The sequence below is a fragment of the Pseudoduganella sp. jia 12 genome, assembly GCF_055502675.1.
In genome coordinates this window covers 1-57226 of record NZ_JBUXKP010000002.1, presented here as the reverse complement: position 1 = coordinate 57226, position 57226 = coordinate 1, and the positions used below count along the sequence as shown (strand labels likewise).

The window sequence follows — 57226 nt, the reverse complement described above, 5'->3', positions numbered from 1 at the left end:
GTCGGTGGCTTCCGGGTTCGCGTAGATCGCGTCGCGTTCCTGCATCGCTGCCCACATCTCGGTGTGGCCCATCATGACCACGTCGAGCACGCGCATTTCCTCATACGCGAACTGGTCCTGGCGCAGCTTGCCCAGGCGCTCGTTCACGTCGAGCATGACGTTGCCGGCCGACGGCTCCAGGTCGCCGCCGAGGATCTTCATGAAGGTGGACTTGCCGCAGCCGTTGGCGCCGATCAGGCCGTAGCGGTTGCCGTCGCCGAACTTGACGGAGATATTCTCGAACAGCGGCTTGGCGCCGAATTGCATGGTGATGTTTGCGGTGGATAGCACTGATGAGCCCTTGCGTTGATGTATTTCAATGAACCGCGCATTTTATCATTTCCATTGCCTCCCTGGCACGGGGCAGGCAATGGCGGCCGTCACGGTTGCGGCCGGGCCAGCGTCGGATAGTCGGTGACGGTCAGATCGAAGCCTTCGGCATCCGACTGCAGGCGTGCGAGGCCGCCGAACGGCAGCGTGCAGCGGTGTTTCACGTGCCCGAACGGCAAGCCGGTGAGCACGGGGATCGGCAGCGTTTCGCGCAGGTAGGCCAGCATCGCGTCGAAATCGTAGCCATTGTCGAACGGGGCCAGCCGGTAGCCGGAAAAGTCGCCCAGCACCAGCGCGCGCTGGCCTTCCAGCGCTCCCGCATACAGCAATTGCAGCACCATCCGCTCGACGCGATAGGGGTGCTCGTTGATGTCCTCGATGAACAGGATGCCGTTGGGGATGCGCGCGAAGTACGGTGTGCCGACGAGGTGGTTCAGCATGGCCAGGTTGCCGCCCCACAGGCGCCCTTCGACATCGACGGCCGGATTGCCGGCACCGGTGCCGCGCACCGTGTGCTCCGGGCCGCGCAGGCAGTCCCAGAACTGGTCGAGCGTGTATGCCACCGGTTCGTCCCGGATGAAATCGTCGCAGATCATCGGGCCTGCAAAGCTCTTGCGCCCCGTTGCCGCGTACATGCCCATGTGGAAGGCCGTGAAATCGCTGTAACCGGTAAACAGCTTGCCGCTGTCGGCCATCAGCGCGAAGTCGATGCGCGGCAGGATGCGCGATATGCCATACGCACCGCGCAAGGCGATGACGACCTGTACGTCCGGGTCGCGTGCCGCCGCTTCCAGTTGCGCCAGCCGGCCGGCATCGGTGCCGCCGAAGCGCTGGAACTTGTCGGCCGGGCGGTAATAATCGTGGACGGTGCAGCCTTGCTGTTCGAGGCGGGCGATGCCGCGCGCGAGCGCGGCTTCGTCGAGGGCATAGCCGCCCGGGGCGGCGATCGCGATACCGATGTTGTTCAATGTAGATCCCGGCTGGTGCTGGTGCTGGTCATGGGCGGGGCCATCTTACTCGCCGGTACCGCCGTCAGCAAGGCGCGTGGCGACGATCGCCTGGCGCCCCATCTCCTTGTCGCGTTCTGCCCGCGCGGCGCGCGATGCGGCGCGGCGGCTGGCGAAGAAGTCTTTCAGCAGGTTGCCGCACTCCCCATCGAGCACGCCGCCGACGGCCTGCGTGTGATGATTCAGCTGCTCCGACGCGTACAGGTCCACGACCGAGCCGGCGGCGCCGGTCTTGGGATCCCGTGCGCCGTACACCACCTTCGCAATGCGCGCATGCATCATCGCGCCCGAACACATCACGCAAGGTTCCAGCGTGACGTACAGCTCGCAGCCGGGCAGCCGGTAATTGCCGAGCGCCTGGGCGGCCGCCCGCAACGCCACGATCTCGGCATGCGCCGTGGGATCGTGGCCGGCGATCGGCTGGTTGAAGCCGCGCGCGATGACGACACCATCCTTCACGACCACGGCGCCGACCGGCACCTCGCCGAGGTCCCATGCGCGCCGGGCCTCCACGAGGGCTTCACGCATGAACGTTTCACCGTCAGTCGGCACACCGCCAGCCCGGACTTCAGGCATCGGTGATCTCGGCCCAGCAGTTCGGGGTTTCGTGCAGCACGAGCTTGTGCAGTTTCAGGCCGGTGCCATAGCGGTCCTTGTAGGCCGCCTTCAGGATGCCGAAGGCCACGGCCGCCAGGTTTTCCACGGTGGGAATGCGGTCGATGACGACGGTCTTGTGGCCTGGCAGCGATGCGAGGAATTCCTTCACGGCCCCGTCCTTGTCGTACACGAGGAAGGCATGGTCCCAGACGTCGACGAGGTGCTCCTTGGCGAGCGCCTTCACGTCGGAAAAGTCCATGATCATGCCGTTGTCGGAATTGCCTTCGGCGGAGATCACCTCGCCGGCCAGCGTGATTTCGAGCGTATAGCGGTGGCCGTGCAGGTTGCGGCACTGGCTTTTATGGTCGGGAATGCGGTGGCCGGCATCGAATTCCAGCTTGCGGGTAATGGTCAGCATAGGAGAGGCAATTCAGGGAATGTTCAGGAGTTTGTGGGTCTGCAGCGACAGCTTCCATCTCGGATTGCGCTTGCACGTTTCGATCGCCAGTGTAGTGTTGAAGGCGGCCAGCGGGCCATCCATCGGCTGGACGAAGAAATTCTCGAAATCCAGGTGCTCGTAGTCGGCGAGATCCTGGTTTGCCTGCGGGATCACCACTTTCAGTTCGTTGCCTTTCGACACGACGAGCTGCGAGCCGACCTTCGGGCTGACGCACACCCAGTCGATGCCGGGCGGGACGGCAACCGTGCCGTTGGTTTCGATGGCGATCGTGAACCCCGCGACATGCATGGCATCGATCAGTGGCGCGTCGAGCTGCAGCAGGGGTTCGCCGCCGGTGAACACGACATATTTGCTGGCCGGCCAGGTATCCGGCCAGAGGCCATCGATCACGGCGGCCAACGCCTGCGGCGTGGCGAACTTGCCGCCCCGCTCGCCGTCCGTGCCGACGAAATCGGTGTCGCAGAACTGGCAAATGGCGCTGGCACGGTCGCTTTCGCGGCCGGTCCACAGGTTGCAGCCGGCGAAGCGGCAAAACACCGCCGGTCGGCCCGCGTGGGCACCCTCTCCCTGCAGCGTGTAGAAAATTTCCTTGATACTGTAAGTCACGTTGAATCCTGTTGAGCCAGGCCGCCGGCAACGATGGCAGGCGGCAATGGCCGAATGGCGAACCCTCGATTATATGCCAAAAGCCTCGCCTGCCGTAGCGGCCGCGCGGTATCGGCTGTCCACACCAGGGATGGCCGGCTGCTCCGCGCCGTGACACACTTTCCGCCCCGCTCGCTCCGAGCTTCTCGACCGCACGTTTGTTCTTGATCAAATTATGGCGCCATACCGCAATGCACAATCGGGACTCAACGCAAGAATAGCTGGAATAACGATCAACATGACAATCGCTTCCACCGCAAGGGCGCCCATGAACAATTTGGAGAAAGCAGAGCACCTGATGGACTTCCCCCACGCGAGCCAGTCACAAAGCGAGGCGTTCAGGCTGCTCGAGCTGCTGGCCATTCCGGCATTCGTGCTCGATGGGCGCGGCCGCGCGATCGTGTGGAACCGCGCGTGCGAACGCCTGACAGGGGTATCGGGCTACGAAGTGCTGGGCAGTGCCGACACATGGCGTTGCTTCCACCATGACGAGCGCCCCACGCTGGCCGACCTCGTGGTGCAGCGGCGCACCGACGAAGCGGCGTCGCTGTACGATGCGCACATTCGCGCGTGCGAGGAGCATGGCCACCTGAGCGCCGAAGGCTGGTGCGACATGCCCAACGCCGGCAAGCGCCGCTACCTCGCGGCGGACGTGAGCCCGATCTGCGACGAAAACGGCCGCCTGGCCGCGGTAGTGGAAACGCTGCGCGACATGACGGAGGAAAAGCAGGCCCAGATCTCGCTCGAACAGCTGGCTACGCGTGATGGCCTGACAGGCCTGGCGAACCGCCGCTGCTTCGACAACACGCTGCATGCGGAATGGCAGCGCGCCATGCGCCAGCACCAGCCGCTGTCGCTGCTGATGGTGGACGTGGACAATTTCAAGCAATACAACGACGTTTACGGCCACGTGGGCGGCGACGAATGCCTGCAGCGGATCGCCGGCGCGGTGTCAAAGGAAATGCGCGCGAACGACCTGGTGGCGCGTTACGGCGGCGAGGAATTCGCGGTGATCCTGCCCAACCAGTCGCTGAAAGGCGCGGCCATCGTCGCCGAGCGCATTCGCTGCAGGGTCGAACGGCTGCAGTTGCCGAACCGGGGCGCAACAAAACCGTTCGTGACCGTCAGCATCGGGGCCGCCACCGCGTTGCCTGCGCCGGAATGCGATCCCGCGCAACTGCTGACGACGGCGGATGCGGCACTGTACCGGGCCAAGCACATGGGGCGCAACCGCATCAGCCTGCCCCGCGAGGCGCCGTAGCCTGACCGGTGGCTCAGGCCGCGATCGTGAACTCGACGCCTTGCTCGATGACCCCGGCCAGCCGAACCTGGAGTTCGTTCGATTCGGAGAAGTTGACGAGTAACTGCGCATCGGACATGCCATTGGCGAGGTGGGCCAGCCAATGCTGGAGACCCGCTTCCTCGTGCGGCCGCTCCAGCGCATTGAGGTAAAGCTGCGCGACGAATTGCGCATCATGGCCGTTCCCGTAGACGCTTGCGAACTCATCGCTGTTGGCGAATCCCGCCGCCACGTTCAACAGGTCCATCCCGTTATCCATCAGCTTCAGCCAGAAGCCCATGCCGGCGACGTCCGGCGCACGGTTGAACGCCGTCTCGTAAAGGCGATAGATCTGGCCCGCATGGCCGGTACCGTCGAGCGCCACGCCGGAACCATCCGCAAAATGCAGACGCTCCACGTTCCACAGCGTGCTGGCGGTACCGGTTGCCGCATCCCGGACCGTGTAGCCATCGGCCGCCTGCACCTCGTAATTCGCCCTGGCGCCGCCGAAGACCACCACGTCCCGGCCGGCACCGCCGTCGATGCGTGCGCTGGCAGCGGGTGCGGCCATGATGTCGTTGCCGTCCGTGCCCGAACGCTGGACAACCTCGACAAAAGCATCGAGGCCCAGCGTACGGTCGGCAAAGCGCAGGTTTTCGATGCCGCTCAGCAGGTCCACGCCGTCACCGGACACCGTGAGCCTGTCGCCTTCGCGCAGCACCGCATAGCTGCTGAAATTCTTCGTGAACACCACGGTGTCCTGCCCGGCCCCGCCGCTGATGGTGTCGTTGCCCAGACCCTGGTGAAAAACGTCCGAGCCCGCGCCTCCGGTCAGACGGTTGCCGGCAGAATTCGCATAGAACGTGGTGCCACCCGATCCGCCAATGGCACTTTCGATCGTCACGCCATAGGCGATCGACACGTTGCTCAAACCTAATCCCGTCTCGCTGAATGAACCGGCGTTCAGATTGATCACGGTCGCACCCGTGCACGCGGAGAAATCGATCGTATCGTCTCCACCCGCATCCCAGATGCACATCGGCGCCGCATTCCTGGCAAGGCCATACACATCGTTCCCGGCACGATAGGCCATGTTGGCACCGTACAGATACTGGACTGCCTGGATGTCGTACATCATCAACGTCGACTGGAACTTGTAATTGAGCTTATAACTGACCGGATCGTTATAGGACATCAACGTATAGTCGCCGTTGTCTGTTGCCGACGGCAGGAACGGCCCATCGCTCCCGGACCCGGCAGCATCGTAGTCGCCAGGATGCTTCAGGCCCAGCATATGGCCTATTTCATGCATCAAGATCGTCGGCGCATAACTGCCGGCCGAAAAATCCGCCATGTAGGAAGTGTTGTTATTCGAATACATCTGCACAGCGTCGATGCCGGGATACGGCAGGTAGGCATAGGCGCTGCTGCCGGTCTGGCTGTTCGTGCCGAACTGAAGATCGCCAGCATCCCGAGCCACTTCGACAAAAGAAATGTCCGCCACGCTCGCCCATTGCGCCAACGCATTCCGCACGGCTGTCTCCTGGGGTGCGGACATCGCGGCGAAGCCTGAGCGGTCATCGGCGGAAGCACCGAATGGCGCGTGTGTCAGGAAGCCGTAGGTCAATGTAATCGGCGTACGAGCCGTGGTATTCCAGCTACTGTAGAGAAGTGCGTCGATGGCGATGTTGCCAGTGGTGAAACTCATGTCTGCTCCGGAGGTCTTAGAACGGCCGGATTGGATCATAGCACGCGCAAAGATTCCAAGCGGCAACTAGCAGCGTGCAAACCCTGTGCGCGTTTCTTGCATGCAACAAGCTGATCGGGAAACGACCCGGACATCCTGCACACGAGGCGTCGAGCGCCTCGTATATCAACTGGGCTGGCGCCTCAGCGCGTGGTCTGCGGTGTGCTCGATGCCGTGACCGCATTGGCCTTCATGCCAAGCGTGCGCGACAGGAAGCCCCAGCGGTCGGCCACTTCCTCGATCTGCTTCGACGTGGGCTTGCCGGCTCCATGGCCCGCCTTGGTTTCGATGCGGATCAGTACCGGTGCCGGGCCGCCCTGGGCCGCCTGCGCCGCGGCGGCGAACTTGAAGCTGTGCGCCGGGACGACACGGTCGTCGTGGTCGGCCGTGGTGACCATGGTGGCCGGGTAGCATGTTCCCGCCTTGAGGTTGTGCAGCGGCGAGTACTTGACCAGCGCCTTGAATTCATCCGCGTTGTCGGACGAGCCATAGTCCGACGTCCACGCCCAGCCGATCGTGAACTTGTGAAAGCGCAGCATGTCCATCACGCCCACGGCCGGGAGCGCCGCGCCGAACAGGTCGGGGCGCTGCGTCATTGCCGCGCCGACCAGCAGGCCGCCGTTGCTGCCGCCGCCGATGGCCAGCTTGGCCGGCGACGTGATCTTGTTGGCAACGAGCCATTCGGCCGCGCCGATGAAATCGTCGAACACGTTCTGCTTGCGCAGCTTCGTGCCGGCCTGGTGCCACTGCTCACCGTACTCGCCGCCGCCACGCAGGTTCGCCATCACGTAGACGCCCCCCATTTCCACCCACGCCAGGTTCGCCACCGAGAACGCCGGCGTCAACGGGACGTTGAAGCCGCCATAGCCGTACAGGTAAGTGGGGTTGGTGCCATCGCGCTTCATGCCTTTCTTTGCGACGATGAACATCGGCACCCGCGTGCCATCCTTGCTGGTGAAGAATTCCTGGCGCGTTTCATAGGCTTCGGGATCGAAGTCCACCTTCGGCTGGCGGTAGACGCTGCTCTTGCCCGACTTCAGGTCATAGCGATAGATCGTGGATGGGGTGGTGAAGCTGGTGTACGCATAGAACGTTTCCGTGTCGCCGCGCTTGCCGGCGAAGCCGCCGGCCGAACCGATGCCGGGCAGCGCCACGTCATGCAGCGGCTTGCCCTTCAGGTCGAATACCTTGACGGCGCTGTAAGCATCCGCCAGGTATTCCGCCACCAGCTGGCCGTTGACAATGTTGGCGCCCTTCAGCGTCTGCTTGCTTTCCGGTACGATATCCGTCCACTTGCCGGTCCGCACGTCGATGGCGGCAATACGCGACTTCGGTGCATCCTTGTCGGTGACGAAGTAGAACAGTGTGCCGTCGTTGTCGATGAACGAGTACGACGCGTCGAACGCTTCGAGCAGGCCCGTGACCTTGCCATCCTTCTGCTTCAGGTCCTTGATGAACACGCGGTTCTTCGGATCGGTGCCCTGGGTGGCATTGATGACGAGGTAGCGGCCGTCGTCGGTGACTTCGGCCTGGAAGCCCCACTCCTTCTGGTCGGCGCGCTGGTAGACCAGGACGTCGCGCTCCTGCGCGGTACCCAGCTTGTGGAAGTACAGCTTCTGGAAATAGTTTACGCCGGCCAGCTTCGCGCCCTCGGCCGGTTCATCGTAGCGGCTGTAGTAGAAGCCGGAACCGTCGTGCGCCCATGCCGTATTCGAGAATTTCACCCATTTGACGTGGTCCGTCGTGTCCTTGCCCGTGTCGATGTCGCGCACGCGGATCTCGTTCCAGTCGGAGCCCGACGCCGCCGTGCTGTAGGCCAGGTACTTGCCTTGCGGGCTGACGGCGATGCCGGCCAGCGCCACGGTGCCGTCGGCGGCCAGCGTGTTCGGATCGAGCAGCACGCGCGGCGGCTCGTCCAGCGTTTTCAGGGTGTACAGCACGGCCTGGTTCTGCAGGCCGTCGTTGCGGCTGTAGAAGTAACGCCCTCCTTCCTTGAACGGCACCGAATAGCGCTCGAAGTTCCACAACTGCGTGAGGCGCTGGCGGATCGCCGCGCGTTCGGGGATCTGGCCGAGGAAGCCCTGTGTGAGGCGGTTCTGTTCGTCGACCCACGCTTTCGTTTCAGCACTGTTGGCATCTTCCAGCCAGCGGTAGGGATCGGCGATCGAGGTGCCATGGTAATCGTCGCGCTGGTCGACTTTCTTCGTGACGGGGTAGGTCAGCGGCTGTTGCTGATCGATGCGGGCCGGGCAGTTTTGTGCCAGTGCCTGGCCGGTGGTACCGGCCAGCAGTGCGGAGACGACGGTAGCGAGGGTAGCGCGTTTCAGGTGCATGGATATCCTTGAGATGGAGAAATACGTCAGTCGCGGCGGACCATCGATGATATCGCCAAGCATGGCAAATATGAAAGGTTCCGGAGGCAGCAACGGCGCAGTTTATTTGGTCCATGCACCGCGCGGTGACGATTTGTTGATACCGTTTGCGCGCTCAGGCGCGATGGGCATCGCGCCAGCGGCGCGTCATCAGCTTGGCGGAACCGATTTCTTCACGGGTGAGCTTGCGTTCGATTAACTTGCGGTTATTGCAGGCCGTTTCGTCGCCGGCTTCGGCAGCGAGCGAAATCCACATGTACGACAGTACCGGATCGCGTTCGACGCCTCGCCCGCCCGCGTACATGCCGCCCAGGTTGTACTGGGCCAATGGGTGCCCCTGCTCGGCCGCCTTGCGGTACCAGCGCACCGCCTCGGCATCGTCCGGCGGCACGCCGTGCCCGTTTGCATACATGACCCCGAGGTTGTTCTGCGCGCTCGCATCGCCCTGCTCCGCGGCGTTGCGGTACCACGCGACGGCACGGGCTGCGTCCTTCGGTACGCCGTGGCCGTTCGCATAGATGACACCGACATTGAATTGCGCATTGGGCGCGCCCTGGTCGGCGGCCCGCCGGTACCAGGCAAGTGCCTCGCCGGGGTCCCGCGTCACGCCGCGCCCCTGCGCATACATGCCGCCCAGGTTGTATTGCGCGAGCATGTGCCCGGCCGAGGCGGCGCGATGGTACCAGTCGAACGCGAGCGCCTCATCCTTGCAGGTGCCATAGCCGTTCGACAACATCACGCCCAGATTGAACTGGGCATCCACATCGCCCTGTTCCGCGGCCCGACGCAGCCAGGAACAGGCCCGCTCCAGGTCGACGACCACCCCGCGGCCCTCGGCATAGGCAACGCCGAGGTGCCGCTGCGCGGCAGCCATGCCTTGCGCGGCGGCCTGGCGATACCAGGCAACCGCCTGGGTGTCGCTTTGCAGCACGCCATGGCCGCGCCGGTACATCAGGCCGAGGTTCAACTGCGCGGTGGCGTCGCCTTGCAGCGCGGCCTTGCGGAACCAGGCCAGCGCAAGCTGGAAGTTGCGCTTCGTGCCGAGGCCTTGCGCATAGGCTTCGCCGAGCAGCGCCTGGGCGCTGGCGACCCCCTGTTCGGCGGCGCGGCAGAACCACGTGAGCGCCGTGGCATCGCTGCGGGGCACGCCACGCCCCTTGCGATACATGAGCCCGAGATTCTGCTGCGCCGACGCGTCGCCCTGCCGCGCGGCCATGCGGAACCAGAAAACGGCTTCGGTATCGTCCGCCTTCGTGCCGGCCCCGTTGTAGTACATCGCCCCCAGGTGATTCTGGGCGAAGGCAATGCCCTGCAATGCCGACAGCCGCATCCAGATGAATGCCGCATCGTCATTGCGGTTGACGCCCTTGCCACGCTTGTAGATCAACGCCAGATTGAATTGCGCATACGCGTCGCCTTTTTCGGAGGCTTCGCGAAACCACGCGTACACGTTGACATCCTTGTTCGAGTAACGGTTGTTCATGCCAGCTCCCCATTCCAGCACGTCGGTATGTTGCATAAAGCTTAATAAACGATAGCGCATGCCTTTTGAGCGGTCTCAAACGGCTGGCCGGTTTGTCATGGTCAACGATGTGGGGTAAAGATTGACGCGGCAGTACACGACGCGCCGCGAGGCACGGTAGCGGGAACCGTAATCCGATCAGGCCGCTGTGACGGTGTGCTTGCGCAGGAAGGCAGGGACCTTCGCCGCGGCGAGCCTGTTGACCGACATCAGCAGCGCCGGCTCGACGGCGGCGATGCCATAGTTTGATGCGAGGTGGCGGCCGATGTGCAACAGCACTTCCGCCGCGACCTCGGCATCGGCCTCGGCCCGGTGCGCGGTGCCGCGGAACGGGATGCCGAGCTGGCTGCCAAGGTTGCCCAGCTTGTAGCTGTACAGCTGCGGATACACGCGGCGCGACAGCTTCAGCGAGCACACGGTGCCGCCGTGCGAAGGCGCCATGCCCAGCCGCATGCTTTCCGCATGGAGGAATTTTTCGTCGAAGCTGGCATTGTGGGCCGCCAGCGGGTCCGCACCGATGAATTCCAGCAGGCGCGGCACCACCTCGTGTGCCGGCGGGGCAGCATCCACCATCTGCTGCGTGATGCCGGTAAGGCTCGTGATGAATGCGGGGATGCGCGCACCGCAATTGACCAGGGAGACATAGCGCTCGACGATGACGCCATCGGCGATGCGCAAGGCGGCGACTTCGGTGATGCGGTCGCCCATGTCGGGCGACAAGCCGGTGGTCTCGAAGTCCAGCATCACGATCGGTTTGGTCAACATGATGGTTCCTTAGCCGAATTTGCGGACGGCGTCCAGCGCAAGGCCGGCGCCGATGCTGCCGAACAGGTCGCCTTCTACCTGGCGCGCGGTCGGCACCGCGGCGGCGATACGCTCACGCAATGCGGCGACACCGGAAGAACCGCCCGTAAAGAAAACGGTATCGACCTGTTCCGGCCGCACACCCGCCTCCGCCAGCATGCGGGCGACGGTCGCACCGACCGTGTCCACCAGCGCGCCGATCGCCGCGACAAAGCACGCCCGCTCGACGTCCAGGACAACCGGCGGCGCCAGCCGGTCCAGGTCGAGGTGCACCGACGGTTGACCCGACAGCGCGATCTTGGTTTCCTCGACGCGCATCGCCAGCCAGTGGCCCGCCCGGTCTTCGATCAGGTTTTGCAGCCGCAGCAGTTTTTGCGGCTCGCGCGCGTCGCGCACCAGTTCGCCCAACTGGGCCGCCATTTTCTTCGTATAGGCCTGGTTGATCGTGTGCCACGTCGCCAGATTGAAATAGTAGCTGGACGGCACGGCACTGCCGTTCTTCAACTCGCTGCCATGCCCCAGTTGCGGCATCACGGCTGCAAGGCTCAGGTACTTGTCGAAATCGGTCCCGCCGATGTGGACGCCGGCATTGGCCAGGATGTCATCGCGCCGGTCGGCCCTGGCGGCCCGGGACGGGGCCAGACGCACCAGAGAAAAGTCGGACGTGCCGCCGCCGATGTCGGCGATCAGCACCAGTTCCTCGCGGTCGATCTGCGATTCATAGTCGAATGCGGCCGCAATGGGCTCGAACTGGAACGCCAGGTCGCGGAAGCCGGCGGCCCTGGCGATATCGGCCAGCGTGTCCTCGGCCAGCCGGTCGGCAGCCGGATCGTCGTCGACGAAATGCACGGGCCGGCCCAGCACGACCGCATCGAAGCGCCGGCCCGCGGCACTTTCGCCGCGCCGCTTCAGTTCGCCAATGAAATGGCCCAGCAACGCACGGAACGACAGTGCACGACCGGCAACTTCCGTCTGCCCATCCATCAGCGGCGTACCCAGCAGGCTCTTCAAAGAACGCATCAGCCGGCCTTCATAGCCGGCCAGGTAATCGGCCAGGGCGGCACGGCCGAACGTCACCGCGTCATCGTCAGCGTTGAAAAACACGACCGACGGCAACGTTACCTTGCCATCCTCGAGCGGCAACATCACCGGCCGGCCCGGCTCGATCCACCCGACCGTGGAATTGGACGTGCCGAAGTCGACACCGCACGCTGTTGCCATCGCTACCTCATCTGAAAGGGGCGAAATTTTACCAGAGAGTTGGATTGAGCTGCATCAAATCCCGCATGCCCCAGATAGTTACGCTAGGAAATTCAACATTTTGGGAGACCGATATGGAAGGCTACAGCAGAGGTTCGCGGCGGGTGCGATACAAGGTGGGCGAAGAAACGAGGACGGCAGGACCATCGACGATCGGCCGCGTGAACCGGGGGCGCCGCCGCACGATGGAACACATCCGCAGCGGCTGGCGCCGGCGCGCGGGCGCCACCGGGGTCCTGCTGGCGGTGATCGCCGTGACCATCGCCATTGCGGGGTAGCTCACGTTCCGTACAATTCCCTGTATATAAGTATTCCCACAAGGCAACTTTACACGTTATACTCGACCGCAACGGTGCCGACAACGGCGTACACGAGACGATGAGAAAAACAACGACACCACCTGTCGCAGCAGGGGTCGCTGCCGCCAGGACAGCGGACTACAAGGCCGCGCTGGCGCGTGAAAACCGGCGTGTGACCTCCTATGACGTGGCGCAGGTGGCCGGGGTATCGCAGTCGGCCGTATCGCGCTGTTTCAAGCCCGGTGCGAGCGTGTCGCCATCGACCTATGCGCGCGTGATGCAGGCGGCCGCCGGGCTCGACTATATTCCCAACGCGGCAGCCCGCAGCCTGATCACGCGGCGCTCGAACATGGTGGCCGTGGTCATCTCCCACATGGCCAACGTGCAACATCCGGAAGCACTGGCCGAGCTGTCGCAGCAGCTCACCCGGCGCGGCAAGCGCGTACTGCTGTTTACGATGCAGCAGGAGGCCGACGTCGACCAGATCCTCGGCGACATCTGGCAGTACCAGGTCGATGGCGCCATCATTGCCGCCGCGCTGAGCGAGGGACAGCTGCAGGAATTCGAGCGTCGCCGCTTGCCCCTGGTCGTCTTCAACCGCAATCTGCGCGGCCGCACCGTCAGCAGCGTGCTGTGCGACCAGTATGAATCGGGCCGCCTGCTGGCCACGCGCCTGGCCGCGGCCGGCCACCGCCAGTTCGGCATCGTGGCCGGTCCCGAAAGCTCGGTGCCCGCCATGGAACGCCGTGCCGGTGCCTGCGACCGGTTGCACGAGCTGGGCCTGCCACTGCCGGTCGTCGTGCCGGGCCAGTTCGACTACGCCAGTGGCGCGGCCGGCCTGCACGCGATCATCGGTTCCCTGGGCAGGGTGCCGGACGCCGTCATCTGCGGCAACGACGTGATCGCGCTCGGCTGTCTCGACACGGCGCGCCATGCATTGCGTATCGACGTGCCACGCGCGATGTCGGTCGCCGGGTTCGACGCCGTCGAGCCGGCCAGCTGGCTGAGTTGCGATGTCACCACGCTGCGCCAGCCGATGCATAGCATGGCACTGGCGGCGGCAGACCTGCTGACGTCGATGATCGAGTCGCAGGGCCTGCACGTGGCCGAAAAGCGCATGTTCGCCCCACAACTGGTCGAAGGCTCGACCGCGCGGCTGGCGCCCGTCCAGGAGACATCCCTCGCCGCGTGACCAGCATCGCGCAATCGTTACCGATGGGCTGCCGGCGTTTCACATTAATTACGTTAAGCAAAGCACGTTCCCTGAAACAAAAAGGGGATAGAGTCATTCCAGGTAATCGTCTGCTGGAGTCCTCCATGGCCCTCGTGCTCGCCGCGGCCACCGCCGCCCTTCTTATTCAACCAGTATGCTCCTGGGACCGGCCTGGCGCCGACCGCTACCGGGGCACGCCGGCCGCCGCGCTCGCACATTACCGGGATATCGGCGCCGCGGACCGCGCCGCGCTGGCACGCCGCATTGCCGCCGGTATTCCGGACGACAGGGTATCGATCAGCCGCACGGCCATCGCCGGCGACTACCAATACGAAAGCCGGATCGCGGATATGCATTTCGGCGCCGGCCGGATCTGCCGCACGGTCACGCGAGCGAAATGGCGGGCAGCGCACCGGGAACCAGGCGCCGTCTACTGCGTCGGCGAAGAATGCGTGCTGGTGCCGGACGTGTGCGGCAATGTCAGCCGTGTGCGCCGGATCGAGACGTCCGGGACAAGCTCCCCGGGCACGACGGGCGGCGGGTCGCCAAACCCGCCGGTCGAGTTCCCGCCGATGGCGCTAGCCCCCGTGCCGGTCTTCACAGTGGTCCCGCATGACGGCGAACCGATGCCGTCATGGGTCGGGCCCGGCGCGCTGCTGCCGCCCGCGCCACGGATGGAGTACCCGGGACCCGGGCGGGAAATCACCGGACCCCTGCCGCTGGCGCCCATCCCAGAACCCTCCACCTGGACGATGCTGCTTGGCGGCCTCGGGCTGCTGGCCGCGCATGCCTGGCGCCGCATCCGCGGCGCGCGGGCTGGTTGACGTTCAGCGCCCTGCCCAGAACACCAGCACGCCCAGTGCGCGGGCACGCCAGGACAATGTCAACGCCACGGCCAGTGCGGCGGCGGCCAGCGCCATCAGCCAGACCAGCACCGCGATCGACGCCGCGTCCACGAGCAGGCACAGAACGAGTGCGCCGGCCAGCGCGACGGCGCCAAGCCAGCGCAGGTTCCGAACGAGCGCCGCGGGTCGCGACGCCGTGCCGCGCACTTGTTGCCAGTGCGCCTCCAGCGACAGCGCAAGCCAGCCCATGCCGACCACGCATGCAACGAGTGCCGCCAGTAACATCAGCCCGTCACGCATGGCCAGCCTCCATGGCGATGGCATTGCCCGGCGCCGCGACCGCGGCACGGCGCTGCAACCGGCGCGCGGCCAGCATGGCAAGGCCGGCACCGGACAGCATGAACAGGTCGACGCCGGCGACGGGCCAGTAGCCCGCGCCCACGGTGCGCACGAGATGGTCCCCGGTCGTAAGCCAGTTCAACACAGGCGCCAGTACGCCCAGCGCGGCGATCGCCAGGCACTGTTCACGCCAGGCCGGCGCCATTCGGCCCGTGGCAACCGGTGCGGTGCGCCACACGGCGTGTACCGTCGCGAGCGCCCATATCCCCCAGAAACAGTACTTTTCCATGTCGCCGCGCCACGGCCAGCCGGCCGGCATCGTGTCCGGCAGCAGGCGGTTGGCGACCAGCATGCCGAGCGCCGCGATCATCATCCCGGTGACCGTGGCGACTGCGAGGGCATCGACGATGCGTGCACCGGCACTCCCGGCCCTGGCATGCTGGCGTTTGCGTTTCTCGACGAAGAACAGGAAGCCTGTGGCGATGCAGGCGCACCCGGCAAGCCCGCCCAGCACGTACAGCCAGCGCAGCAGCCAATGGCGGAAATGCTGCAGGTGCAGGCCGGTCAGGAATTCGTTGATCCGGCCCACCAGCGTGGGTGGCGGATCCTCCCGCAGCAGTTCGCCCGTGGACGCCTTGAAATGGATGCCCTCGCCCGTCAGGGCAATGCGGTCGGTACCGGCCCGGTAGACCGATACATAGCCGTTGGCATCGCCCGGAAACTGCACGCCCAGGAAGCCGACATCGCCCGCCATGCCTTTCGCGGACCAGCGGCGCTGCGCTTCGGCGACCATCGTGTCCACCGACGCGAGCGGCGCGGCAACGCCGGCGCGTTCATGCGGCAAACCCGTTTCCTGCGCCTCGATCCGCTCGTGCTTGTCATGCAGCGGCTCGAGCTGGGTGTGCGTGACGGGAAAGTAGATGCCGGCGAAAATCACCAGCCCGGTGAAAGCAAAGAAGAAGTGGAACGGCAGCGCAACCACGCCGGTCAGGTTGTGCAGGTCCAGCATGCTGCGCTGGGTACTCTTTTTGGGCCGGAACGTAAACAGTTCGCGGAACAGCTTGCGGTGCATGACCACGCCCGTGACGAGTGCAACGAGCATCATCAGCGCGGCGAAGCCGACGATCCAGTACCCCAGGCTCTTCCACTCGACCGTGAGGCTGTAGTGGAGCGGGTAGAAGAAGCCGCTGCCGATCTTCAGACGATCGTCCGGCAGCGCGGTGCCGCTGCGCGGATCGACGGTGCGCAGCGCGAAGATCGTGGTTTCCTTCTCCTTTGCGTTCGGCACCTCGTAGCCGACGAACAGCCCGAGCACCGGGTCGCGGTGGGTGGTGTAGGCACCCAGTCGCGTCACGGTGTCGAAGCGTTCGGGCAGCGGCCCGTTGACCTGGCCGCTCATGGCCGCACGGGCATCCTCCAGCGGCTGCATGTCTTCGAACACGGGGCGCAGCAGCTTGTCGAACGACGGCATCGGCTGCGGCTCGAAACGCGTGGAGGGAATCGCCCACCGGTCGATTTCCCGGTCGAACACGGACAGCGCGCCGAAGAAAAACACCACCATCAGCACGAAGCCCAGGAACAGGCCGAACCACGTGTGCAGCCAGGCCATCGCCAGGCGAAAATTCTGGAACATGGTCGCCCTCTTATACCAGTTGTTGCTGCAACAGCGACGCCGCGCCGGCAAGCGATGCGCCGCCACCAGCCAGTACCAGCCAGACGCGCGGCAGGCTGCGCGCCGCGAACGACAGCAGGAACGCGACCAGGAAGACGAGGAAGCCGACGATATAGGCCAGGTGCTCGGCATCATGGAATTCCATGCCTGCCGCAAACAGCAGCGCGGTGCCGAACGCAACCACGCCCCAGGTGAAGGCATAGCCGCCGAGCACGGCTGCAGCCGTGCGCGAAACGATGTGGAAGGAAGATACGGTGGAGGCGGCCATGGCGGAATCCGGTGGGTTGGCGCGTTGTCGCTTCGTGCCGGCGGCAGGCGAACTCTGCGAAATAAATGCGAATGATTCGCATTCTAGCAGTCGTTGCAAGCGGGGCCAACTGCAATGTCGGACTATTTACGGATCATTGCCAACGCGCGGCATGTGGGCCAAAAAAAAGCGCGCCGCCGGCCGGAGCCGCGCGACGCGCTTCATGTGCCGCCCCGCAGGGCGTATTCAACGGCGAATTACAGCTTCCAGCGCAGCGTCAGGCCGACGACGCGGTCGTAGCGACGAACGTCACGCGGATTGCTCGCGATGCCGTGGTAGTCGTTGTACGTGCGGTCGGTCAGGTTTTCCACGTCCAGCGTGATGCCCATGTTCTCGTTGATCTTGTACGAGAGCGATGCATCGACGGTCTCGATCGGATCGACGATCAGGTCGATCGGGCCGATCGGCGCCGGAATAGCGCGGTAGTTGAACGTGTCGACGAAGCGGCTGCGATAGTTGTAGGCCAGGCGAGCGGACCACGGACCGCGCTCGTACAAGCCGACGACGTTGAACGCGTTCTTCGACATGCCCTGGAACGGCGCTTCCACGCCGTTGTCGTCGAAGTGGCCCTTCATGTAGGTGTAGTTCGCCTCCATGCCGAACCCGCCCAGCCAGCCCGGCAGGAAATCGTAGAACTGGCGGTAGCCGATCTCGATGCCTTCCAGCTGGCCCGCGTTGACGTTGCGCGGCCGGTCCATGCGGTACTGCTTGCCGTCGAACGTTTCCATCGCCACCGAGCGGATGATGTAGTTCTCGAACTTGTGCTTGAACACGGTAGCGGTCAGGCTACCGGTCGGTGCGAAGTACCATTCCAGCGCCACGTCGGCGTTCTTGCCCGTGACCGGTTTCAGGTCCGGGTTACCGCCGGAACCGCCGTAGATGCCCAGGCCATCCGGCGTGGCACCCAGCGAGATGCCCGGATTGAAGTCGCCGAAGGCCGGCCGCTGGATCGTCTTGCCGGCGTTGATCCGGCCGATCAGCGTGTCCGTCAGGCTGGCTTTCAGCGTCAGGTTCGGCAGCACGTCGGTGTCCGACGACTTCTTGTTGACAGCAACGGGGCTGTTGTTGATGTTCGAGAAGCCGTTGACGTCCAGCTTGGTCTTGACGACACGCACACCCACCGTGCCTTCGACCGGCACGGGCCCGGCGTTGAAGCCGAAGCGGGTCTTGCCGTACAGCGCGCTGGTGTCTTCGTTGTTGGTGTACAGCGAGTACGGATCCGGCGCCGTGCGGCCATCACGGCCGTACAGCTTGCGCCATGCGTCGATATTGGCGTGCTGGTAGTTGCCGCAGATGGTCAGCCACTGGTTCATGCCGTAGTCGTTCGAGAACCGTTGCGACGGGCAGGTCAGGCCCGGCAGCGAGCTGACGGCCGGCAGTCCCGGCACCGCCGGCAGGAAGTTCAGGCTTTCGTGCTGGTAGCGCGCGCTGCGCTTGGCCAGGCGCACACCGACACTGAACTCGCGGAAGAAGTTTTCTTCGCCGTTGTAATACGTCGCGTCCGCGCGCCAGTCCTTCGACTGGCCACCGGAGGCTTGCCAGTTGTCGATGAAGTTATGCAGCGTGTAATTGTTCGGGTCCAGCATGTTGTAGCCGGGGTAGTCGAAGCGCGCGCCGCCGTTCACGTAGGTCTGGCCGACGATCGTGGTCGGATGCGCCAGCATCTCCATGATCGGCATGTCCTGCTTCCAGCGGGCGGTGGTGCGGACGAACTCGGTCGAAACACGCAGGTCCGGCGTGACGTTCCACTTGGCGCCGATCGCGCCCTGGTGCGTTTCGGAGTCGTCGCGCGGCGTCTGGTTCGAGCTCAGCGCCAGCGGGCTGCCGGACGACGTGACCGTATCGACCTGGTTGGTACCCGGGAACAGCGTGTACTGCGTCGTCGGGCCCCAGCCCAGGTTACCCAGGAAGAACTGGCTTTCACGGTCGTGATCGATGCGCGTCGACCAGCCTTCGGCATACAGTTCCAGATTGCGCGCCGGCTTGAACTGGAATGCCCAGTTGGCGGAATAACGCTCGCGCACGCCGGTCGTGCTCGAGTGCCCCAGGTCGACCGGACCGGTGACCGCGGCATTCGGCTTGCTGGTGTTGTTGGTGACCGTATTGTCCGGCGGCGAGTTCCAGGTCACCTCATCGAAATAGTGGCCCTTCTGGTACGACACGCCGAACAGGGCGCCGAATTCGCCCAGATCGTTCTTCCAGCGGTTCGAGATCATGCCGGACACCTGCGGATCGGTGGTGTCCGCCTTGTCGCGGTTTTCCGCGCGGCCGACCAGGCTCGCCGAGAAACCCTTGAAGTCGAACGGGCGCGCCGTACGAACGTCGATCACACCGGCAGTACCGCCCTCGACCATTTCCGCGCCCTGGGTCTTGTACACGTCGACGCGCTGCAGCATCGTGGTCGGAATATCGGCCAGGTGCAGGTTGCGGTTGGTGGAGGTGTACACCTCGCGACCGTTCAGCAGCGTGGTCAGGCCCGGCAGGCCGCGAATGATCACATCGCTGGCTTCGCCGCCTGCGCGGCGGATCTGCACGCCGGTCACGCGGCCCAGGATCTCGGCCACGTTCTTGTCGGGGAACTTGCCCGCTTCTTCGGCAACGATCGAATCGATCACTTCATCGGAATTGCGCTTGATCGTTTGCGCACTCTGCGCGGCGCGGCGTACGCCGGTGACCACGACCGCGACAGGTTCCGCGGTCGCCTGCGCTTCCGCGACGGCCTGGGCATTCTGCGCCCACACGGAAGCGCTGCTCAGGATGCCTGCTGCGGCCAGCATGGCAACGGAGAGCTTCATTTTCATTTGATGCGATGGGGGAGTGTGACCGAACGAAGTCGATGTCATCGAGGATCTCCTGATCTTTATATTTTTTGTCAAAGACGTGTGCTACCACTGTCAACTTGATACTGCGCGCCAATAGTAGTAAGCACAGCAAGAGCGATCCAATGACTTTTTTACGGTTTCCGATGTCGAAACTGATATGGTTTGAATCCCAGTCCATTCGTGCACAAGAGCAATTTTCCTTTCCAAGCGATCCGGGTCCTTGCTGGATGCAACGATCACAGGGCAACTTGACATTGATTTAAAAGGATTAAATCCCACGCATCGCGACGGATACCGATCACCCGGTGATGGCATATTGATCACCCTTTGATTGATTGACCGGTACCCTTGCGCATGGCGTGACTTGCCAGGAGGCCGGCGCGAGCCCGTACCATATCCGCAACAGAAGCCGCCCATTGCACCACATGGCTGCGGGTGCTCGACGCGAACGCGTTGCCGGTCCCGGGCTGACTGGCTACGTTGGTGTCAGCAAAAGCAGGACTGCTACGTCGGTTTTCGAAGAAGTTTCGCTACCCTGCACGTCGCATGGCGAACGCTGGCAGCGCCCGGTCATTTACGTGCATTGCTTCAGTCCACCGGGCCATGGATGCGTGCACCGGCGTGTTCGGCACGACTTGTTGCGTGACGCAGCGCTGCCTCCAACGCCGTGGCACGACCGGCCGCCGCTGCGGCCTGCGCATTCGCTGCCGCCAGTGCATGACGGCCTGCCGCGAGTTCCTCCAGTGCCGTGTCACGGGCACTCACCGCGGCGGCGCAGGCAGCTTCGAGGGCGCCGATGCGCTGATGCAGCCCCGCCACCTGCGACAACGATTCACGCAGCTCGGCCCGGTGGCGTTCGGCGGCATCTTGCCCACCAGCGCGTTCGGCGTCGAACGCTTGCTGCAGCTTCGCCAGCGCGGTTCGTTCACGTTCGAGTTCCTGCGCTGCCTGCAGCCGCGCACTGTCGGCCGCTTCGCGTGCCGCTTGCAGCTGCGTGCGCACCTTGTCGAGTGCGGCGGCGTGGTCGCGTTCGACGGTCTTGAACCAGGCATGCTGTTCATTCAGCTCCCTGCGCGCGTCATCGACACGCTGGCGCAGTTTACCGGCCAATGCTTCGCTTACGCCCACTTGGTGGCGCAGCGCCGCCGTTTCCTGGCGCGCAGCGCCAAGCGCCTCGCGCCCCACCTGCACCGTGGCCACCAGTTCGTCGGCACGCGCCATTGCGCCAGCCTCCGCCAGCCGTGCCGACGCGGCCTGTGCTTGCGCCTCTTCCCGCAGTATCGCCAGTGACGCGGCCGCACTCTCCCGGGCTTGCTGCCACAATGCCGACACGAGCTCGCCAGCCGAGGTGCGCAACGAATCCGGCAAGTCGGGCCCTTCGATCGTTACGCGGCTTCGCTCACGAAGCTGGCTCCAGAATTTGGCCAGTGCCTCGGCCGGTGCCGACATGCTCCCCTTGCGAACCAGTTGGTATAGCCGGTTGGCGGTGGGCGTCAACCCGTAGCGAAAAAACATCACGGCGCACACTTCGCGGTAGAGCTCCTGGGTGTTCGGATAACGCGCCCGTAACGCTTCCACGTCGTTCAGCAACTGTGTTTCGGCGGTTTGCACAGGTTCCATTCATCCTCCTCATCGATACTGGAATAATACAACGTTTTATGTATTATTTCCGAGTACTCGCCTGTCGAGGCTGCGTGTTGGATAATCCGCGCAGTGAGCTCTCTGCGGGCACCGCATTTCGAGAACGCCGAGATCAATCCTTTGGTACATTGTCGGGGTCGCCTCGACATTTGCCGTTGCTTTATAGAACGGTTATGATCGACAGCTTTCTTCACGTACCTTTACAGGAGCCATGGCATGGTCCAGCCGCCTTCCATTCAGCACACCGTGGCGTTGGCGTGCCTGGCGCTTGGTCATGTGCCTGTGTACGGCCAGCAAGTGCCGGTGACCGAAGTGGTGGTAACGGCGACACGCAATGCCAAGGCGGTCGACAAGATTCCCGGCGCGGTCACCGTGGTGTCGCAACGCGAACTGGAAACCCAATACCTGCTGGCGGACGATCCCTCCGCCGCCCTTGCTACCTATGTGCCCGGCTATTCGCCGGGCCGGCAAAAGATTTCGTCGACCGGCGAATCCCTGCGCGGACGCACGCCGTTGATCCTGCTCGATGGCATACCGCAATCGAATCCGCTGCGGGCCGGCATGCGCGAAGGCTATTTCGCGGATACGGCGATCATCGAACGAATCGAGGTGATCAATGGCGCTTCGGCGATCCAGGGCATGGGCGCCACGGGCGGCATCATCAACTACATCACGAAGACACCGCGACAGGACGGCACGGCGTTTGCCTTGCACGCCCGTGCGGCAACCGGCTTCCGGCACGACAACCTTGACTGGAAGACAGGCGTGTCGGTCTCCCACAAGTCGGAGGCCTTCGACCTGCTGGGTTATGCAAGCGTGCAGCGGCGGGGCATGGCATACGACGGCAAGGGACGACCGGTCGGCATCGACGCGTTGCAGGGCGACACGCTCGACGCCGGTGGTCACGATGTCTTCATCAAGGTCGGCCGCAATTTTCGCAACCAGCGCCTGCAGCTGACGGCCAACCGTTTCAATTTCCGGGGAGAACTCGATTACCGTGCCGTGCCCGCCGATTTTGCGCACGGCACACCCACCTCCTCCGCCCCCGGCCGTCCGCCCGGCAATCCGGCACGTAACGAAGTGCATAGCACGTCGCTCGATTACCGCCACGACGCCCTGCTCGATGGCGTATTCACGGCGCAGTTGTTCAGCCAGGATTTCATGGCGCTCTACGGCGGCAGCAACCCGATCACATTCCAGGATCCACGCCTGGCCCCGCGCGGCATGCTGTTCGACCAGTCCGAGATCAATGCGGAAAAACATGGCGCCAAGGTCACCTGGGTGCGCCCCGACCTGCTGGTGCCCGGCCTGGAATGGACCCTGGGCATCGACCACCTGCGCGACCGCAGTGGCCAACGCATGGCGCTGACGAACCGCACGTGGGTGCCCACGCTCGATTTCACCTCCACGGCGCCCTTCCTGCAGCTCGAATACGACATCGGCACCGTGACGGTCCGGGCCGGCGTGCGCCGGGAATCGGCGCGCCTGAACGTGGACGCGTACACCACGCTGTGGTCGTACGGGGGCGTTCAGGTAGGCGGCGGCAAGCGCTCTTTCGACAAGGCCGTGAAAAATATCGGCGCCGTATGGCGCTTCGCCCCCGACTGGACGGCCTTCGTGTCGTCGTCCGAGGGCTTCGGCTTGCCGGACGTGGGCGTGGTATTACGCGGCGTGAACCGCCCGGGCCAGTCGGTCGATACGCTGTTCGAACTGCAGCCCGTGATTACCCGCAACCAGGAAATCGGCATCAACTGGCGTGGCAAGCAAGGTAGTGCCGGCGCCTCGTTCTACGATTCGCGCTCGAAGCTCGGCACCGTCATGCGGATCGATGCCGAAGGCTTCGGCGTGCTCGACCGCGTGCCGACCACCGTGCGCGGCTGGGAAGTAGCGGCCGAACTGCGCCCGACCAGCACGTTGTCCGTCTCCGGTACGTATGCCAGGACGATCGGCAGGACGGCAGCCGCGGCTGGCGCGCCGATGGATCTCGCCCTCGGCGCACGCGCCCAGGGGCCGGACAAACTGGTGCTGGGAGCCAATTGGCGGCCGCTGCCGCGCACGCAGTTGCGCCTGCAGGCAACCCGGCTGGCGGACCGCGACATCAACATCGGCCGCACGGCCGGCACCATCAACCTGGAAGAGCACTTCCGCGGGTACACGCTGGCCGACCTGGCGGCCACATGGGACACGCGCTGGGGAAGGTTCGGCATGGGCATCGACAACCTTACCGATCGCCAGTACATCGGCTACTACCCGCAATCGGTTTTCCTGAAAGACCCGCTGACGTATTTCGCGGGACGCGGCCGCACGTATTCGGCAAGCTATACGCGCAACTTCTGAGCGCGATGCGCCGCAACGTTCCCGGAATTTGTTTGCGTTTTATCAAAACTATCACATCTGGCTAAGCCAAAGGCTTAAGGAAACGGCGTGACAGGTCCATAATCGGCCCGATGGGCGAACCATGCCCGACGATGGAGGCCGGTGATGAAATTCTTTCCGTCAGCGCTGTGGGGCCGGCTGTGCCGTCCTGCTCCCTGCGTTTCGCCCCCCGCCGGGCGCGCCCCTGCCGCTGCGCACCTGCAGGAATGGCTACGTTGCGGTGTGCCCATGGCGGGCCGCGACCTGTCCGGCGCCGACTTGCGCGGCATGGTGCTCGATGGCGCGGACTTGTCCGGTGCAGTGCTGGAGCGGGCGGACTTGCGTGGCGCAAGCCTGCGCGGCACGTTGCTTCGGCATGCGCTGCTGACCGGCGTACTGCTCGACGACGCCGATTGCTCGGGCACACACTTCGATGGTGCCTGCATGGATGGCAGCCGCGCCGAACATGCGCGGCTGTGCGGGGCGTCGCTGCTCGGCGTGCGCGCCAACGATGCCTGCTGGTCCGGCGCCGATCTTTCCGACGCCCGCCTCGATCAATTCGTGGCCGTGGGCATCACGCTTTCCCACGCCGTGCTGGACCGCAGTCGCGCCACGGCGATGGTCCTGCTCGACGCCCGCGCCGACGCCAGCCGCTGGCGCGGTGCCCGCTGGGACAAGGTGCTGGCGCTGCGCGCGCACCTGACCCGCAGCGATTTTCGCCAGACCCGCCTGCGCGACTGTGCCCTCAGCGGCGCGGACCTGGCCGGCAGCACGTGGCAGTACGCGGAGCTCGATGCCTTGCAGGCGGCCGCCGGCACCGACTGGCATGGCGCGGTGCTGCGCGGAGCGCGCGCTGTCGACTGCAATTTCCATGGCGCCCGGCTGGCCGGTGCGGACCTGTCGTGTGGCCGTTTCGTGCGCACCGATTTTGGCACTGCCGATCTGAGTGGAAGCATCCTCGATGGCGCGCACTTCCCGTTCTGCAGCCTGATCGGCGCTCGCCTGCAGCATGCGCGCGCCGACGGCGCCGATTTCGCCCGCAGTATCTGCCGCCATGGCGACTTCGCCGGCGCCGCCACCGAAGGCGCGCGTTTTGCCTGGCCCGGCATCGGCAGCGGCGACCTGTCCCTGGTGTCGCGACTGGCCGCCGGGGTGTGCGCCGCGGGCCGGTAGGCGCCTTCGTCGCGCAGGCCTAGCCCACGTCGCGCAGGTCCGCCAGCGGCACGCTGCCGAAGCGCGCACCAAGCACGTAGGCTGCCAGTTGCGCCCCGGCCGCGCCGGGGTCCACCAGTCCGCCGTCGCGCTTCAATGCCAGGAAACGCTCGCGTGCCGGAAAATCCTCATCCCGCGTTGCGCGGATTTCTCCCTGCATCGCAGTATCGATGACACCGGGGGCAATGCTGGCGATCGCCAGGCCTGGCACGCCTTCGAGGGCGACGGCGCGCGCGTGCATGTCCAATGCCGCTTTCGTGGCGCAATACGTGCTCCAGCCTGCATAGGGGGCCCTGCCCGCCCCGCTGGACACATGGGCGACGCGGCGGTCGCCGCAGCCGGACGTCGCGGCCACGAACGCATCGGTCAGGACCAGGGCCGCCGTCACATTCACCGCAACGGCCAGCGCAAGGCGCGAGGCGCCCTGCCCGCCCGGCGCACCGACAGGCTGCACGATACCGGCGTTATTCACGAGCAGCGCGCTGCTCGCGCCGGCCAGGAAGGCCGCCAGCTCGCCGCCTTCCAGCCAGGCCGACAATGCGGCGGCATCGGCCAGGTCCAGCGCCACTTCACGCATGCCGTGCATGCCGCGCAACGCCGGGTTGCCGTGGCGTGCGATGCCGAGTACTTCCACGCCCTGGCACAGCAACGCACGGGCGATGCCTTCGCCCAGTCCGCGGCTGTGGCCGGTAACGATCGCTTTCATGTGAGCTCCCGCAGTCAAAGGACGCCATTGTAGCGACGGCGCCCGGCCTTCCTCATTTCGGCGGCTTGACTTTCTGCGCATAGCGCGCGGTCAGCGTGCCCTTCGCCACGACATGGCCGCGCATCGCCGCCAGCAACTGCTCCCGGTCGGCGCCGAACGGCACGTCCAGCATGCGGTCGAGGGCGAATACCTGGAAGTGATAGCGGTGTGCGGGATCGCCGACCGGCGGCCGCGGCCCGTAGTAACCGATCGAGCCCCGCGTGGTACGTCCCTGCAGTACCCCTTCCGGCTCGGTGAGCCGGGGCTGCTCCTGCACGCCTTCGGGCAGCTGTGTCACGCCAGTGGGGATATTCCAGGCCAGCCAGTGCACGAACGGCTTCACCGGTGTCGAATCCGGATCTTCCGCGATGACGACATACGACTTCGCGTCCGGTACCGCATGCCAGGCGAGCGGCGGCGATACGCCATCGGCATATTCCGAGTAGCGGATGTCCAGCATGCCGCCGTCGCGCATCGCCGTCGAGGTCACCGTCATTTTCCCGTGCGTGCCGGTTTCCGCGCGGTCTTTCGCCAGCGGCACGCCGTTGCCCTTGTTTGCCTGCCGTTCCATTACCGTGGCGGGCGCCGCCGGCCCGGGGGTGCCGCGGGCATCGCCCTGGTAAGCAATACGATAGATCGCGCCGTTGGCATCGTCCGCCATCAGCAAGGCGCCATCCTTCGCCACCGCAAGGCCGACCGGGCGCGCGATATGGGTGCGGCCGTCATCGGTCAGGAAACCGGTGACGAAGGGTTCGATCGATGTTGGCTGCCCGTTGGCAAAGCGTACGCGCACGATCTCGTAGCCGGACGCAGTGCTGCGGTTCCATGATCCCCGCATCGTCGCGAAGGCATCGCCGTCGTACTCGGCCGGGAAGGCGCCATGCCGGTAGAACACCAGTTGCATCGGCGCGGCATGGGCTGTGTAGCCCAGTGTCATCGGCACGCTGCGCTCTTTCCATTGCTCCTTGCTGATCTCGCCCTGCGGCGTGCTTTGCGGGTAGATGCCGCCACTGCCATGCACGTGCGGCCACCCGTATTGCTTGCCCAGCTCCAGCTTGTTCAATTCCTCGGGCTGCTCGTCATCGCCCAGGAAGTCGATGCCATGGTCGAACCCCCACAATTCGCCTGTGCGCGGGTGCCAGTCGATGCCGATGGTGTTGCGCAGGCCGCTGGCAAAGATGGTGCGATGCTTGCCGTCCGGCGATGCACGCAATACCGTCGCGTTTTCCGGATTGCTTTCATTGCAGGCGTTGCAGGTGGACCCCACCGTAATGTACAGCATGCCGTCCGGCCCGAATGCCAGCGTGCGGTTCGCGTGCTGGCCGGCATCCGGCAGGTCGCCGATGATCAGTTTCGGCTCCCCCAGGCGCCCGTCGGGTCGAATGTCGGCCACGAACACTTCCTTGACGGTGGCCAGGAACAGCTTGCCGTTGCGGATTGCCAGGCCGTGCATGCCGGCTCGGCTGGCAACGATCACCGGTGCGCCATCGGCACGCCCGTCGCCGTCGCTGTCGCGCAGCAGCAGCACGTCGCCCTGGTCTCTGCGGCTGGCATAGACGTCGCCGTTCGGCGCCACCACCAGGATACGGACATTTTTCAGTCCGGTGGCAAACGGCGCGACGGCAAAGCCGGCCGGCGCCTTCAGTGCGGCGATGCGTTCCTGCGTCGCATCCACCTTGGCCGGCTTCCAGACGGCGGTGGCGATGCCGACGCGCGTGCCGTCGCCCTGTTGTGCAGCCGCGCCGGCGCCCAGCGCCATCAACGCCAGCAATACACTGGCACTGCGTACCTTGTTGTTGTTCATCGCAAGTCCTGGTGGCAAGTGAATCTGCAGCGTGCCATGCCCACAGCCGCGATTCCGTGCGGCGACGCACCCAGTCCGGCTCGCTCAGCCCGCGTTCAGGCGTTTCGTCTCGAATGTCAGCGATGCGCAGTGCAATGTGATGCGCGAGCCGTGCGTGCCGCCGAGGAAATGGTGGATGACACGCAGGCCGAACGTCGCCATGGCCCGCTCGAAGGCAAGGATGTTCCGTTCGCCTACCCGCAGCGGCGACTGCGTGTGGTCGAACAGGCTCGCGCCGCCGGCCGCCACCACCTCCAGCTCGGCATAGTCTTCCGGGCGCGCACCAAGAGAACGCAGCATTCCGGGCACGGCATTGCTGACATAGCGCATGTCGACGCCGGTATCGCCGAGCGGCGCCTCGGCCAGCAGGCAATGGGCCAGTGCGCAGCGCTTCTTGCGGCGCCAGATGATGCCGATGCCGACGCAAGACCCCAGCAGCGCAGTCAACACCATGTCGCCCGTGCCGACCGCGAACGCACCCGCCCACACATGCCGGATCTCGGCCTGTTGCGGTCGGTTTGCATTGGCGGGTAGCACGAGACGCGGGAGGGTAACTGTCATGGGGGCCCAATCGGAAGGTTGTCAGTAAACTACGCATGCCGGACATTGATTGGGTCGACACGCAATGATGCACCAGGGAAACTCATCTGTAAAGTTTTTCCCACACGGGGTGTGACATTTCAATCGTGCACGAGGTTGGCACAGCGATTGCATAAACTTCCACATTCGCGGGAGGAAACAATAATGCAGTTTTATAACGAAATGATCTCGCCGGAAGGCGTCCGGCCCCACTACCGGGAATTCGACAGCTGGCTGGCCAGGCAGACACCTGAGTCACTCGAACGCAAGCGCATCGAGGCGGACCTGACGTTCCGCCGTGTGGGCATTACCTTCGCCGTCTATGGCGACGACGCGGGAACCGAGCGGCTGATCCCGTTCGATGCGATCCCGCGCATCATCCCTGCCGCCGAGTGGGCGCATCTGCAACGCGGCCTCGTCCAGCGCGTGCAGGCGCTGAACATGTTCATCCACGACATCTACCATGACCAGCACATCATCCGTGCCGGCGTGATACCGGCCGAGCAGATCTACCGCAATGCGCAGTATCGGCCGGAAATGCAGGGAATCAGCGTTGCCTCCGACATCTATGCGCATATCGCCGGGGTCGACATCGTACGCGCCGGCGAAGGCGAGTTCTACGTCCTCGAGGACAACCTGCGGGTACCGTCCGGCGTGTCGTACATGCTGGAAGACCGCAAGATGATGATGCGGCTGTATCCGGAACTGTTCGCGCGGCACCGTGTCGCACCGGTCGACCACTATCCGGACCTGCTGCTGGACAACCTGCGCTCGGTGGCGCCGGTCGGCGTCGCCGACCCGACAGTCGTCGTGATGACGCCGGGGATGTACAACTCGGCCTACTTCGAGCATGCGTTCCTGGCGCAGCAGATGGGTGTCGAACTCGTCGAAGGCAAGGACCTGTTCGTCAGCGACAACGCGGTGTACATGCGCACCACGCGCGGCCCGCGTCGCGTCGACGTGATCTACCGCCGCCTGGACGACGATTTCCTGGATCCGCTGGCCTTTCGCGCCGATTCGTCGCTGGGCGTGCCCGGGCTGCTTTCCGTGTACCGTGCCGGGCGCGTGACGCTGGCCAACGCGATCGGTACCGGCGTGGCCGACGACAAATCGATCTACCCCTACGTGCCGGAGATGATCCGCTTCTACCTGTCCGAACAGCCGGTATTGAACAATGTGCCCACCTATCAGTGCAGGAAGAAGGAGGATCTCGCGTACACGCTGGCGAACCTGCCGGACCTGGTGGTGAAGGAGGTTCACGGCGCGGGCGGCTACGGCATGCTGGTGGGCCCGGCATCAACGAAGGCGCAGATCGAGGATTTCCGCGCGCGCCTGCTCGCACGGCCGGAAGGCTACATCGCCCAGCCGACGCTGGCCCTGTCGAATTGCCCCACCTTCGTTGCTTCCGGCGTGGCGCCGCGTCATATCGACCTGCGCCCGTTCGTCCTGTCGGGCAAGACCACGTCGATCGTGCCCGGCGGACTCACGCGCGTGGCGCTGAAGGAAGGATCGCTGGTCGTCAATTCATCGCAGGGCGGCGGCACGAAAGATACCTGGGTGCTGGAAAATTGAGGAGAACAAGATGCTGAGTCGCACCGCCGACCATTTATACTGGATGGCGCGCTATACCGAGCGCGCCGAGAATACCGCCCGCATGCTGGACGTCAACGTGCAGACCGCGCTGCTGCCGCAGTCGGATGCGGATGCCCAGCAGGCATGGCGAGCCATCCTGGGGATTTCCGAGCTGCAGCAGGCCTACGACAGCCGCCATGCTGTCCTGGCGCCTAGCGAGGTCATCGACTTCATGGTGCGGGACCCCGGAAACCCGTCGTCGATCGCCGCGTGCCTGAACGGTGCCCGCGAAAACGCCCGGGCCGTGCGCGGCACGCTCACGACCGAGGTGTGGGAAGTGCAGAACCAGACATGGCTGGACCTGCAATTCAAGCTGCGCGACCGGCTGCACGAGCGCGACCCGGGCCAGTTCTTCGAGTGGGTCAAGTACCGCTCGCACCTGTCACGCGGCGTGACGATCGGCACCATGCTGCAAGATGAGGCGGTGCATTTCATTCGCCTCGGCACGTTCCTCGAACGGGCCGATAACACCGCACGCATCCTCGACGTCAAATACCATGGCGGCGGCGACGACAGCGGGCGGCGCGACTTCTACTACTGGGCGGCGCTGCTGCGGTCGGTCTCGGGCTTCGAGATCTACCGCAAGATGTACCGCGACGTGATCACCCCGGAACGGGTGGCCGAAATGCTGATGCTGCGAGCCGACATGCCCCGCTCTCTGCTGGCCTGCATGGAAGCGCTGGTCGAGAACCTCGGCGAAGTGCACAACGCCACGTCCGGCGAGACGGAGCGGCTGGCGGGCCAGCTGCACGCGGAGCTGCGCTTCGCCCGCATCGAGGACATCCTGCACCACGGCCTGCACGATTACCTGACCGGATTCCTGCGCCGCATCTATGAACTGGGGAACCGCGTCAGCCGCGACTTCCTCGTGCCCCTGGCCGCCTGAGGAGACCCCATGCAACTGTCGATCCGCCATGAAACCCGCTATACGTACACCGAACCGCTGGCATATACGATCCAGCAACTGCACCTGACGCCGCGCATCGAGCCCCAGCAGCACGCGCTCCACTGGAAACTGCTGGCGCCCGGCCACCTGAACGCCTATACGGATGCCTATGGCAACCTGTCGCACATGCTCACACTCGACCAGGGCCATGGCGCGCTGTCGATCGTGGCCGAGGGCGTCGTGGAAACCAGCGTCCCGTGGCAGGGCCGCATCGCCGCCAACGATACACTGTCGCCACTCATCTATACGATGCCGACGCGGCTGACAGCGGCCGCGCCGGGCATCGTCGAGCTGGCTGCCGCGTGCCTGCCCGATGGCCGCGCCCGCACCCGGCACCTGATGAAGCTCGCCGAGCACATCTTTGGTGCGGTGCGGTATCAAAGCGGTGCGACCGAGGTGACGACCGCGGCCGGCGACGCGCTGCAACTGGGCCAAGGGGTATGCCAGGACCATGCGCATATTTTCCTTGCCTGCTGTCATGCGCGAGGCATTCCGGCGCGCTACGTGTCGGGCTATATCGACCCGGAAGACACGGGACATGCCGCCAGCCATGCCTGGGTGGATGCCTGGGTCAGCGACCCCGCTTACGAAGGATGGCTCAGCATCGACGTGACGCATGCCCGGTTGATGACGGATGCCTATTGCCGCATTGCCGTGGGCCGCGATTACGAGGCTGCGGCCCCCGTGCGCGGCGTGCGCCACGGCGGCGGCCAGGAGGCGCTCGATGTCGAAGTCCGCATCGTCCAGCAGTGACGGCGACGCTGCCCTCTTTTCACAACGTTCCTGCCGGAGAGTGTTTTCATGACTTACTGCGTGGCCATGCGCCTGGATGCCGGACTGGTTTTCCTTTCCGACACCCGCACGAATGCCGGCGTCGACCAGATCGGCACGTTCCGCAAGATGAACGTGTTCGAAAACCCCGGCGACCGCACGCTGGTGCTGATGACGGCAGGTAATCTGTCGATTTCCCAATCCGTGCTGCAACTGCTGCACGACTACGTGGGCAGCAACGGCTTCACGATCTGGAGCGCGCCGAACATGTATGAGGCCACCCGCATCGTGGGCGAAGCGGTGCGCGCCATCCATTTGCGCGAGGCGCAGGCACTGGCGCAATTCAATATCGAGTTCAATGTGGCGCTGATTTTCGGCGGCCAGATCCGTGGCGAGGCATGCCGCCTGTTCCAGGTGTATTCGGCCGGCAATTTCATCGAGGCGCATGATGAAAATACGTACTTCCAGATCGGCGAAGCCAAGTATGGCAAGCCGATCATCGACCGCGTGGTGAAGCCGGCCTTGTCGCTGGACGATGCCGTCAAGTGCGCGCTGATCTCGATGGACTCCACACTGCGCTCGAACATTTCGGTCGGCCTGCCGCTCGACCTGCTCGTCTACGAGCACGACAGCCTGGCCGTGACGCGCTTCGTGACCATCGACGAAGGGAATGCCTATTTCCAGATGCTGCGCGGCAGCTGGGGCAAACAGCTGCGCCAGGTCTTCGAAGGCATCGAAGCGCCGCAGTGGCAGGCAGTGCCCGACTCGGCCGACCAGCCGGTGCGCATGCCCCTGCCGGAAGCCGTAACGCCCGTGCTGACACCCCCCGTGCCGCAATCGCTGGCCCAGCAACCCGACATGCCGGGGCAGTAGGCACTGGACTTGCCCGCGCTTCGGACTATGCTGAAGTGATCGAGGGCTTGGCCAGCGGGAGGACTATGCGGCAACAGGAATCCGGGAACGCTGGATCGACGCCCAGTGCCCAGGCACGGGCGGATCCGGTGCCCGACGAACGCACGGCCTTCGTGGCGATCGTACGGGCCCGGCGGCTTGCCGCGGCCCAGGCCGCGGACGCCTTGCGCCGGCGCGACAGTGCGCTGACGCTGCTGAGCGTGATTGCCAGCGCCGTGGCAACGGTGCTGACGGCCGGCCCGGCGATGGGCGGGCCGGAGCTGACCCGGGCACTGGGATCGGCCGGCCCGGACACCCCGAGCTGGCGGATCCTGTGCGGCGTGGCCAGTATCTGCTCGCTGCTGGCGGCCGTGGCCACGAACCTGCACCGCCAGCACGACGTGACGAGCCGGCTGGCGCGCTGCCAGGCGGGCGCGGCGCGGCTGGAGGCGCTGGAATTGCAGGTCGCGTTCCAGGGAACGCCGCTCGCCGACGCCACGGCCGAATATGGCAGGATCATCGGCGAATTGCCGCATGTGGACCAGCACTGAGGCCGAACGCGGACGCTGAAGACCGCAAGCGCCAGCGTGCAGCGTGCGCACGCGGTGTGGGCCGGATGTGCGGCTCAGCGCCCCTGCTTGCGCAGGCTGTGCCAGATCCCCAGCAGCACGGGCAAGCCCAGAGCGACGCCCGAGACGGCGTCCCACATGCCGTCGCCAAGCAAGGCGGCAACCAGGCCGATCGCGGTAAGGACGCCCAGCAAGATCGGTACGCCCCACAGGCGCAGAAAGGCGGGGCTCATCGCGCGTCTCCCCGGGCCAGCGCCGGCACGCCGGCCCCTTCCGCTGTCGCCTCCTGTTCGTCCGTTGCGCGGACGGGAACCGGAACGCCCCGCTTGAGCCACAGGTACAGCCCGCTGCCGAGCACGAAGATCGTCAGCACGTCCAGCACGGCCCACAGGAACTGCAGCACCGGCCCGCCGTAGTCGCCGAAGTGCAGCGGTTGCGAAACGAGCAGCGCGGTGAGGTACCAGGGCAGGTCGCGGCTATCCGTCACTTCGGTCGTCTGGGCATCGATCAGCACCGGCTTGTACAGGCGCGAGGTGAGCGGCGCGTCGCCGTGCATGAACACGCCATAGTGGTGTTCGCTCGTGTACGGCGTGCCTGGAAACGCGATGAAGCCCACCTTCATGCCCGGCTCCAGTGCCTGGGCCCGTTTCACGGAAGCCTCGACCGACCCGAACTGGCTGATCGGAGGCGCGTTCTTGTACGGCGCCACCATGTCCGCCATCTCGGTCGATTGCCAGTACTTCAGCATCAGGTCGGCCCATGTGTTGATCATGCCGGTGCCGCCAACGACGAACAGCCAGGTCAGCGTGACGATGCCGAGCAGGTTATGCAGGTCGAGCCACTTGGTGCGGTTGGTGCGGGCACGACGTACGGTGCCGAACTCCAGCTTGCGCATGAACGGTGCATACAGGACCACACCGGACACGATCGCCACCAGCAGCAGCAAGCCCATCAGGCCTAGGAACAGCTTGCCCCACAGGCCGGCATACAGGTCCACGTGCAGGTGGAACATCACCGACATGAAGCTGCCTTCGAATTGCGGCGTGGGCAGCACCTCGGCCGTGCGGGCGTCGACCGCGGTCGCCTTGTAGTTCTCGTCGGTGCCATGGTCGCCCAGGGTGAGGTGCCACAGGTTCGGCTCATCCGCTTCCTGGAATGCGTACATCATCTTCTTGCCGGGATAGGCCGCCATGCCGGCGGCCACGATGGCATCCATGCTGGCTTTGGGCGCGCCCGCTGGCATGGGCCTGGCCTCGACTTCGGTGCCGAGCAAGTGACCGATTTCATGGTGGTAGATCAGCGGCAGCCCGGTAATACAGAGCAGCAGCATGAAGACGGTGCAGACCAGGCTGCTCCATTTGTGGATCCAGGCCCAGCGGCGGATGGCGACAGGTGTCATGGGAGGACGGAGAATGCGGCAAAAAGGAGGAACATTCGGGAATGATAATGCAAACTGTTCGCATTTACCATAATATCGGGATTTCCTGTTGACGATTGCATGCCATGTTCAAGCCAGCTCCACGATTGACTCCCCTCGCCTGTGCCGCCGCCCTGCTCGCAATCGGTGCCGCCCATGCCCAGGACAGCGTACCGGCCGATCGCCCGGCGATCCAGACGGTCGTCGTCAGCGCATCGGCCGATGCGTCCGCCGCCGGCCTGTCGAAGTCCTATTCCGGCGGCCAGGTAGCACGCGGCGGACGCCTCGGCCTGCTCGGCAATGTCGACATGATGGATGCGCCGTTCAACGCCACCAGTTATACGCAGCAGTTGATCCAGGACCAGCAAACGCGCAGCGTGGCCGACGTGCTGCAGAACGATCCGGGCGTGCGGGTAACGCGCGGCTTCGGCAATTACCAGGAGATGTACATGATCCGCGGCTTTGCCGCCAACTCGGACGACCTTGCCTACAACGGCCTGTATGGCATCCTGCCGCGCCAGTACGTGGCGACCGAGCTGCTCGAGCGGGTCGAGGTGTTTCGCGGCGCGAACGCGTTCCTGAACGGCGCCGCACCGGGTGGCGGCGGCATCGGCGGCTCGATCAACCTGCTGCCGAAACGTGCCGGCAATGCGCCGGTGACGGCACTGTCGGCCGGCATCGAAACAGGTGGCCAGCGCCATGCCGCCTTCGACATCGGCCGCCGGTTCGGACCGGACAACCGGGCAGGCATCCGCTTCAATGCGGTACGCCGCGACGGCGACACGGCGATTGAGGGCGAAGGCCGCGAACTCTCGCTGGCCAGCGTGGGAGTCGACTGGAACGGCGGACACTATCGCCTTTCCGCCGATGCCGGCTACCAGGACCATCGCCTGGCTGCCCCGCGCCCGAGCGTGCGGGTCGGCGCCGGCGTGCCGCTCCCCACGGCACCCGGCGGCGATCGCAATTTTGCGCAATCGTGGACGCACTCCGACGAACGCGACACGTTCGGCACGCTGCGCGGCGAACTCGACCTGGCGCCCGGCGCCGTGGCCTGGGCCGCGTTCGGCGCCCGTTCAGGCAACGAATCGAACGTCTTGGCGAATCCCACGGTGACCGCGGCGGATGGCGGGGGCACCGTCTACCGGTTCGACAACGAACGCGAAGACACGGTGCGCACCGGCGAAGTCGGCATGCGCGCGGCACTGCGCACCGGCGGCGTGGGTCACAGCATCAGCGCGACGGCGACCGGCTTCCACAGCGACTCGCGCAATGCCTACGCGATGAGCGACTTCGGCGCAGGCGTGCTGCGCACGAACGTCTACACACCGGTGGCAGTGGCGGAACCCGCGGCAACGTACCTTGTTGGCGGCAGGCTGGACGCCCCACTGACGACCAGCAAGTCGATCCTGTCGAGCTACGCGGTGGCGGACACGCTGGCGCTGGCCGACGACCGCGTATTGCTCACGGTCGGCGTGCGGCACCAGCGCATCAAGGACTACAGCTACGACTACAACACCGGCGCGCAGAGTGCCGCGTATGACATGAGCCGCAACACCCCCGCGGCCGCGATCGTGTTCAAGCCGGTCAGGCATGTTTCGTTGTATGCAAACTATATCGAAGGCTTGCAGAAGGGCTTGACCGCGAGTGGCGCCGGCGTGACCAATGTGGGTGAAACGTTCGCGCCAACCGTGTCGCGCCAGAGGGAGATCGGCGCGAAGATCGATACCGGCCGTTTCGGCTTCAATGCGGCCCTGTTTACGACCGGGCAGCCACTGGCCGCCGTCGTGGATGGCATATACGGCCCCAGCGGTGAACAGCGCAACCGTGGCCTGGAATTCTCCGTTTTCGGCCAGCCGCTGCGCGGCCTGCGCGTGCTCGGTGGCCTGACCCTGCTCGATGCGGAGCAGCGCCGCACGACTGGCGGCCTGAGCGACGGCAACGAGCCGATCGGCGTGCCCCGCACGCAGCTGAACCTGAACGCGGACTGGGACGTGCCGGGTGTGACGGGACTGGCGGTGGATGGCCGCGTGGCCTACACGTCGCGGCAATTCCTCGATGCCGCCAACCTGCAACGGGTGCCGTCGTGGACCCGCGCCGATATCGGGATCCGGTATCTCACGCGTATCGGCGAGCGGGCGCTAACGCTGCGGGCGCGCATCGATAACGTATTCGATCGGAACTATTGGGCGTCGGCTGGCGGTGCCTCCGGCTCGGGCTACTTGGTGCTGGGCGCGCCACGCACGCTGGCGGTGTCCGGCACGCTTGACTTCTGACTGGACTTGCAATGCGGCCTGTGGTGAGATACGTCCTACCGCAGCACGGAGCCAGACCGCATGGACGTCCTTACCACCGCATTGACCGCCGCGATCGCCGATGGAGGTACTGGCGCCGCGTACGAGATGCTGAAGTCGCGCCTGACCGGCAAATCGCCACGCGTGGACGAGGCCATCGCCGACCTCGAGCAGGATCCCGGTTCCCTGTCACGCCAGTTCGCTGTGTCCGATGCGCTGGCTGCGGCCGGCCTGGCCGGCGACCGCTACCTGCGCGCCGCCGCGCGCAATCTGGTCGAGGAAGTGGACCGGCGCCGTGCGCTGCGCGCCGCGCCCGGGTCGGGGGACCAGCCTAACTACGCCGTGCTGCAGGTATTCTTTGCCACCGACCGGCAGGCGACCGGCGACCGGCACCCGGCACGCCAGTTCGGCGCGGCCCGGGGTGAGCTCAGCTATGGCAGTTGCGAGGTCAGCATCCCGCACAGCGGCCACGAAGACGGTGCCGTGCTGCCGACATTGCTGCGCCTGCAGGCCCGCCCCGATCCGGATGGCCATGCGATGCTGCTGCGATCCGATGTCGTGCCGCGCGAACAGTACTTCGCCATGCTGGCCGACAGCATCGGCAAGGCTGCCGGCGGCGCATTGCTGTTCGTGCCCGGCTACCGCACGAGCTTCGAGGATGCGGCACGGCGCACGGCGCAGATCGCGCAAGGGCTGCAATTTTCCGGCGTACCCGTGTTCTACAGCTGGCCATCGCAAGGCCGGCTGTCCGGCTACATGGTCGACGAAACCAATGTCGAGTGGGCGCAGCCGCGGCTGTCGGCATTCCTGATCGAATTCATCGAGCAGGCGGCGCCAGGCGAGGTGCTGCTGCTGGGGCACGGCATGGGTGCGCGGGCGCTGGCGGGTGCGGCCGTTGCCGCGCTTGCCGCCCGCCCCGGCCTGGCACCGCGCTTGCGACAGATCATCCTGGCCGCGCCGGATATCGACGCCGGCGCATTCCAGCGCGACATCGCGCCGGCCCTGGCGGCGGCGGGAGCCGCCGTCACGCTGTATGCATCGTCCGAGGATGATGCGTTGCGGGCGGCCCACCGCACGCGTGCTTTTCCACGTGCCGGCGATGGCGGCGCGGCACTGGTGCCGGTTGCCGGCGTGCAGACAATCGACGCCAGCGCCGTCGATACCAGTTTTACGGGCGCGCCGCGAACGGCACCGGGTCACTCGGTATTGGCCGATATCCGGCAGCTGATTGCCGGGCAGCCGGCAGCCGGGCGCCCCGGCTTGCAGGCTGTCGATGCGTCTGTTGGCCGCCATTGGTCAATCAATGATTAGGAGAATGCCATGACGGCATATGCAAGTGCCTTCGACGATGCCATTTTCTCCGTCGACGACCTGGCCGATCGGATGGGCGGCGATGCGCGTGCCGAGGCAATGGTGGTGCGCCGCGTACGCGAATGCATCGGCAACGGCATCGATCCGCTGAACCTGGCCGGCGAAGCGGTGCAGCAGGCCCGCTTCATGGAAGCACGGCGCATCCTGCACAACCTGCGCAACGACATCAGCGAACTGGGTGCAAGCCGCTTCATCGGCGCATGCCTGGCGCTCGAGCTGGCACTGGCCGAAGGCCGCGTTGTCGAGATACCGCTGCTGTTCACGGCCGCTGAGACGGAACTGCGGCTTGTCATGGAGCATGCGGGGATCTGGCTGGACCAGCATGCCGGTCGAGCCGCGCAACGCTAGTCTGTCGTTCGCAACGCCGGCCCTGGGTAACTGAGCTGCAGCTGCGGGCCGGCCTCATATCGGCGTTCAAGTAGCGAGCTGGACTATACTAACGTCTCGTTACAATTGTTACCGTCGCTGCGCGACGCGCCTCTGCTTTTCCGTAAAGACAACATGCTAAGATCGACATCGATCCAGCATTGATTGCTGATCGGAAGCCCGGCCCTACGATGCTTCCCCACGGTGTCCGTGCGCCTTGCTCGACAGTTCGGCAGTATCATTGGCACCGTTTCAATCGCGACACGCAAAATCGACACACACACTGCGCCATGCACGGCACGCAGTGCGGACCTGGATAAGGCAAGAAAAAAAACATGGAATTATTCAACAAGTCGGGAGCGTTGATCGCGTCGGCCCTGGTCATGGTCGGGGCCTTGATTGCGTGCCAAGCCAAGGAAGAGTCAGTCCCTCCAGCCGCCGTGGTCGAAGCCGTGGCACAGCGCTTGAGTGCCCATGGTGGTGCTGCCGCTGAACGGCGCCTGCGCGAATGGGCCGAACAGGGCTCGGTGGTCGCCAAGCGCGAACTCGGCATGCTGTATCAGAACAAGACGCCGCGCCGCGGCGAAGCGATGCGGCTGTTTGAGGAAGCGGCACGCGCGGGCGATGCGGAATCGGCTTTCCAGCTGGCCGAAATGTATCGCCGCGCCGCCGACGGCACCCGCAACGAGCCGGACAAGGCCTGGCCTCTGTACGCGCAGGCGGCCGTACACAGGCACCCGAAGGCGACGTTGCGCCTGGCGTCACTGGCAAGGGACGGTAGCGAGGAGGCCGCACGATGGCTTGCCGCCTCGGGGATCAAGTGACGTGCCGCATGGCGTCTATCGCCAATGGCAGAGGGCGGCGGTACCCGGATGCGTTACAGTAGACGCGCCAGGCCTGCTGGCCGGGGTGTTTAACGCCTTTAACATCACTTAACTTGCCTTCTCCACATTGCAGTTCCATCATGGACGCATGAGAAGCAACAGCCGTTTGCTGTTGCGGAACAGGAGAAAGAAATGCAAGCCAATCAGCCTTCCGTCCATATCTTGCACGCCGATGCCGTCGTGGCGGCCGGCATTCATGCATTGCTCGCCGAGCGCGGCGAGTTCCACCTGACCATGCACGAACGCCAGCCGCAGGGCCAGGCCCATGCCCGCGTCATCATTGCCGATTACGATAGCGGTATCATGCTGGCCAGGCAGTTGGCGCCGGACCGTTTCGGCGCCGCTCCACGCGTATTGATCATGACGCAGCTCGACAAGGAATGGCAGGTGCGCACGGCGATGGACAGCGGCGTGCATGGCTACCTGCTGCAGTGCTGCGAAGCCGACGAGCTGGTGCGCGCGGTCCAGCAGTTGAGCCAGGGAATGCGATACATGGCCGAAGCCGTCACACGCTGCGTTGCGGACAGCCTGAGCCGGGAATCACTGACAGGCCGGGAAACCGACGTGCTGCAGTTGCTCGCCAGGGGCTGCTGCAATAAATCGATTGCGCGGGAACTGGGCATTGGCGTGGGGACCGTCAAGACGCACGTCAAAGGCTTGATGAGCAAGCTCGAAGCCACGGCACGCACGCACGCGGTCGTCGTCGCCGCCCAGCGCGGCCTGATCGGTAGCGGAAGCCGCATTGCCGCAACATTGCCGGGACGCCCGCAGCGTTCCGGTACCTCAATGCAATAACCATGTTCATTTCGGCAGGCTTCGTTGAGGGCGATCAACGAGCCTTTCCGGTAATTTCCTACGCTGGCATTTCAGCCTGCAATGGAGACCGTCATGCCGAATCGCTTTCTCATCGCCCCCACCCGTTCAACACGTATCCGCAAGGCCGTCACCGCCCTGCCCCTGCTGCTGGCGCTCGGCGCCTGCAGCCGCCCGTTGCCCGCGGACGAACTCATGGCCGATGCGCGCCGCTTCCGTGACCAGGGCGATCCGAAGGCGGCCATCATCCAGCTCAAGAACGTTGTGCAGCAACAGCCGGAACATGCGCCGGCGCGGCTGATGCTGGGGCAAATGTACCTGGACACCGGCGACATGGCATCGGCCGAGAAGGAATTGCGGCGGGCCCGCGACCTGGGGGCGCAAGCCGATGCCGTGCAGCCCGCGCTCGGCAAGTCGCTGCTGTCGCAGGGGCAGTTCCAACGCCTGCTGGACGAATTTCCGGAAGATCAAGGCAACGCGCACGTGTTGACCTTGCGGGCCCAGGCATTGCTTGGCCTGAACCGGCTGGATGAGGCCCGGTTGCATTTCGAACGTGCCCTGCATCTGAAACCGAACCTCTCTGACGCGACACTCGGCCTGGCGAAACTCGCGCTCATCGGAGAAAAGACCGATCAGGCCAGGCACCTGGTGGAACAGGCAATCGTGCAAAATCCGGACAGCATCGACTCGCTGCGCCTGAAGGGCGACCTGCAGCGTGCCGGCAATGACACTGCAGCCGCGCGCAAGACCTATGAACGTATCCTGGAGGTCAAACCGAACAATGTGCAGGCCTACCTCGACCTGGCCAACCTGGCGATCCAGGAAGATCGGCTCGATGATGCACGCCAACAAATCAAGCTGGCCCGCAAGGCGCAGCCGAAGAACCTGTTGATTGCTTATTCGCAGGCCCTGCTCGATTTTCGCGAGAAGCGCTACAAGTCCGCCCTGGAACAGGTTCAGCAGGTTTTGCGCGCGGCACCCGAGCATATGCCAAGCGTGCTGCTGGCTGGCGCCGTATCGGTGCTGACGGGATCGGATACCCGGGCCGAGCAGCATCTGAACCAGTTTTTGCTGGCAAATCCCAACCATGCGTACGCGACAAAGTTGCTGGCAACGGTTGCGCTGCGAGGTGGCAAGCGGGATGACGCGCTCAAGATGATGCGCACCGCGCTGAAGGGGGCGCCGAACGATGCCGATCTGCTGGCGCTGGCCGGCGAGGCGGAGATGCAGGCCCATAACTTCACACAGTCGGCGGCCTACTTCGAAAAGGCCAGCGAATTGAAGCCGGAGCGCTCGGATCTGCGGCTCGGTCACGGCCTCAGCCTGCTGCAGAAGGGCGACAGTTCGAAGGCGATCACCGAACTGGAACGCGCGGTCGAAGGAGGCAGCGGCCCCGAGCGTGCGAGCACGCTGCTGGTGTTGAGCCACTTACGCGACAAGCAGTTCGACAAGGCACTGGCCGTGGTCGATGGGCTGATCAACAAGCGCAACAGCGCACGGTTGCAGAACCTGCATGCTTGCGTCGTTTCCGCCGAGGACGAAATATCTATTTGAATCAGGTAGTTAGCAAAGGCGGCTCATGGCCGACCGATACTGTATATTTGGCATCTGCCAAATATCCTCGATGGCGCCATCCCGTGTCACGCTGTGCTATCGTTGTCACAACCTCTATGGATACGCTGTGCATCATGATTCCAGACCGTCGCCGAAACCATGTGCATGCTGCCGTTATCGAGGCAGCAATCCGCTTTGCAGGTGACGGCCGACTGCAACGCGCACCTCAGCTTCTTCGTGACGAGGGCGTCGCTTTCTGTGTAGCGAACCGCGTGCTTTCCCCGCTGGGACAACGGCGGCGCCATCCAGATGATCCAACGGCCCTGTTCGACCACGATGTGGAGTGCCAGTCGGCAGGCATGCTGATCAGTTGGCGTTGACCATCCTGTCGAGCGCCCGCTCGATTGCATCCCAGTGCTCGTCGAAAAAGCACGCACGAAACGGCGGAGCATGTGTCGCGTCTAGCTCTTGCGCCAAGTTGCTCAGCGCATCGCCTCCAGCCTCTATCGTCATACGCTCTGACTTTTCCATGTGACCTCCTACACGCAGGGTAGGCTCTCTTGGGCGACGACGGTTGATCCGCGTCAAATGCCAAGCAGCTTAGAAAATGCGAGGTGCCGTGATTCTGGATATGACCACGTTACCTAAACGCGCAATTTGTCGACGTTTGATTGTGTATAGTGTAAGACTGTGATGTCCAATTACTAAGGCCTTTAATGCTACGCGTCAATTTTACCCTCGCTGGAATTATCGACGCTGCCATAGTTATCAGAGACATTCTAGGCATTGCGCATGCGGAGAAGATGCTGACTGATGCAGGCGTTTCTCAAGCGACCATCGTTAGAGTTCTATCCGGCCAGGAAGCTGACCGAAGAGGCCTGTACGACGGAGCGTAAGGTTCCCGCTATTATTCGTCTCTTCCGTGCCCAGCCAGTGCAGCCGCCCTGCACACGTTGTATTGCCCAGCCACCTGGACGAGCTTCGTCGTCGTGGTACCGAACGACGGATCATTCAGCGGCGTCAGCTTCGGGCACGCCGCGATCACCAGCGGGTCCGGCCCGACCGGTGATGGCCTCGTTGATGTTGCGCAGCTGGCCAGCGTCATGCACACAATCGCGATAGACAGGGTTGTCGCGCACGATCGTTTCGACGCGTCCCTGCACGGTGGTGTTGCGCACCACGATTTTTGCGATGGCATCTGCTGCCCCTTCCATTGCGAGTTTGCGAGTGTCGTCAGCGACCTGCTTGGCCTTCGCCTGGCTAGCGATCTCGGCGTCGCGGCCGACAGTCGTGCCGTACCAGAAGCCGCCGGCCGTGCCAGCCACGCACAGCAGCACGGCGGCCATGAGCGCCTGGATGTTCATGCCGCCAGCTTCCCGCCGAAGCGCACGAACTGCTTGCGCAGCATGTCGATCGAGTGTTCGGGCTGGTCATAGCCGGCGCCTGGGAACGAGGCCCAGCGGCTGGAGCAGCGTGCGATCGCCATGTCGAACCGGCCAGTTTCCACGTCCAGCAGCGCGCGGCACTCGCGGATCAACTGGATCGCCCATTTGTCCTGCGACTCGGGGCCGAAGTCCGGCAACGCCAGGTGCTTCTGATAGTACGGCCAGAATCGGCCCATGAACTGGTACCGCCCGGCCGCGTCACTGTTGAGCGCCTTGCAGCGGATCATGGGGTGCATGGAATACGAGCGGAACAGGATCGGCTTCGCGGGCGTGGAGCCCACGCACACGTTGTAACCCCGGTCGCTCTTTTCCATGAGCTTGTCGCCCAGCTCGCTCCAGGCGATCGTGTCGAGGAATGCTTTCAGGTTCGGGCTCATCACAGGTTGTCCTTCACGGTTTTGAAAGTGGTTGCCGCATCGATGGCCAGCTCGCCCAGGTCCTTGCCGCGCCGGCGCTCGAGCCACAGCACCAGGCCGCCGAGCAGCCACCACGCCGGCAGCGCGGCGATGACGAGAAACGGGGCCGCGGCCACGAGCAAGCCGGCCAGCTGGTCGCCACCGTACATCGCGCCAACCTCGCGCGCCGACGCGAAGTAAGTCGGGTACCAGGAGTGCGCAGCGATCGCCAGTAGCGGGCCGAACGTGAAGGAGCTGATGAGCGCGCATGTGAATCGAACGGCGGCCTCGCGCGCGCTGCGTGGCCACATCAGGGCAAAGCCGATTGCCGTCGCCAGTGCCGAAGCAATGACGGTCGCGCCGAAAAATTTGATAGCCGCGGCAATGCCGCCGGTCTCGAGACTCATGGGGTGAGCTTTCATAGATAGGAATGAAAAAGCCACCCGGAGGTGGCCTTGGTTGATACGGAAATTGGGGGCGTGTTATTGCGGATCGACCGGCGCCGGATCGATCGGCGGCTCTTCCGGAGGTGGCAGGTAGATTCGCCAGGTGCAGTCAACCTGCGGCGCGTACCAGTCAGCAAAGCACGCAGAGCCGCAAATCATGTTCACGCGCTCACCAGCTGCGTTTAGCAGCTCTATGCGGTCGATCACCGGCTCGTCACCGGTGCAGGGGTATGGTGGGGGTGCTACTGGGGGCATTTCGTTCTCCTCTATCGAATGACGCGCAGGATGCCGGGAGCACCGGCGGAAGCGTTGGACGTAGTAGTACCTGCTTGCGATGGGCTGCTCTCGCTCGCCCCGCCACCGCCCGCCCCGTACCCGACCGCAGCTATGGCGCTTTCACCATTGGAGCGACCGACACCCCCTCGACCAAGCTGTGACTGCGCCCCGTTGCCGCCCTTTTTAGGGAAGGAGACCGTCGGCTGGCCGTAGTAATCCCAGACCGCCGCATCATCACCAATCTGCCCAGGAGTATTAAAGTCGCCACCTGTAGCCGTACCGCCTGCGCGTGAGGCATTCACCTTTCCCCCGCCTGCGGTGATCGATCCGAATCCTGGCACGGTAAATGTAGAATCGCCACCATCGGTACCGTTGTTGTTCGTGCTGGTCGTGCCGAGTCCCGCTGCGCCCTGCGTGTACGTGCACACCGTGCCGAGCGGCACGCCCCTGAACGTCTTCTCGACGTAGCCGCCTGCCGATCCGCCAAGCAGCTGCCTACCGCCCGACCCAGGCCCCTGCAGGACGATCTTGAAATCTTCGGCGTCGGTCACCCACGTGCCGCCGGCCGTCATGTTCGTTTCAGTGAACACAACGCCACGGCCCTCCGGACCGCGAGCGCCACGCGCGCCGGTCACCGAGATAATCCAGTTGGCGACGGTGCCGGAACCCTCGAACGTCGACACGGCAATCGCTAGGCTCGTGCCGTTGTAGCCGGCCACGGTTCCGTAGATAGCGTTTGCCGGATTGCTCGCGCTCACGGCCTTGACGTCCACGCCTGGCGTGAACTGCTTGCCGCCCGGTACCACAAACAACTTCGAGCCGCCGCCGATAGTGTTCGACGTCGTGCTGGTGGCCGTCAGGCCCGTGGCACTGCTCGCCGCCGCCGCCGCACTGGTAGCAGCGGCCGTTGCACTACCCTCTGCTGCCGTTGCACTGTCCGCTGCTTCGCCTGCTTTTGTGCTGGCGGTGTTGCGGTACCCCAGCGCTTGCCCGGCGCTGCCGTTCGCCGCTGTCGCACTTCCAGCTGCGGCGCCGGCGCTATTGAACGCATCCAGCGCGTTCGCGTAGACGTTCTGCGCCAATGCCATGAACTGCGCCACGGAGGCGATCATCCACGTGATGAAGGCATCGACCTGCTCCCGAAAAAGGCTTCGGTTCCCGCGCTGCGGCGCCGGCGTTGGCGGCGGAGTAATTTCCGGTGGGGTTACAGCTGCCATTGGATGATTCCTTGTACGTTGATTGAAAGCTGGCACTTGCCAGGCGCCACGTCGTAGACGAGGTCGCCAGAGCCCAGGCCCAGTTGCCGCAGACCGCCATACTCGATGGACGAGCTGCCCTTCCAGACGCAGGGGATGCCAAGGTGCTGCTGCAGGGTCTTGCGCACCATCTCGGCCTCCGAAACGTCCAGCAGTCCGCTCATTTGCAGATCGGTGGTGTTGCGCCGGTCGTTGATCTGGGTGACCCCGAACTTGTTGGTTTCGATGGTTGCGTATGTCAGCGGCGATACCTTCGGCTGGCTGAGCGTCCGGGCGAGCGACAGCTCGTCACCGACCACGAAGGCCGCACACCGCACCTGGCCAGAGGCCTTCGTGAGCGTTACGGTGACTTCGGCCTTGTAGTACTGCTCGACGTCGGTCAGGGTGAAGTCGGTCTCTGGCTTGAACGGATCCCAGAAATACTCGTCGTAGTCAGCAGGCTCCGAGCCCTCCAGTACGTGCACGATGTCCTTGATGATTTCGCCGCCGGGTCGGTCACGGATCACCACATGGATTTCATCGGCGTCCAGGCCAAACCACTCGGCCGTGCTGAAGAATCCTGGCTGGACGACATACGTAAAGGGCGAGTCCGCGACCGTCTGACTGCCCATGTCGTTATCGAACATCGCCCAGGCGTTCGCGGGCCCCACCTCGACCCACCAGGGCGTACTGCCAGCGAGGTTCTCGGCAGCCGCAGGATCGTGCCCCACGTTGCCGGCGCGGACGCTTTCGTAGATCCGGTGCGTAACGTCACTTCGACACAGAATCCCCACGGCGTAGGTGGTGACCGGATTGAAGGGATCGACCGTCTCCACGGCCGTCGTGCTTTTCAGCATTGCTTCCGTAATGGCGATCGGCCGCAAGATCGTAATCATCGCCGTCATGTTTTTACCTCCACTCGAATGAAACTGCCGCCCTGGGAAAGGCGGTCCAGCAGCCGCTGGGTGGCGCGCGCGCTTTCGGCCTGCTGCGCGGCCACACTGCGCAACATCGCTACCTCGGTCTTCAGTGCCCGCACTTCCTCGGCCACTTGCGCGCTATCCGCGGCAGGGGCACGAAGGCGATCCATCAGCTCACGGTTATCTGCCGCCGGGATGATCCGCTCGCCCTTGTGGATGAGTGCCGGCATATCGGTTGGCACGTAGTTCGTGCCCACCGCGAAGGGATGCAGCTTCTTGTATTCCTCGCTGGCCAGGAAGCCCGCGCGGATTGCCTCCCAGCTCTGCCCAGCCGCTCGTGCGCTTTCCCAGGCATCGACACCGGCCGCATCGCCAGCGCGGCCGAGTAGCTCCTGATACAGCGATTGGATCTTCGCCTCGTCCGACCCTGCGATCGAGCCTGAGACATTGGCACCGGTGGCAGCCTGGCCCTGCCAGTACGCAACCTCGCTTTGGTTGGCATCGCGGCCCAGGTGCTGCTGGTAAGCGGCCTGCGCCTGCGAGGCGGCTGCGGCGACCGGGTTCTGCATCGCCGCGGCGATGGCAGCCGACAGCCCGGCCAGCGCGACAGGGATCGCTACCACACCCTTGTTGACGCCGTTCAGCACATCGAGCTGGCTCTGCGCCAGCTCCAGCATGCCGTCCAGACGCTTCACCTCGGCGTCGTAGCGTTTCTCTTCCTGCGAGGTCTGCTCGTTCAGCGCGGCGAGCTGTCGCTCGTCAACCGACAACTGCACGTCGGCCAGCCCGGCCAAGGCTGCGATCTCATTGCTGGTGCGATACAGGTCGCGCTGATAATCAACATACGACGAGAAGCCGCCGGCAGAATCCTCACGCAGCGTGTCGAGCGCCACCTTCAGAGAGTCTGCGTCCGGCAGAATGCCGCCGGCACGGGCGATGGCCAGCGCCGCCGAGATTTCAGCCTGCGCCGTCTTGCGAGCGGCTGCAGGATTGGCCACTTCGGTCGCATCGAGCGCGCCACGCAACGAATCGGCCAGTGACTTGATCTTGCCGATCGATTCCGTGACGGCGTCCGTTTGCGCCTGCAGCGCTTTCAACGCCACATCGTGCGCATCCTGCAGTGCGGTCTTTTCCGCCGCCACCGATCGCGATACCAGCTCGAATGCCGACGTCACGTTCTGCTTGAGCGCGTCGGCACTTGCACGCAATGCAGCAGCCGCAGCTTCCGCTGCCGTCTTCTCGTCCTGCAGGGCATAGATCCGCTCTTGCAGCGGCCGGTTCGATTCATCCAGCGCAGTCAGCTCGATTGCGCGCTGAGCCGCCAGGGCGCCAACAGCATTGCCCTGCAGTTCCATCAACTGCATCTCGAGGCCACCGCGTTCGTCTGCGATCGCCGCGGCCCTCTCAGCGGCATCCTCTGCCGCTTTGCTGGCGGCATCCGCAACCGCGGCGAAAGCGTCGGACAGGCCCATCAGCGCCGCGTACTGCTTGGCGCCCGCCTCCGTCGACACGTTCAGGCCCAGTACGAGCGCCTTGAACTGGTCTTTCGTCGTCACCGATGCCAGCCCCATCGCGGCCAGCTGCTCCGCGACGTACTTCTGCACCGGTGCCAGGCGCTCGGCCTCGGTGAGGAAGTTGTCCGCGAAGGACGATGCCTGCTCGGTCAGCGCGTCGATGCCGCCGGCGAGCCCGATCAGCCGCTCGCGCGCGGCCAGGCTGCCCAGGCCAACGGCGCCGAACTGCATGCCCAAGGATTCGAGCGCGGCGTCCACCAGGCCATAATTCGAGGCCAGGCGAATGACGGTCTCTGCATAGCCCTCCCCCACCTGCCGGAACGACTCCAGCTCGGGGAATACGGCCGAGGCCATGTCGTCCGTGGCTTTCGAGATCACTGCGCTGATCGCCGCGGTCAGGTCGTCACCGGTCAAGCCCTTGAGCGACACCTTCGTCATCTCGATCGACAGCGAGTCGAGCACCTTCGTGACGTGATCAGCGCCGACGCCCATGCCGATGGCGGCGGCCTCCAGCGCCTTCTCGACGTTGGTGAAGACCAGGCCGAACTGGTTCGCGAGTTCGTCGCTCAGGCCGGCCACCTCGACGCTGTTGCTCGTTTTCTTGGACAGGCCGAAGAATTTCTTCTTCGTTGTATCGACACTGGCGTACTGCTCGAACCCGATGCCCTGCTCCAGGTCGCGCACACTGCCGCCAAACTGCAGGCCCGAGTCGACGATGGTCTTCGTCGTCTTGCCGAAGATCGCCTTCGTGATCGAATCGCCGATACCGATGTTGGCCCAGTCGAACAGCGCGCGGTTCAGGTGCGTGACGACGTTGCCCACGGCCCCGGAGCCGTTGAGCGTGGTGCCCGTGGCGATGCCGAGGTTCTCGCCTTCGACCAGGCCAGGGACGCGCACGACGAGGTTCGTCAGGCCCGTCATCGAGGCCTCGATCGCGCGCAGGGCGTCCAGCATGCCCTTGTTGATCGGAATGAGGCTGTCGGAGTTCTGCTCCAGTGCTTCCAGCGATGCCGCGATCGAATCCGACTGCGCCTTCGAATCGCCGAACACGCTGCCGGTGCCCTGCTGCTTCTGCATGTCCGCCGCAGACATCCCGCCGCCGCCAGCCGAGCCACCGATACCGCCGATGGCAACGCCCAGGCCTGCCACGATTGCTGCCATGGCTGCCATGCGACCGAACGCGGTGTACGGATCACCGGTGCCTTGCGTCAGGACAGCGCTGATACCTTTCGGCACCAGCTCAGCCACAGTTGCCGCCAACTCGGCAGCATGGAACACCTGAGAGGCCGTCTGCAGTGCCTTGTAGCCACGACTCTGCTCACCGAAGAAGCCGGCGGCCGCCATCGTCATGTCGCCATACCCGCGCAGACGGTCTTGCGTCTGGCGCTTGTTCAGTGCGGTAATGTCCTCCAAGTACTTCTTCTCGCTACCGCCATTCAGCAGCTCCAGGGCAGCATTGCCGCGCTGCTTATCAATCTCAGCCTGCTGAATGCCGAAACTTTCAAGGGCGGTCGTCAAGGCCACAAGGGAATTGCCTGCGCCGCCGAATGCGTCGCGCAGAGCATCACCGAACGCTTTCGGCTTCGAGGGGTCGAGGAAGCTCTCCAAATCCTTGGCAGCCTGGGCCACGCTTTGCAGCTCCGCCCCATTCAGCTTGGCGCCGGCCAAGGCTCGCAGCTCCTCCGCCTGCTTCCTGTACATGCCCGACAGCGTGCCCGACAAGTCCAAGCCATCCGCAATAGCGGCATTCTGCTCAGCCGTTGCAGCACTGTCCATCAGACGAGCGGCGGCGATCTCTGCCAAGTCCTGCGCCGTCTTTCCGATGCTCTCGTTATAGTCGAGCTGGGCAGTCAACTGCCCCGTGATCGAATCGCGCGCGCCGGCAGCCCGATCGATGGTGTCAGCATAGTTCTGCGCTGCAGTGCGGCCACGCTTGACCTCCAGCTCGTTAAGCTGGTTTTCGGTCTGCATCCGGCGCGTAGCGATGCTCTCGTCGAGCACAGCGATGCGGCCGCGCAGCTCGATCTGCTCCCGCCCGCTGTCCTTCTTCCCGGCCGTCAGGCGCAGTTCGTCGTGCAGGCGCTTCCTCTCCCGCTCGGACGCGGCGATATCCAGCGTTTCCAGCGCCTGGATGTACTGCTCCTCCGCGACGATGCCGGAGGCGTGCTTCGATTCCAGCAGCATTCGCGAGCGCTTGGCCTGCTCCTCCTCGACGGCGCCACGACGTTGCAGGGCTGAGATCTGAAGGTCAACTGCATCGATGCCGCTGTTGGACGTGTTTTTCTTCCGAGCGGCGGCAACCATATCGCTGATCATTTGTTCGGTCGCCCCGGCTGCCTTGCCGAGATTGGTGATTCGCTCCTCTTCCTCTTTGAGCTTGGCTGTCGGAGTTTTGTACTGGTCTACGACAGTTTTCCAGCGCACGCCGGCCTCTTTAAGCGCCTGGTTTTTGGCTTCGGCATCGCCAATGCGCTTCATTCTCTCCTGCATATCTAGCAGGTCCTGCAACTGCTTTTTCCGCTCTGCTAGAGCCTTTGCCCCATCCGCCCCACTACCGAGGAAGGTATAGCGCGCGGCTTGAGCACGCGCCACGGCGCTTTGCGCTTTTTCAATTTGCTCGGCCAGGGTATCGCCCCGGAATGCGCCGACGAACATATCCCAGGCCTTCTTCATACCGCCAACGGATGCGCCCCATGCTGTTTCGAGCGCCCCCATGCTTGCCTTAACGCGGGCATTGCGCTGCTCTAAAGCATCAGCAAAGCTGGATTGCGCCAGCGCAGCAGCCTTCTCGTAGTCGCCCAGATCTTGTAAATCATTGATCTGCTGCGAAATCGCCAGGGACAGGTAGTTGAACTGCGCATCCAATTTCTGCGCGGCAGCCGATGGGTCTTTGCCGAGGTCAGCAAACGCCGCAGCAGTATCCGCGACAGCGATGCCGAGCAGCTTCTGCGAACCGATAGCGATCTTCGTGAACCGCTCCATGTCGGCGGCCGCGACGTTGCCTGCGCCGACCATGGTGACCAGTGCCTCAGCCGCCGCGGCCTGCGTGCCGCTTGCGTCGCTGATCTTGTCGGCCATTGTGGCCAGCTTGTCAGCAGTCAGGCCGGCCTGGTTGCCGCTCTTCGCCAGCGCCAGGATGTACGCGTCGGTCTCCTCGGTCGCATCGTGGTAGGCCACACCGCCCAGAGCGATGGCTGCCGCGAGTGCCGTGTATGGATTGATCAGCTTCCGCAGGTGCAGGCCCATTCCCTGCGCCGCTTCCTGTACGCCACCGAACATATCGACCAGCTGACCACCTTGCTGCAGCAGCACGGTAAGCGGAGCTTGGCCGCCCTGTAGGGATACCACGATGTCGGTGAATTGTGCCGGCACCCCGCGCAGCGCCGCGGCCGTCTGCCGGGCAGAGTTGCCGGCGTTGGTCAGGCCCGCCTCCTGCTCGCGCAGGCGCTGGATGAACGGCGCGGCCTGATCCGACACGCCCAGCTGCGCCGCGCGCAGCTCGAGCAGTTCAGCGCGCGTGCGGCCGATCGCTTCGGCCTGGCGCTCCAGATCGGCGACGAACGTGTCGCGGGTGTTCTGGGCCAGGGCCATTTCGCGCTGTGCCTGGGCCGTGGCCATGGCGGCGGACGTGACTTGCTCCTGTGCCTCGCGCTGCTCGCGCAGCTGGCGGATCAGGGGCTCTGCCGCCTCTGCCGCGCCGAGCTGCGCCGCACGGTACCGCAGCACCGCTTCCTGTGATTGGCCGTACAGGGCAACCTGCTCGCGCAGGCCTGCGACGAACTGCTCGCGGCCTGCCGCCGCCTGTGCGGCTTCGCGCTGCGCCTGTGCCTCTGCGCGCGCAGCTTGTGCGGCGCGCTCCTGGGCCACGCTGGACAGGCGTGCCGCTTCCGCCAGGCGCACCTGTGCTGCCTCGGCTTCGCGCAAGCCGGTCAAGCTTGGCGTGAGGCTATCCAGGCTCACACCCCGCAGGCGGGCCATTTCCTCGAAGTACTCGGCCGTTCCCTTCTTGCCGGCATTGAGCGCGGCAGTAGTGCGTTCGATTGACGACACCAGACTGCGCGCGGCGCTGTCCATGCGCGCGGCCGCAGCCGCGCCGCCGGCGCCCACGCTACCCAAAGCTTCAGCGCCCTGGGCGCCGAAGTTGCGGATAGCGCGACCGGTGCGCGTGGTGGCGGCCTCCACGCGCGCCAAACCGCTCTCAGCGCGGCTGGCATCCACCTCTACGCCTACGCGCGCAACGCCGATTTCGTTTTCCATGCGACCTCGAATAAAAAATGCCGCCTCGTGGGCGGCTACTTGCTGTTCATTGCGCTGAGCGCGGCGTATTCCATGACGCGCAGATCACTTTCCAGTGCGTCGTATTCGTCCGACAGGAGCTCCATCCGGTCCATGCGGTGGTACGCCACCATCATGTCCAGACCGTACGGACCACTCATCGCCACACGCCACTGCGTTTGCAGCGACTGGAAGAGCAGGAATGCCTGCTCGTTCTCCTCCCATACGTCGATCACCGTCGCCACGTCGTCGGGAGTGAGCCCCCATGCAGCCAGCTCTTCGGCGCTCGGAGGCTTCTCGTACATCGCGGCGGCGACGGCTTCTAGTTTTTTACGCGGGCCTCCGCGACGGCTTGCGCATAGGCGGCCGTGATGGCGGTCAGCGTGCCCGGGTATTCGTCTTCGAACTGCACCAGGTTCGCTTCGGTGAACTCGTCGTCCAGGTCCCAGCCTTCGGCGATCTTCAGCACGTGCTGCGCGCGGGCGGTGTCCAGGGTTGCGAAGTTTTCCGCCACGGTCACGCGCGGCGCGTCGGCCGGCGTCGATTCCTGCTCCTTCGCTGCCAGCGCTTCGGCCTCGGCCTTGGCCTTGGCGATGTTCTCGTCCACCAGCGCGGCGAACTCGCTGCGCGTACGGTATTTGTAGGTGATCTTCAGCGGCGCGGTGCCGCCCTCCAGCAGTACGACGTCGATGGTTTTCGTGAAGGTTTTTGGGTTGCCGCCGAGTTTCAGTTTTTTCATTTTGGGCTTTCAGGGGAATAAAAAGACCCGGCCGGAGCTACCGGCCAGGCGTGAAAACGCCCGCACGTGCGGGCGCCGGAGACACAGTTAGTTCGCGTAGCGAACCGGGCGGTTCTGCAGGGCGAAGCCTGCTTTCACCGACATCAGGTTGCCCTTCGTCATCGACGGCGTTTCGTCGAACGCGACCAGGGTGTTGTAGAGGATCACGCCACCCTGCGGCAGGTTTGCACGCAGGCCCGTGTTCGCACGGGTCAGCGCAGCGTTACGCAGCGCGATGTAACCAGGCAGCGTCGGGTCGTCGGCGATCGTCATCGCGATGGACTGGGCCGACGTGGTCGTCGGGATCTGCGAGTCGAAGTCCTGCTCGAGGAACGAGTAGGTCTGGTACTGCGGTTCGCCGCCGGAGCTGGTGTTTTCCAGCACCTGCGTGATCTGCTGCCACGTGTTGACCTTGCGAACGCTGCCCGTGCCGCTGCCGGCCGGGAACAGGTTGGTCAGCGTCGTGTCCAGACCTTCCAGCGTGATGTTGTTCGCGGTTGCTGCCTTCACGCGGAACAGGCGGCTATTCGCGCGCGACCAGCCGCTCGTGTATTCGACGATATCGCCCGGGGCGAGGGTGTTGGTAACGGACAGCACACTTTCGGCTGCATTGGTGGCCGCGGTGACGGACAGGACGGCGGCATAGGCCGTCGCCAGGGAGAACGTGGTGCCATTGGGCAGGGATACAGCCATGTTGGTTCCTTTCGGGCGAAAAAAAAGCTGCTCAGGGCAGCTGGGTTGTGCCCACGAAGGGCCGAAATTGGTACTGCAGGACCGTTACGTGTCGGTCCAGATCGAAAAGTGCTGGATGGTGCCGCGATAGCCGGTCGCCGCGTCGGCCGTCGTCATGACGCTGCCGAGTACGGTTGTGGCCAGCGCCGGCGCGGCGCGCAGCGTGCGCTCCACCTCGAGTGCGATCGCCTTGGCCTCGGCCCGCGTTTTCGACCAGACGTTCACCTGCAAGCGGGTGTTGCTTTTGCCGGGCATCGCGCCGTCCATGAAATTGACGGCATCGCCGCCCACGTCCTGGTGCGTGATGTACGGGGTTGCGGCCTCCTGCGGCGCGATGTCCGGGTACACGCGGTTGCCCGCGAGCCCCTTCAGCAGGGTGAAAATCAGTTCGTCCTGCGTCATGTCATGCCTCCGAATTCCGAGATCTTCGCGGCCATCGCCGCCAGCGCAGCCGCGCCGCCGTCCTGCTGCCGCGCGTAGAACGCGGCGCCCAGGAACGAATGGGCCGCCGCGTGCAGGGTGCCCATTTCAACCATGTGGCCGTACGGTGCCTTCTTTCTGTTCCAGCTGATGCGGTAGACCTTCAGCGTGTCGGTCGACTTCTCATCCGAAAACTTGCGGTAGATCGCGCCGCGCAGGCTGCCCGGCTCGAACCGATAGACCACACCGTTTTTCGTCGAATTGCGCCCGTAGAACAGGTGGGCCTTCTCCGATATCGGCGCGCGGACACGGGCCTCGTCGTAAATCACCTTTGCGAACGCTGCGGCGCCCTCGATCGCGACATACCCCTTCACGAAGTCGCCGAACTCCTCCAGCAGCGCAGGCAGGGCCTCTAGCTCGGACAGGTCGACAGAAAAGCTCATGGGACGCTCCTCACGCACATCAGCAGGGTTGTATCGCGCCCCTCCTCGAGGACTGCCTTGATCGCATAAGCGGTATCGCCGCGCAGCACGCGCATCGCCGCAGTGACGTCGGCGCGCCGCCAGATCCGGATGCGTGTCGTTACCTCCGATCGCTCGGCGCCGGCGGCAACGAACTCGCGGCCGCTGACGTCGCGGATGTCTGCCCACACGGCCGGGCCGATATCGGCCCAATCCGTGATCGGCTGGCCGTCAGGTGCCTGGCCTTCTGCCTGCCGCTGGATACGGATCTTGCTGTTCTTCGCCATGGGTCACCCGTAGACGGTGAGCGACGACAGCATGCGGCCCAGCTGCTCCACGGTCGGCGCGTGCAGCGGTGGGCAGTACTCCAGCTCGAGGCGCGCCAGAATGTACTGGCGGGCGGCAGCGGGCGTGGCTGCCGGCTCGGTGCCGTGGCCGGCCGTACATTCGATCCGCACCGCGCGGCGCCGCACCGCTGTCGCTGGCCAGCTGCCGGCCACCGGTGCCAGAAACGAGCGGTACCGCTCCACGACCACCTCGTAGGCAGCAGGGGGCAGCACCTGCTCGGCACCGGTGCCGTCGACGTACGTCACCGACTGCGCCGCGCGGGCCGGGTGCGGAAGCCGGATGGTTGGCTCGCTGCCAGGGCACTGCGGGAACTCGTCCAGCGTGACCCGCCAGCCGGACTCCATCAGGCAGTGGCCGGTTTCGTGCTCGACCTCGGCAATTAAGCCTCGCAACGACAGATCGAGCTGCGTGTCCAGTCCGTCATTTGCCGTTGCGCGGATCTTCTCTCGGGCGTCGTTGATCGAGACCGCCAGCACGGCGGCTGGCGTCGTGCAAACAGCTGCCATGGTCAAGCCTTCAGCGATTCGGCGTAGGCGACGGCTGCCGGATGCGTGTCAATCACGTCGCCCAGCTTTTCGACCTGGTCGGGGTCGATGTCGATCACGTCGTCGGGCGCGCCCAGATTGCAGAACGCGAGAACGCGGGCGCGCACGGTGCGGGGCGCGATTGGCGGGGCTGGGTCGATAGCAGCGGCGCTGGCCAGATCCGCCGGTTGCTCGACGTCAGGTTCGGCAGTTACGCTACTGGCCACATCGACTGGCGGGGCGGCAGCCTCCTCGAGTGCCGCTGGCTGATCACCGACTGGCTCCGCTGCGATAGTGTTGTCGGTCGGCGGGGCCGATTCGCCAATGGTCGAATCGGTCACAGCGACGTCGCCCTTCAGGGCAGTCGCGCCAGTGGCCGCTTGCTCCGCGTCGGAGGGGCCGGCTGTCGGGACAATAGCCTGCTCAACGACGGCAGCCGCGCTGGTAGTACTGGTTTTTGCTGCTTTTCCCATATCAGGTCATTCCTTTCATTGCGGCCGGTTGCCCGACCGCAGCTGATCATCAGGTGGCCGAGTTCTGGAAGTACTTGATCGCGCCACCGACATCGACCAGGTTCGCGCCGGAGCGGCAGAAGGCGACGAAACCAACCTGGCCAGCCTCGGTGTACTTCGAGTCGGTCATGCGGAACAGCGTGACGTCCATCACGTCGCGGATCAGGTACTTGCTGAAATCGCCGAAGAGGACCGACTTCGCGTTTGCCGCCATCGAAGCCATGTGCTGGTTGATCACGATCTCGCGGCCCAGCAGGCGGTCCGGAGCGCCGCCCGGATTGCCCTGCTCGTAGCCCGGCACGAAGATCGGACGGCCATTTGCGTCCTTGATTTTGCGCAGAGCCTTGAGCGTGTCGTCGTGCATCATCCAGCGGCCGGACGGACGGTAGAACGGATCGACAGAGTGTTCCAGGTCCACCAGATCGTCGTAGGCCACGGTGACCGTGGAGCCGGTCGCGCCGATCTTGCCGGCGGATGCTGCCGTCACCATGCCACGCGGCTGGCCGGTGCCCGTGCCCCCCGTGTGGTGGCGGTTCTGGATACGGCCCAGGCGCAGGCGCAGCACGGTCTGGATGTATTCCTCGATGTTGAACATCGAGTCCTGCAGCAGCTCGAACGGCAGTGCGATCGATTTGGACGTGTACTTATACACGTCCATCGAGGCCTGGCCGAACGTAGTATCGGCGTTGCCACCCTGCTGGTTCTGGCCGACGATCGCGCCTTCCTCCTGCGTCGAATCAGCGGTCGGGAACAACATCTGCGCGCCGGTCGAGGTGCGGATGCCGGTGGCCACGCTGCGCACGGCAAACATCGCACGCATAGCCTCGTACAGGGTGCGGCTGAATTCGGTCGCGACCGTGTAGCCGCCCTCGGTCCCGTTGGTGGTCGACATGGCGCCACGGATGTCGGGGTTGACGCGGTTGTTCATGGCGGTACGCTGTTCCGCCGTCAGCGCGCCCAGGCCGCCGCTCAGCATCGCGCGCAGCGCGGTGGATTCGTCGGTCTGGCCCCCGCGATCGCGCATTGCTGCATTCAGCGCGGCTTCGTGCTCGGCGCCGGGGTTGTCGCCGGCCAGCTGTGCCAGGCGCTGTTCACGGGCGATCTCGTTGTCGATCGCCTCGACTTCGGCCAGGAAGCCGTCCAGCTGCGCGGCCTCGGCGGCCGGCATGCGCTGGTTCGCCGGGTATTTGTTGTTCAGGTCCTGCGCCTTCTTGGCAGCGGCAGCGCGCTGTTCGCGCAGTTGTGCGAGTTTCGACATGAATTTTCCTCAGGGTTTGGTCCGCTCTCGCGGCCGGTGGGACGAAAAAAAGCCGCCTCGGTGGGCGGCTGGTTGTTGGCGCGAGAGCGCGATTACTGCTGCAGGCGGGCCAGCATGGCGATTCGCTGCTGCTGGCGGGCCCGGTGTTCGTCGGTGGCGATATCTTCGATACCGGGGGTGTTGTTCTCGATCTTCGGCGCCTTGGCATAGGCGCTCATGTTCCACGCTGCCTCCGCCTTCGTGCCAGC

Annotated in this window: 53 protein-coding genes (1 of these 53 cut by a window edge); 17 read left to right on the top strand and 36 right to left on the bottom strand. The window is 64.7% G+C overall.

The window, feature by feature from the left end; all coding sequences use genetic code 11:
- The 5 genes from ACY65G_RS03415 to queE all read right to left on the bottom strand — a co-directional run.
- Positions 1–330, bottom strand: partial view of an ABC-F family ATPase gene (locus ACY65G_RS03415; RefSeq protein ID WP_464995956.1) — the beginning only. The gene continues 1269 nt to the left of window position 1, outside the view; 330 of the gene's 1599 nt are visible here — the first part of the coding sequence; it begins with the start codon at positions 328–330; the stop codon falls past the left edge of the window.
- An 89-nt stretch (positions 331–419) separates the two neighbouring features.
- Entirely contained in the window at positions 420–1337 is a 918-nt protein-coding gene (ldcA, locus tag ACY65G_RS03410) for a muramoyltetrapeptide carboxypeptidase (protein ID WP_464995955.1), read from the bottom strand.
- 45 nt (positions 1338–1382) lie between these two features.
- Entirely contained in the window at positions 1383–1952 is a 570-nt protein-coding gene (gene tadA / locus ACY65G_RS03405; RefSeq protein WP_464995954.1) for a tRNA adenosine(34) deaminase TadA, read from the bottom strand.
- Positions 1945–2391 (bottom strand): 6-carboxytetrahydropterin synthase QueD, encoded by a 447-nt coding sequence (gene queD, locus ACY65G_RS03400; RefSeq protein ID WP_464995953.1) that lies wholly within the window; start codon positions 2389–2391, stop codon positions 1945–1947. Before queD ends, tadA begins: the two co-directional genes overlap by 8 nt.
- Before the next feature lie 12 nt (positions 2392–2403).
- The gene (gene queE / locus ACY65G_RS03395) at positions 2404–3039 is read right to left on the bottom strand and encodes a 7-carboxy-7-deazaguanine synthase (protein ID WP_464995952.1); all 636 of its coding nucleotides are present in this window, start codon (positions 3037–3039) and stop codon (positions 2404–2406) included.
- A gap of 307 nt (positions 3040–3346) precedes the next feature.
- On the opposite strand from queE, the gene ACY65G_RS03390 reads away from it, so the two are divergent.
- Positions 3347–4339 carry a sensor domain-containing diguanylate cyclase gene (locus ACY65G_RS03390; protein WP_464995951.1) on the top strand — a complete coding sequence of 331 codons (993 nt, stop codon included), beginning with the start codon at positions 3347–3349 and terminating at the stop codon, positions 4337–4339.
- A 13-nt stretch (positions 4340–4352) separates the two neighbouring features.
- On the opposite strand, the gene ACY65G_RS03385 is transcribed toward ACY65G_RS03390, so the two are convergent.
- The 5 genes from ACY65G_RS03385 to ACY65G_RS03365 all read right to left on the bottom strand — a co-directional run bounded on the left by ACY65G_RS03385 (position 4353) and on the right by ACY65G_RS03365 (position 12023).
- Entirely contained in the window at positions 4353–6065 is a 1713-nt protein-coding gene (locus ACY65G_RS03385; RefSeq protein ID WP_464995950.1) for a DUF4214 domain-containing protein, read from the bottom strand.
- Between the two features lie 182 nt (positions 6066–6247).
- Positions 6248–8437: a prolyl oligopeptidase family serine peptidase gene (locus tag ACY65G_RS03380; RefSeq protein ID WP_464995949.1), complete on the bottom strand. Its 2190-nt coding sequence runs from the start codon at positions 8435–8437 to the stop codon at positions 6248–6250.
- Positions 8438–8591: 154 nt separating this feature from the next.
- Entirely contained in the window at positions 8592–9959 is a 1368-nt protein-coding gene (locus ACY65G_RS03375) for an SEL1-like repeat protein (protein ID WP_464995948.1), read from the bottom strand.
- A gap of 177 nt (positions 9960–10136) precedes the next feature.
- Entirely contained in the window at positions 10137–10763 is a 627-nt protein-coding gene (locus ACY65G_RS03370) for a 3'-5' exonuclease (RefSeq protein ID WP_464995947.1), read from the bottom strand.
- Positions 10764–10772: 9 nt separating this feature from the next.
- Positions 10773–12023 (bottom strand): Hsp70 family protein, encoded by a 1251-nt coding sequence (locus ACY65G_RS03365; protein ID WP_464995946.1) that lies wholly within the window; start codon positions 12021–12023, stop codon positions 10773–10775.
- A gap of 155 nt (positions 12024–12178) precedes the next feature.
- Between ACY65G_RS03365 and ACY65G_RS03360 the strand changes: the two genes are divergently transcribed.
- From ACY65G_RS03360 to ACY65G_RS03350, 3 genes are all read left to right on the top strand, one after another.
- A complete protein-coding gene (locus ACY65G_RS03360) occupies positions 12179–12340 on the top strand; it encodes a hypothetical protein (RefSeq protein WP_464995945.1) in 162 nt (53 codons plus the stop codon).
- Positions 12341–12440: 100 nt separating this feature from the next.
- On the top strand, positions 12441–13553 hold the full coding sequence (locus ACY65G_RS03355) for a LacI family DNA-binding transcriptional regulator (RefSeq protein WP_464995944.1): 1113 nt from the start codon (positions 12441–12443) through the stop codon (positions 13551–13553).
- 125 nt (positions 13554–13678) lie between these two features.
- Positions 13679–14398 carry an MHFG family PEP-CTERM protein gene (locus tag ACY65G_RS03350; RefSeq protein ID WP_464995943.1) on the top strand — a complete coding sequence of 240 codons (720 nt, stop codon included), beginning with the start codon at positions 13679–13681 and terminating at the stop codon, positions 14396–14398.
- 3 nt (positions 14399–14401) lie between these two features.
- Here the strand turns inward: ACY65G_RS03350 and ACY65G_RS03345 are convergent, their stop codons facing one another.
- From ACY65G_RS03345 to ACY65G_RS03325, 5 genes are all read right to left on the bottom strand, one after another.
- The gene (locus ACY65G_RS03345; RefSeq protein WP_464995942.1) at positions 14402–14719 is read right to left on the bottom strand and encodes a DUF3325 family protein; all 318 of its coding nucleotides are present in this window, start codon (positions 14717–14719) and stop codon (positions 14402–14404) included.
- Complete coding sequence (locus ACY65G_RS03340) at positions 14712–16391, bottom strand: PepSY-associated TM helix domain-containing protein (RefSeq protein ID WP_464995941.1); 1680 nt, start codon at positions 16389–16391, stop codon at positions 14712–14714. The genes ACY65G_RS03345 and ACY65G_RS03340 overlap by 8 nt, the downstream gene beginning before the upstream one ends.
- Positions 16392–16401: 10 nt before the next feature.
- The gene (locus ACY65G_RS03335) at positions 16402–16698 is read right to left on the bottom strand and encodes an iron uptake protein (protein WP_464995940.1); all 297 of its coding nucleotides are present in this window, start codon (positions 16696–16698) and stop codon (positions 16402–16404) included.
- Positions 16699–16934: 236 nt separating this feature from the next.
- Positions 16935–19532, bottom strand: a complete 2598-nt coding sequence (locus tag ACY65G_RS03330) for a TonB-dependent receptor (RefSeq protein ID WP_464995939.1) — start codon at positions 19530–19532, stop codon at positions 16935–16937.
- Positions 19533–20147: 615 nt separating this feature from the next.
- On the bottom strand, positions 20148–21179 hold the full coding sequence (locus tag ACY65G_RS03325) for a DNA-binding protein (RefSeq protein ID WP_464995938.1): 1032 nt from the start codon (positions 21177–21179) through the stop codon (positions 20148–20150).
- Between the two features lie 237 nt (positions 21180–21416).
- Here ACY65G_RS03325 and ACY65G_RS03320 point away from each other — a divergent pair, with 237 nt between their 5' ends.
- Positions 21417–23537, top strand: a complete 2121-nt coding sequence (locus tag ACY65G_RS03320; RefSeq protein WP_464995937.1) for a TonB-dependent receptor — start codon at positions 21417–21419, stop codon at positions 23535–23537.
- 144 nt (positions 23538–23681) lie between these two features.
- A complete protein-coding gene (locus ACY65G_RS03315; protein WP_464995936.1) occupies positions 23682–24728 on the top strand; it encodes a pentapeptide repeat-containing protein in 1047 nt (348 codons plus the stop codon).
- Positions 24729–24747: 19 nt separating this feature from the next.
- Here ACY65G_RS03315 and ACY65G_RS03310 read toward each other — a convergent pair whose 3' ends face one another.
- The 3 genes from ACY65G_RS03310 to ACY65G_RS03300 all read right to left on the bottom strand — a co-directional run bounded on the left by ACY65G_RS03310 (position 24748) and on the right by ACY65G_RS03300 (position 27916).
- Positions 24748–25473, bottom strand: coding sequence for an SDR family oxidoreductase (locus ACY65G_RS03310; RefSeq protein WP_464995935.1), 726 nt, complete (start codon positions 25471–25473; stop codon positions 24748–24750).
- Between the two features lie 52 nt (positions 25474–25525).
- On the bottom strand, positions 25526–27316 hold the full coding sequence (locus tag ACY65G_RS03305) for a YbhB/YbcL family Raf kinase inhibitor-like protein (RefSeq protein ID WP_464995934.1): 1791 nt from the start codon (positions 27314–27316) through the stop codon (positions 25526–25528).
- Positions 27317–27400: 84 nt separating this feature from the next.
- Positions 27401–27916, bottom strand: a complete 516-nt coding sequence (locus ACY65G_RS03300; protein WP_464995933.1) for a chemotaxis protein CheD — start codon at positions 27914–27916, stop codon at positions 27401–27403.
- 183 nt (positions 27917–28099) lie between these two features.
- Between ACY65G_RS03300 and ACY65G_RS03295 the strand changes: the two genes are divergently transcribed.
- The 5 genes from ACY65G_RS03295 to ACY65G_RS03275 all read left to right on the top strand — a co-directional run bounded on the left by ACY65G_RS03295 (position 28100) and on the right by ACY65G_RS03275 (position 32725).
- Positions 28100–29506: a circularly permuted type 2 ATP-grasp protein gene (locus tag ACY65G_RS03295; RefSeq protein ID WP_464995932.1), complete on the top strand. Its 1407-nt coding sequence runs from the start codon at positions 28100–28102 to the stop codon at positions 29504–29506.
- 10 nt (positions 29507–29516) lie between these two features.
- The gene (locus ACY65G_RS03290; protein WP_464995931.1) at positions 29517–30452 is read left to right on the top strand and encodes an alpha-E domain-containing protein; all 936 of its coding nucleotides are present in this window, start codon (positions 29517–29519) and stop codon (positions 30450–30452) included.
- 9 nt (positions 30453–30461) lie between these two features.
- On the top strand, positions 30462–31265 hold the full coding sequence (locus ACY65G_RS03285; RefSeq protein ID WP_464995930.1) for a transglutaminase family protein: 804 nt from the start codon (positions 30462–30464) through the stop codon (positions 31263–31265).
- 48 nt (positions 31266–31313) lie between these two features.
- Complete coding sequence (locus ACY65G_RS03280; RefSeq protein WP_464995929.1) at positions 31314–32156, top strand: proteasome-type protease; 843 nt, start codon at positions 31314–31316, stop codon at positions 32154–32156.
- A 128-nt stretch (positions 32157–32284) separates the two neighbouring features.
- Complete coding sequence (locus tag ACY65G_RS03275; protein ID WP_464995928.1) at positions 32285–32725, top strand: hypothetical protein; 441 nt, start codon at positions 32285–32287, stop codon at positions 32723–32725.
- Between the two features lie 74 nt (positions 32726–32799).
- On the opposite strand, the gene ACY65G_RS03270 is transcribed toward ACY65G_RS03275, so the two are convergent.
- On the bottom strand, positions 32800–32976 hold the full coding sequence (locus ACY65G_RS03270) for a hypothetical protein (RefSeq protein WP_464995927.1): 177 nt from the start codon (positions 32974–32976) through the stop codon (positions 32800–32802).
- A complete protein-coding gene (locus ACY65G_RS03265) occupies positions 32973–34142 on the bottom strand; it encodes a PepSY-associated TM helix domain-containing protein (protein ID WP_464995926.1) in 1170 nt (389 codons plus the stop codon). The genes ACY65G_RS03270 and ACY65G_RS03265 overlap by 4 nt, the downstream gene beginning before the upstream one ends.
- A 104-nt stretch (positions 34143–34246) precedes the next feature.
- Here ACY65G_RS03265 and ACY65G_RS03260 point away from each other — a divergent pair, with 104 nt between their 5' ends.
- The 6 genes from ACY65G_RS03260 (at position 34247) to prsT (ending at position 41439) form a co-directional block, all read left to right on the top strand.
- On the top strand, positions 34247–36433 hold the full coding sequence (locus ACY65G_RS03260) for a TonB-dependent receptor (RefSeq protein WP_464995925.1): 2187 nt from the start codon (positions 34247–34249) through the stop codon (positions 36431–36433).
- A 60-nt stretch (positions 36434–36493) separates the two neighbouring features.
- A complete protein-coding gene (locus ACY65G_RS03255) occupies positions 36494–37762 on the top strand; it encodes an alpha/beta hydrolase (RefSeq protein ID WP_464995924.1) in 1269 nt (422 codons plus the stop codon).
- Positions 37763–37771: 9 nt separating this feature from the next.
- The gene (locus tag ACY65G_RS03250) at positions 37772–38170 is read left to right on the top strand and encodes an Hpt domain-containing protein (RefSeq protein ID WP_464995923.1); all 399 of its coding nucleotides are present in this window, start codon (positions 37772–37774) and stop codon (positions 38168–38170) included.
- Between the two features lie 353 nt (positions 38171–38523).
- A complete protein-coding gene (locus tag ACY65G_RS03245; RefSeq protein WP_464995922.1) occupies positions 38524–39012 on the top strand; it encodes an SEL1-like repeat protein in 489 nt (162 codons plus the stop codon).
- 192 nt (positions 39013–39204) lie between these two features.
- Complete coding sequence (locus tag ACY65G_RS03240) at positions 39205–39867, top strand: LuxR C-terminal-related transcriptional regulator (protein ID WP_464995921.1); 663 nt, start codon at positions 39205–39207, stop codon at positions 39865–39867.
- Between the two features lie 93 nt (positions 39868–39960).
- Positions 39961–41439 carry an XrtA/PEP-CTERM system TPR-repeat protein PrsT gene (gene prsT, locus ACY65G_RS03235; protein WP_464995920.1) on the top strand — a complete coding sequence of 493 codons (1479 nt, stop codon included), beginning with the start codon at positions 39961–39963 and terminating at the stop codon, positions 41437–41439.
- Between the two features lie 366 nt (positions 41440–41805).
- Here prsT and ACY65G_RS03230 read toward each other — a convergent pair whose 3' ends face one another.
- From ACY65G_RS03230 to ACY65G_RS03155, 16 genes are all read right to left on the bottom strand, one after another.
- On the bottom strand, positions 41806–41970 hold the full coding sequence (locus tag ACY65G_RS03230) for a hypothetical protein (protein WP_464995919.1): 165 nt from the start codon (positions 41968–41970) through the stop codon (positions 41806–41808).
- A gap of 476 nt (positions 41971–42446) precedes the next feature.
- Entirely contained in the window at positions 42447–42803 is a 357-nt protein-coding gene (locus ACY65G_RS03225; protein ID WP_464995918.1) for a hypothetical protein, read from the bottom strand.
- Positions 42800–43261 (bottom strand): glycoside hydrolase family 24 protein, encoded by a 462-nt coding sequence (locus tag ACY65G_RS03220; RefSeq protein WP_464995917.1) that lies wholly within the window; start codon positions 43259–43261, stop codon positions 42800–42802. The genes ACY65G_RS03225 and ACY65G_RS03220 overlap by 4 nt, the downstream gene beginning before the upstream one ends.
- Entirely contained in the window at positions 43261–43686 is a 426-nt protein-coding gene (locus ACY65G_RS03215) for a hypothetical protein (protein ID WP_464995916.1), read from the bottom strand. Before ACY65G_RS03215 ends, ACY65G_RS03220 begins: the two co-directional genes overlap by 1 nt.
- Before the next feature lie 305 nt (positions 43687–43991).
- Positions 43992–45218 (bottom strand): hypothetical protein, encoded by a 1227-nt coding sequence (locus ACY65G_RS03210; protein ID WP_464995915.1) that lies wholly within the window; start codon positions 45216–45218, stop codon positions 43992–43994.
- Positions 45206–46141 carry a hypothetical protein gene (locus ACY65G_RS03205; protein WP_464995914.1) on the bottom strand — a complete coding sequence of 312 codons (936 nt, stop codon included), beginning with the start codon at positions 46139–46141 and terminating at the stop codon, positions 45206–45208. Before ACY65G_RS03205 ends, ACY65G_RS03210 begins: the two co-directional genes overlap by 13 nt.
- Positions 46138–51927, bottom strand: a complete 5790-nt coding sequence (locus tag ACY65G_RS03200) for a phage tail length tape measure family protein (RefSeq protein ID WP_464995913.1) — start codon at positions 51925–51927, stop codon at positions 46138–46140. Before ACY65G_RS03200 ends, ACY65G_RS03205 begins: the two co-directional genes overlap by 4 nt.
- A gap of 35 nt (positions 51928–51962) precedes the next feature.
- On the bottom strand, positions 51963–52250 hold the full coding sequence (locus ACY65G_RS03195) for a DUF1799 domain-containing protein (protein WP_464995912.1): 288 nt from the start codon (positions 52248–52250) through the stop codon (positions 51963–51965).
- Positions 52251–52267: 17 nt separating this feature from the next.
- The gene (locus tag ACY65G_RS03190; protein WP_464995911.1) at positions 52268–52684 is read right to left on the bottom strand and encodes a phage tail assembly chaperone; all 417 of its coding nucleotides are present in this window, start codon (positions 52682–52684) and stop codon (positions 52268–52270) included.
- An 87-nt stretch (positions 52685–52771) separates the two neighbouring features.
- Positions 52772–53416 (bottom strand): phage tail protein, encoded by a 645-nt coding sequence (locus ACY65G_RS03185; RefSeq protein WP_464995910.1) that lies wholly within the window; start codon positions 53414–53416, stop codon positions 52772–52774.
- A gap of 84 nt (positions 53417–53500) precedes the next feature.
- Positions 53501–53857: a DUF3168 domain-containing protein gene (locus ACY65G_RS03180; RefSeq protein WP_464995909.1), complete on the bottom strand. Its 357-nt coding sequence runs from the start codon at positions 53855–53857 to the stop codon at positions 53501–53503.
- Positions 53854–54318, bottom strand: coding sequence for a hypothetical protein (locus ACY65G_RS03175; protein WP_464995908.1), 465 nt, complete (start codon positions 54316–54318; stop codon positions 53854–53856). The genes ACY65G_RS03180 and ACY65G_RS03175 overlap by 4 nt, the downstream gene beginning before the upstream one ends.
- Positions 54315–54623, bottom strand: a complete 309-nt coding sequence (locus tag ACY65G_RS03170; RefSeq protein WP_464995907.1) for a phage head closure protein — start codon at positions 54621–54623, stop codon at positions 54315–54317. The genes ACY65G_RS03175 and ACY65G_RS03170 overlap by 4 nt, the downstream gene beginning before the upstream one ends.
- A 3-nt stretch (positions 54624–54626) precedes the next feature.
- Entirely contained in the window at positions 54627–55190 is a 564-nt protein-coding gene (locus ACY65G_RS03165) for a head-tail connector protein (protein WP_464995906.1), read from the bottom strand.
- A 2-nt stretch (positions 55191–55192) separates the two neighbouring features.
- Positions 55193–55681 carry a hypothetical protein gene (locus ACY65G_RS03160; RefSeq protein WP_464995905.1) on the bottom strand — a complete coding sequence of 163 codons (489 nt, stop codon included), beginning with the start codon at positions 55679–55681 and terminating at the stop codon, positions 55193–55195.
- A gap of 49 nt (positions 55682–55730) precedes the next feature.
- The gene (locus tag ACY65G_RS03155; protein ID WP_464995904.1) at positions 55731–56978 is read right to left on the bottom strand and encodes a phage major capsid protein; all 1248 of its coding nucleotides are present in this window, start codon (positions 56976–56978) and stop codon (positions 55731–55733) included.
- Between the last annotated feature and the right edge of the window lie 248 nt (positions 56979–57226).

Coding starts and splice junctions, on each gene's coding strand:
- ACY65G_RS03345 (WP_464995942.1), bottom strand. CDS start 14,719: ATGCGTGACGGGCTGATGTTACTGGCGGCACTCGTTGCATGCGTGGTC.
- ACY65G_RS03305 (WP_464995934.1), bottom strand. CDS start 27,316: ATGAACAACAACAAGGTACGCAGTGCCAGTGTATTGCTGGCGTTGATG.
- ACY65G_RS03165 (WP_464995906.1), bottom strand. CDS start 55,190: ATGGCAGCTGTTTGCACGACGCCAGCCGCCGTGCTGGCGGTCTCGATC.
- ACY65G_RS03210 (WP_464995915.1), bottom strand. CDS start 45,218: ATGGCAGCTGTAACCCCACCGGAAATTACTCCGCCGCCAACGCCGGCG.
- ACY65G_RS03170 (WP_464995907.1), bottom strand. CDS start 54,623: ATGGCGAAGAACAGCAAGATCCGTATCCAGCGGCAGGCAGAAGGCCAG.
- ACY65G_RS03245 (WP_464995922.1), top strand. CDS start 38,524: ATGGAATTATTCAACAAGTCGGGAGCGTTGATCGCGTCGGCCCTGGTC.
- ACY65G_RS03200 (WP_464995913.1), bottom strand. CDS start 51,927: ATGGAAAACGAAATCGGCGTTGCGCGCGTAGGCGTAGAGGTGGATGCC.
- ACY65G_RS03310 (WP_464995935.1), bottom strand. CDS start 25,473: ATGAAAGCGATCGTTACCGGCCACAGCCGCGGACTGGGCGAAGGCATC.
- ACY65G_RS03250 (WP_464995923.1), top strand. CDS start 37,772: ATGACGGCATATGCAAGTGCCTTCGACGATGCCATTTTCTCCGTCGAC.
- ACY65G_RS03340 (WP_464995941.1), bottom strand. CDS start 16,391: ATGTTCCAGAATTTTCGCCTGGCGATGGCCTGGCTGCACACGTGGTTC.
- ACY65G_RS03270 (WP_464995927.1), bottom strand. CDS start 32,976: ATGAGCCCCGCCTTTCTGCGCCTGTGGGGCGTACCGATCTTGCTGGGC.
- ACY65G_RS03280 (WP_464995929.1), top strand. CDS start 31,314: ATGACTTACTGCGTGGCCATGCGCCTGGATGCCGGACTGGTTTTCCTT.
- ACY65G_RS03255 (WP_464995924.1), top strand. CDS start 36,494: ATGGACGTCCTTACCACCGCATTGACCGCCGCGATCGCCGATGGAGGT.
- ACY65G_RS03325 (WP_464995938.1), bottom strand. CDS start 21,179: ATGGAACCTGTGCAAACCGCCGAAACACAGTTGCTGAACGACGTGGAA.
- ACY65G_RS03220 (WP_464995917.1), bottom strand. CDS start 43,261: ATGAGCCCGAACCTGAAAGCATTCCTCGACACGATCGCCTGGAGCGAG.
- ACY65G_RS03285 (WP_464995930.1), top strand. CDS start 30,462: ATGCAACTGTCGATCCGCCATGAAACCCGCTATACGTACACCGAACCG.
- queD (WP_464995953.1), bottom strand. CDS start 2,391: ATGCTGACCATTACCCGCAAGCTGGAATTCGATGCCGGCCACCGCATT.
- ACY65G_RS03185 (WP_464995910.1), bottom strand. CDS start 53,416: ATGGCTGTATCCCTGCCCAATGGCACCACGTTCTCCCTGGCGACGGCC.
- ACY65G_RS03215 (WP_464995916.1), bottom strand. CDS start 43,686: ATGAGTCTCGAGACCGGCGGCATTGCCGCGGCTATCAAATTTTTCGGC.
- ACY65G_RS03370 (WP_464995947.1), bottom strand. CDS start 10,763: ATGTTGACCAAACCGATCGTGATGCTGGACTTCGAGACCACCGGCTTG.
- tadA (WP_464995954.1), bottom strand. CDS start 1,952: ATGCCTGAAGTCCGGGCTGGCGGTGTGCCGACTGACGGTGAAACGTTC.
- ACY65G_RS03265 (WP_464995926.1), bottom strand. CDS start 34,142: ATGACACCTGTCGCCATCCGCCGCTGGGCCTGGATCCACAAATGGAGC.
- ACY65G_RS03230 (WP_464995919.1), bottom strand. CDS start 41,970: ATGGAAAAGTCAGAGCGTATGACGATAGAGGCTGGAGGCGATGCGCTG.
- ACY65G_RS03175 (WP_464995908.1), bottom strand. CDS start 54,318: ATGAGCTTTTCTGTCGACCTGTCCGAGCTAGAGGCCCTGCCTGCGCTG.
- ACY65G_RS03375 (WP_464995948.1), bottom strand. CDS start 9,959: ATGAACAACCGTTACTCGAACAAGGATGTCAACGTGTACGCGTGGTTT.
- ACY65G_RS03350 (WP_464995943.1), top strand. CDS start 13,679: ATGGCCCTCGTGCTCGCCGCGGCCACCGCCGCCCTTCTTATTCAACCA.
- ACY65G_RS03205 (WP_464995914.1), bottom strand. CDS start 46,141: ATGACGGCGATGATTACGATCTTGCGGCCGATCGCCATTACGGAAGCA.
- ACY65G_RS03155 (WP_464995904.1), bottom strand. CDS start 56,978: ATGTCGAAACTCGCACAACTGCGCGAACAGCGCGCTGCCGCTGCCAAG.
- ACY65G_RS03295 (WP_464995932.1), top strand. CDS start 28,100: ATGCAGTTTTATAACGAAATGATCTCGCCGGAAGGCGTCCGGCCCCAC.
- ACY65G_RS03355 (WP_464995944.1), top strand. CDS start 12,441: ATGAGAAAAACAACGACACCACCTGTCGCAGCAGGGGTCGCTGCCGCC.
- ACY65G_RS03240 (WP_464995921.1), top strand. CDS start 39,205: ATGCAAGCCAATCAGCCTTCCGTCCATATCTTGCACGCCGATGCCGTC.
- ACY65G_RS03315 (WP_464995936.1), top strand. CDS start 23,682: ATGAAATTCTTTCCGTCAGCGCTGTGGGGCCGGCTGTGCCGTCCTGCT.
- ACY65G_RS03390 (WP_464995951.1), top strand. CDS start 3,347: ATGAACAATTTGGAGAAAGCAGAGCACCTGATGGACTTCCCCCACGCG.
- ACY65G_RS03260 (WP_464995925.1), top strand. CDS start 34,247: ATGTTCAAGCCAGCTCCACGATTGACTCCCCTCGCCTGTGCCGCCGCC.
- ACY65G_RS03225 (WP_464995918.1), bottom strand. CDS start 42,803: ATGAACATCCAGGCGCTCATGGCCGCCGTGCTGCTGTGCGTGGCTGGC.
- ACY65G_RS03180 (WP_464995909.1), bottom strand. CDS start 53,857: ATGACGCAGGACGAACTGATTTTCACCCTGCTGAAGGGGCTCGCGGGC.
- ACY65G_RS03365 (WP_464995946.1), bottom strand. CDS start 12,023: ATGGCAACAGCGTGCGGTGTCGACTTCGGCACGTCCAATTCCACGGTC.
- ACY65G_RS03320 (WP_464995937.1), top strand. CDS start 21,417: ATGGTCCAGCCGCCTTCCATTCAGCACACCGTGGCGTTGGCGTGCCTG.
- ACY65G_RS03335 (WP_464995940.1), bottom strand. CDS start 16,698: ATGGCCGCCTCCACCGTATCTTCCTTCCACATCGTTTCGCGCACGGCT.
- ACY65G_RS03195 (WP_464995912.1), bottom strand. CDS start 52,250: ATGTACGAGAAGCCTCCGAGCGCCGAAGAGCTGGCTGCATGGGGGCTC.
- ACY65G_RS03300 (WP_464995933.1), bottom strand. CDS start 27,916: ATGACAGTTACCCTCCCGCGTCTCGTGCTACCCGCCAATGCAAACCGA.
- ACY65G_RS03385 (WP_464995950.1), bottom strand. CDS start 6,065: ATGAGTTTCACCACTGGCAACATCGCCATCGACGCACTTCTCTACAGT.
- ACY65G_RS03330 (WP_464995939.1), bottom strand. CDS start 19,532: ATGAAGCTCTCCGTTGCCATGCTGGCCGCAGCAGGCATCCTGAGCAGC.
- ACY65G_RS03190 (WP_464995911.1), bottom strand. CDS start 52,684: ATGAAAAAACTGAAACTCGGCGGCAACCCAAAAACCTTCACGAAAACC.
- prsT (WP_464995920.1), top strand. CDS start 39,961: ATGCCGAATCGCTTTCTCATCGCCCCCACCCGTTCAACACGTATCCGC.
- ACY65G_RS03290 (WP_464995931.1), top strand. CDS start 29,517: ATGCTGAGTCGCACCGCCGACCATTTATACTGGATGGCGCGCTATACC.
- ACY65G_RS03160 (WP_464995905.1), bottom strand. CDS start 55,681: ATGGGAAAAGCAGCAAAAACCAGTACTACCAGCGCGGCTGCCGTCGTT.
- ACY65G_RS03380 (WP_464995949.1), bottom strand. CDS start 8,437: ATGCACCTGAAACGCGCTACCCTCGCTACCGTCGTCTCCGCACTGCTG.